Source organism: Brevibacillus sp. HB1.4B (assembly GCF_013284285.1).
In the GTDB taxonomy this organism is placed as follows: domain Bacteria; phylum Bacillota; class Bacilli; order Brevibacillales; family Brevibacillaceae; genus Brevibacillus; species Brevibacillus porteri.
Genome location: NZ_JABSUT010000014.1, coordinates 57,672 through 114,577, shown reverse-complemented (window position 1 = coordinate 114,577; position 56,906 = coordinate 57,672). Strand labels below are relative to the sequence as shown.

At 46.3% G+C, this 56,906-nt stretch carries 57 protein-coding genes (2 of these 57 cut by a window edge); 36 read left to right on the top strand and 21 right to left on the bottom strand.

Going from position 1 to position 56,906, the window contains the following annotated elements:
- From HP398_RS27305 to mleBRB, 4 genes are all read left to right on the top strand, one after another.
- Positions 1-676 carry the 3' portion of an energy-coupling factor transporter transmembrane component T gene (locus HP398_RS27305; protein WP_173624204.1) on the top strand. Its footprint begins 47 nt before the window's first position, so only the last 676 of its 723 coding nucleotides appear in the window; its start codon lies beyond the left edge, outside the window; the stop codon is at positions 674-676.
- Complete coding sequence (locus HP398_RS27300) at positions 673-2,154, top strand: ABC transporter ATP-binding protein (RefSeq protein WP_173624203.1); 1,482 nt, start codon at positions 673-675, stop codon at positions 2,152-2,154. The genes HP398_RS27305 and HP398_RS27300 overlap by 4 nt, the downstream gene beginning before the upstream one ends.
- A gap of 179 nt (positions 2,155-2,333) precedes the next feature.
- Positions 2,334-2,522 (top strand): hypothetical protein, encoded by a 189-nt coding sequence (locus tag HP398_RS27295; RefSeq protein WP_173624202.1) that lies wholly within the window; start codon positions 2,334-2,336, stop codon positions 2,520-2,522.
- Between the two features lie 14 nt (positions 2,523-2,536).
- Positions 2,537-3,382 carry a BRB family alpha/beta fold macrolide esterase gene (gene mleBRB / locus HP398_RS27290; RefSeq protein ID WP_173624201.1) on the top strand — a complete coding sequence of 282 codons (846 nt, stop codon included), beginning with the start codon at positions 2,537-2,539 and terminating at the stop codon, positions 3,380-3,382.
- A gap of 101 nt (positions 3,383-3,483) precedes the next feature.
- On the opposite strand, the gene HP398_RS27285 is transcribed toward mleBRB, so the two are convergent.
- Positions 3,484-4,536: a 2,3-butanediol dehydrogenase gene (locus HP398_RS27285; RefSeq protein WP_026043269.1), complete on the bottom strand. Its 1,053-nt coding sequence runs from the start codon at positions 4,534-4,536 to the stop codon at positions 3,484-3,486.
- A gap of 335 nt (positions 4,537-4,871) precedes the next feature.
- Here HP398_RS27285 and HP398_RS27280 point away from each other — a divergent pair, with 335 nt between their 5' ends.
- Positions 4,872-5,903 carry a LacI family DNA-binding transcriptional regulator gene (locus HP398_RS27280; RefSeq protein WP_173624200.1) on the top strand — a complete coding sequence of 344 codons (1,032 nt, stop codon included), beginning with the start codon at positions 4,872-4,874 and terminating at the stop codon, positions 5,901-5,903.
- 73 nt (positions 5,904-5,976) lie between these two features.
- Here the strand turns inward: HP398_RS27280 and HP398_RS27275 are convergent, their stop codons facing one another.
- The gene (locus HP398_RS27275; RefSeq protein ID WP_144617101.1) at positions 5,977-6,714 is read right to left on the bottom strand and encodes a cyclase family protein; all 738 of its coding nucleotides are present in this window, start codon (positions 6,712-6,714) and stop codon (positions 5,977-5,979) included.
- Between the two features lie 219 nt (positions 6,715-6,933).
- On the opposite strand from HP398_RS27275, the gene HP398_RS27270 reads away from it, so the two are divergent.
- From HP398_RS27270 to HP398_RS27245, 6 genes are all read left to right on the top strand, one after another.
- Entirely contained in the window at positions 6,934-7,350 is a 417-nt protein-coding gene (locus HP398_RS27270) for a VOC family protein (RefSeq protein WP_173624199.1), read from the top strand.
- A gap of 144 nt (positions 7,351-7,494) precedes the next feature.
- Positions 7,495-9,501 (top strand): serine hydrolase domain-containing protein, encoded by a 2,007-nt coding sequence (locus HP398_RS27265; protein ID WP_173624198.1) that lies wholly within the window; start codon positions 7,495-7,497, stop codon positions 9,499-9,501.
- Between the two features lie 50 nt (positions 9,502-9,551).
- Positions 9,552-10,259 (top strand): response regulator transcription factor, encoded by a 708-nt coding sequence (locus HP398_RS27260; RefSeq protein WP_007723834.1) that lies wholly within the window; start codon positions 9,552-9,554, stop codon positions 10,257-10,259.
- Complete coding sequence (locus HP398_RS27255) at positions 10,246-11,625, top strand: HAMP domain-containing sensor histidine kinase (protein WP_173624197.1); 1,380 nt, start codon at positions 10,246-10,248, stop codon at positions 11,623-11,625. Before HP398_RS27260 ends, HP398_RS27255 begins: the two co-directional genes overlap by 14 nt.
- Positions 11,626-11,911: 286 nt before the next feature.
- Positions 11,912-12,571: a type A chloramphenicol O-acetyltransferase gene (gene catA / locus HP398_RS27250; RefSeq protein WP_173624196.1), complete on the top strand. Its 660-nt coding sequence runs from the start codon at positions 11,912-11,914 to the stop codon at positions 12,569-12,571.
- A gap of 81 nt (positions 12,572-12,652) precedes the next feature.
- Positions 12,653-13,816: a PstS family phosphate ABC transporter substrate-binding protein gene (locus tag HP398_RS27245; RefSeq protein WP_173624195.1), complete on the top strand. Its 1,164-nt coding sequence runs from the start codon at positions 12,653-12,655 to the stop codon at positions 13,814-13,816.
- Positions 13,817-14,072: 256 nt separating this feature from the next.
- Here HP398_RS27245 and HP398_RS27240 read toward each other — a convergent pair whose 3' ends face one another.
- Positions 14,073-14,441 carry a hypothetical protein gene (locus tag HP398_RS27240; RefSeq protein ID WP_017250850.1) on the bottom strand — a complete coding sequence of 123 codons (369 nt, stop codon included), beginning with the start codon at positions 14,439-14,441 and terminating at the stop codon, positions 14,073-14,075.
- 182 nt (positions 14,442-14,623) lie between these two features.
- Entirely contained in the window at positions 14,624-15,616 is a 993-nt protein-coding gene (locus HP398_RS27235) for a GNAT family N-acetyltransferase (RefSeq protein ID WP_173624194.1), read from the bottom strand.
- A gap of 332 nt (positions 15,617-15,948) precedes the next feature.
- Here HP398_RS27235 and htpG point away from each other — a divergent pair, with 332 nt between their 5' ends.
- A complete protein-coding gene (htpG, locus tag HP398_RS27230) occupies positions 15,949-17,829 on the top strand; it encodes a molecular chaperone HtpG (protein WP_173624193.1) in 1,881 nt (626 codons plus the stop codon).
- Between the two features lie 59 nt (positions 17,830-17,888).
- Here the strand turns inward: htpG and HP398_RS27225 are convergent, their stop codons facing one another.
- Positions 17,889-18,650 (bottom strand): SDR family NAD(P)-dependent oxidoreductase, encoded by a 762-nt coding sequence (locus tag HP398_RS27225; protein ID WP_173624192.1) that lies wholly within the window; start codon positions 18,648-18,650, stop codon positions 17,889-17,891.
- A gap of 115 nt (positions 18,651-18,765) precedes the next feature.
- Here HP398_RS27225 and HP398_RS27220 point away from each other — a divergent pair, with 115 nt between their 5' ends.
- Positions 18,766-19,146, top strand: a complete 381-nt coding sequence (locus HP398_RS27220) for a MerR family transcriptional regulator (RefSeq protein WP_173624191.1) — start codon at positions 18,766-18,768, stop codon at positions 19,144-19,146.
- A gap of 90 nt (positions 19,147-19,236) precedes the next feature.
- Positions 19,237-19,839 (top strand): MSMEG_1061 family FMN-dependent PPOX-type flavoprotein, encoded by a 603-nt coding sequence (locus tag HP398_RS27215; protein ID WP_173624190.1) that lies wholly within the window; start codon positions 19,237-19,239, stop codon positions 19,837-19,839.
- Positions 19,840-19,863: 24 nt separating this feature from the next.
- On the opposite strand, the gene HP398_RS27210 is transcribed toward HP398_RS27215, so the two are convergent.
- The gene (locus HP398_RS27210) at positions 19,864-20,499 is read right to left on the bottom strand and encodes a DUF5701 family protein (protein ID WP_173624189.1); all 636 of its coding nucleotides are present in this window, start codon (positions 20,497-20,499) and stop codon (positions 19,864-19,866) included.
- Between the two features lie 165 nt (positions 20,500-20,664).
- Between HP398_RS27210 and HP398_RS27205 the strand changes: the two genes are divergently transcribed.
- Positions 20,665-21,372, top strand: a complete 708-nt coding sequence (locus HP398_RS27205) for a MerR family DNA-binding transcriptional regulator (protein ID WP_173624188.1) — start codon at positions 20,665-20,667, stop codon at positions 21,370-21,372.
- A gap of 56 nt (positions 21,373-21,428) precedes the next feature.
- On the opposite strand, the gene HP398_RS27200 is transcribed toward HP398_RS27205, so the two are convergent.
- Complete coding sequence (locus HP398_RS27200; protein WP_173624187.1) at positions 21,429-23,258, bottom strand: adenine deaminase; 1,830 nt, start codon at positions 23,256-23,258, stop codon at positions 21,429-21,431.
- Positions 23,259-23,365: 107 nt separating this feature from the next.
- Here HP398_RS27200 and HP398_RS27195 point away from each other — a divergent pair, with 107 nt between their 5' ends.
- Positions 23,366-23,707 carry a hypothetical protein gene (locus tag HP398_RS27195; protein ID WP_017250859.1) on the top strand — a complete coding sequence of 114 codons (342 nt, stop codon included), beginning with the start codon at positions 23,366-23,368 and terminating at the stop codon, positions 23,705-23,707.
- Between the two features lie 49 nt (positions 23,708-23,756).
- Here HP398_RS27195 and HP398_RS27190 read toward each other — a convergent pair whose 3' ends face one another.
- Positions 23,757-25,127, bottom strand: a complete 1,371-nt coding sequence (locus HP398_RS27190; RefSeq protein WP_173624186.1) for an amino acid permease — start codon at positions 25,125-25,127, stop codon at positions 23,757-23,759.
- A gap of 416 nt (positions 25,128-25,543) precedes the next feature.
- On the opposite strand from HP398_RS27190, the gene HP398_RS27185 reads away from it, so the two are divergent.
- The 6 genes from HP398_RS27185 to HP398_RS27160 all read left to right on the top strand — a co-directional run bounded on the left by HP398_RS27185 (position 25,544) and on the right by HP398_RS27160 (position 30,289).
- A complete protein-coding gene (locus HP398_RS27185) occupies positions 25,544-26,287 on the top strand; it encodes a metal ABC transporter ATP-binding protein (RefSeq protein ID WP_017250861.1) in 744 nt (247 codons plus the stop codon).
- The gene (locus HP398_RS27180; protein ID WP_017250862.1) at positions 26,287-27,147 is read left to right on the top strand and encodes a metal ABC transporter permease; all 861 of its coding nucleotides are present in this window, start codon (positions 26,287-26,289) and stop codon (positions 27,145-27,147) included. The genes HP398_RS27185 and HP398_RS27180 overlap by 1 nt, the downstream gene beginning before the upstream one ends.
- A gap of 14 nt (positions 27,148-27,161) precedes the next feature.
- Positions 27,162-28,106, top strand: coding sequence for a metal ABC transporter substrate-binding protein (locus HP398_RS27175; RefSeq protein ID WP_173624185.1), 945 nt, complete (start codon positions 27,162-27,164; stop codon positions 28,104-28,106).
- A gap of 160 nt (positions 28,107-28,266) precedes the next feature.
- The gene (locus HP398_RS27170) at positions 28,267-28,986 is read left to right on the top strand and encodes a YebC/PmpR family DNA-binding transcriptional regulator (RefSeq protein ID WP_017250864.1); all 720 of its coding nucleotides are present in this window, start codon (positions 28,267-28,269) and stop codon (positions 28,984-28,986) included.
- Positions 28,987-29,179: 193 nt separating this feature from the next.
- Positions 29,180-29,671 (top strand): zinc metalloprotease, encoded by a 492-nt coding sequence (locus HP398_RS27165; protein ID WP_254476408.1) that lies wholly within the window; start codon positions 29,180-29,182, stop codon positions 29,669-29,671.
- A 24-nt stretch (positions 29,672-29,695) separates the two neighbouring features.
- Positions 29,696-30,289, top strand: a complete 594-nt coding sequence (locus HP398_RS27160; protein ID WP_069845847.1) for a hypothetical protein — start codon at positions 29,696-29,698, stop codon at positions 30,287-30,289.
- 849 nt (positions 30,290-31,138) lie between these two features.
- On the opposite strand, the gene HP398_RS27155 is transcribed toward HP398_RS27160, so the two are convergent.
- Positions 31,139-32,077 (bottom strand): ABC transporter substrate-binding protein, encoded by a 939-nt coding sequence (locus tag HP398_RS27155; RefSeq protein WP_173624184.1) that lies wholly within the window; start codon positions 32,075-32,077, stop codon positions 31,139-31,141.
- Between the two features lie 219 nt (positions 32,078-32,296).
- Between HP398_RS27155 and HP398_RS27150 the strand changes: the two genes are divergently transcribed.
- Both HP398_RS27150 and HP398_RS27145 read left to right on the top strand, forming a co-directional pair.
- Positions 32,297-32,839, top strand: coding sequence for an RNA polymerase sigma factor (locus HP398_RS27150; protein WP_017250867.1), 543 nt, complete (start codon positions 32,297-32,299; stop codon positions 32,837-32,839).
- Positions 32,823-34,205, top strand: coding sequence for a hypothetical protein (locus tag HP398_RS27145; RefSeq protein ID WP_017250868.1), 1,383 nt, complete (start codon positions 32,823-32,825; stop codon positions 34,203-34,205). The genes HP398_RS27150 and HP398_RS27145 overlap by 17 nt, the downstream gene beginning before the upstream one ends.
- 58 nt (positions 34,206-34,263) lie before the next feature.
- On the opposite strand, the gene HP398_RS27140 is transcribed toward HP398_RS27145, so the two are convergent.
- The gene (locus HP398_RS27140; protein ID WP_173624183.1) at positions 34,264-34,746 is read right to left on the bottom strand and encodes a GyrI-like domain-containing protein; all 483 of its coding nucleotides are present in this window, start codon (positions 34,744-34,746) and stop codon (positions 34,264-34,266) included.
- A 148-nt stretch (positions 34,747-34,894) separates the two neighbouring features.
- Here HP398_RS27140 and HP398_RS27135 point away from each other — a divergent pair, with 148 nt between their 5' ends.
- The 3 genes from HP398_RS27135 to HP398_RS27125 all read left to right on the top strand — a co-directional run bounded on the left by HP398_RS27135 (position 34,895) and on the right by HP398_RS27125 (position 37,025).
- Complete coding sequence (locus HP398_RS27135; protein WP_017250870.1) at positions 34,895-35,227, top strand: PadR family transcriptional regulator; 333 nt, start codon at positions 34,895-34,897, stop codon at positions 35,225-35,227.
- Positions 35,224-36,528 (top strand): FtsW/RodA/SpoVE family cell cycle protein, encoded by a 1,305-nt coding sequence (locus tag HP398_RS27130; RefSeq protein WP_173624182.1) that lies wholly within the window; start codon positions 35,224-35,226, stop codon positions 36,526-36,528. The genes HP398_RS27135 and HP398_RS27130 overlap by 4 nt, the downstream gene beginning before the upstream one ends.
- Before the next feature lie 80 nt (positions 36,529-36,608).
- Entirely contained in the window at positions 36,609-37,025 is a 417-nt protein-coding gene (locus tag HP398_RS27125) for a VOC family protein (protein ID WP_017250872.1), read from the top strand.
- 73 nt (positions 37,026-37,098) lie between these two features.
- On the opposite strand, the gene HP398_RS27120 is transcribed toward HP398_RS27125, so the two are convergent.
- Positions 37,099-37,479 carry a VOC family protein gene (locus HP398_RS27120; protein WP_173624216.1) on the bottom strand — a complete coding sequence of 127 codons (381 nt, stop codon included), beginning with the start codon at positions 37,477-37,479 and terminating at the stop codon, positions 37,099-37,101.
- 159 nt (positions 37,480-37,638) lie between these two features.
- Here HP398_RS27120 and HP398_RS27115 point away from each other — a divergent pair, with 159 nt between their 5' ends.
- Positions 37,639-39,369 carry an ABC transporter ATP-binding protein gene (locus tag HP398_RS27115; protein WP_173624181.1) on the top strand — a complete coding sequence of 577 codons (1,731 nt, stop codon included), beginning with the start codon at positions 37,639-37,641 and terminating at the stop codon, positions 39,367-39,369.
- 1 nt (position 39,370) lies between these two features.
- Positions 39,371-41,212 carry an ABC transporter ATP-binding protein gene (locus HP398_RS27110; RefSeq protein WP_017250875.1) on the top strand — a complete coding sequence of 614 codons (1,842 nt, stop codon included), beginning with the start codon at positions 39,371-39,373 and terminating at the stop codon, positions 41,210-41,212.
- A 57-nt stretch (positions 41,213-41,269) separates the two neighbouring features.
- Here HP398_RS27110 and HP398_RS27105 read toward each other — a convergent pair whose 3' ends face one another.
- The 3 genes from HP398_RS27105 to HP398_RS27095 all read right to left on the bottom strand — a co-directional run bounded on the left by HP398_RS27105 (position 41,270) and on the right by HP398_RS27095 (position 43,118).
- Positions 41,270-42,007: a class I SAM-dependent methyltransferase gene (locus HP398_RS27105; RefSeq protein ID WP_173624180.1), complete on the bottom strand. Its 738-nt coding sequence runs from the start codon at positions 42,005-42,007 to the stop codon at positions 41,270-41,272.
- Complete coding sequence (locus HP398_RS27100) at positions 42,004-42,768, bottom strand: MBL fold metallo-hydrolase (protein ID WP_173624179.1); 765 nt, start codon at positions 42,766-42,768, stop codon at positions 42,004-42,006. The genes HP398_RS27105 and HP398_RS27100 overlap by 4 nt, the downstream gene beginning before the upstream one ends.
- 83 nt (positions 42,769-42,851) lie before the next feature.
- Positions 42,852-43,118 (bottom strand): CD3324 family protein, encoded by a 267-nt coding sequence (locus tag HP398_RS27095; protein WP_017250878.1) that lies wholly within the window; start codon positions 43,116-43,118, stop codon positions 42,852-42,854.
- A 289-nt stretch (positions 43,119-43,407) separates the two neighbouring features.
- Between HP398_RS27095 and HP398_RS27090 the strand changes: the two genes are divergently transcribed.
- Positions 43,408-43,623, top strand: a complete 216-nt coding sequence (locus HP398_RS27090; RefSeq protein ID WP_017250880.1) for a hypothetical protein — start codon at positions 43,408-43,410, stop codon at positions 43,621-43,623.
- 86 nt (positions 43,624-43,709) lie between these two features.
- A complete protein-coding gene (locus HP398_RS27085; protein WP_017250881.1) occupies positions 43,710-44,540 on the top strand; it encodes a prohibitin family protein in 831 nt (276 codons plus the stop codon).
- A 48-nt stretch (positions 44,541-44,588) separates the two neighbouring features.
- Here the strand turns inward: HP398_RS27085 and ahpF are convergent, their stop codons facing one another.
- Positions 44,589-46,118 (bottom strand): alkyl hydroperoxide reductase subunit F, encoded by a 1,530-nt coding sequence (gene ahpF, locus HP398_RS27080; RefSeq protein WP_173624178.1) that lies wholly within the window; start codon positions 46,116-46,118, stop codon positions 44,589-44,591.
- 13 nt (positions 46,119-46,131) lie between these two features.
- Complete coding sequence (gene ahpC / locus HP398_RS27075) at positions 46,132-46,695, bottom strand: alkyl hydroperoxide reductase subunit C (RefSeq protein WP_007727513.1); 564 nt, start codon at positions 46,693-46,695, stop codon at positions 46,132-46,134.
- A gap of 308 nt (positions 46,696-47,003) precedes the next feature.
- Here ahpC and HP398_RS27070 point away from each other — a divergent pair, with 308 nt between their 5' ends.
- Positions 47,004-47,495, top strand: coding sequence for a PH domain-containing protein (locus HP398_RS27070; protein WP_173624177.1), 492 nt, complete (start codon positions 47,004-47,006; stop codon positions 47,493-47,495).
- Between the two features lie 2 nt (positions 47,496-47,497).
- Complete coding sequence (locus tag HP398_RS27065; protein ID WP_217368906.1) at positions 47,498-49,012, top strand: PH domain-containing protein; 1,515 nt, start codon at positions 47,498-47,500, stop codon at positions 49,010-49,012.
- Positions 49,013-49,053: 41 nt separating this feature from the next.
- On the opposite strand, the gene HP398_RS27060 is transcribed toward HP398_RS27065, so the two are convergent.
- Complete coding sequence (locus HP398_RS27060; protein ID WP_017250885.1) at positions 49,054-49,446, bottom strand: VOC family protein; 393 nt, start codon at positions 49,444-49,446, stop codon at positions 49,054-49,056.
- 154 nt (positions 49,447-49,600) lie between these two features.
- Between HP398_RS27060 and HP398_RS27055 the strand changes: the two genes are divergently transcribed.
- Complete coding sequence (locus HP398_RS27055; RefSeq protein WP_173624175.1) at positions 49,601-50,311, top strand: DUF421 domain-containing protein; 711 nt, start codon at positions 49,601-49,603, stop codon at positions 50,309-50,311.
- Positions 50,312-50,345: 34 nt separating this feature from the next.
- On the opposite strand, the gene HP398_RS27050 is transcribed toward HP398_RS27055, so the two are convergent.
- Entirely contained in the window at positions 50,346-51,206 is an 861-nt protein-coding gene (locus tag HP398_RS27050; RefSeq protein WP_069845810.1) for an S-layer homology domain-containing protein, read from the bottom strand.
- Positions 51,207-51,242: 36 nt separating this feature from the next.
- On the bottom strand, positions 51,243-52,073 hold the full coding sequence (locus HP398_RS27045) for an MBL fold metallo-hydrolase (protein ID WP_173624174.1): 831 nt from the start codon (positions 52,071-52,073) through the stop codon (positions 51,243-51,245).
- A 138-nt stretch (positions 52,074-52,211) separates the two neighbouring features.
- Here HP398_RS27045 and hrpB point away from each other — a divergent pair, with 138 nt between their 5' ends.
- Positions 52,212-54,716: an ATP-dependent helicase HrpB gene (gene hrpB / locus HP398_RS27040; protein ID WP_173624173.1), complete on the top strand. Its 2,505-nt coding sequence runs from the start codon at positions 52,212-52,214 to the stop codon at positions 54,714-54,716.
- Between the two features lie 289 nt (positions 54,717-55,005).
- Complete coding sequence (locus tag HP398_RS27035; protein ID WP_017250890.1) at positions 55,006-55,719, top strand: DUF4386 domain-containing protein; 714 nt, start codon at positions 55,006-55,008, stop codon at positions 55,717-55,719.
- Positions 55,720-55,735: 16 nt separating this feature from the next.
- Here the strand turns inward: HP398_RS27035 and HP398_RS27030 are convergent, their stop codons facing one another.
- Positions 55,736-56,317, bottom strand: a complete 582-nt coding sequence (locus HP398_RS27030) for a Crp/Fnr family transcriptional regulator (protein ID WP_173624215.1) — start codon at positions 56,315-56,317, stop codon at positions 55,736-55,738.
- Positions 56,318-56,397: 80 nt separating this feature from the next.
- A protein-coding gene (bluB, locus tag HP398_RS27025; RefSeq protein WP_173624172.1) for a 5,6-dimethylbenzimidazole synthase crosses the window boundary here: on the bottom strand, positions 56,398-56,906 show its 3' portion. Its footprint extends 145 nt past the window's final position; the window shows 509 of its 654 coding nt (coding positions 146-654); its start codon lies beyond the right edge, outside the window; its stop codon occupies positions 56,398-56,400.

The window sequence follows — 56,906 nt, the reverse complement described above, 5'->3', positions numbered from 1 at the left end:
CGGTCCCAGAACGCATCTGTTAGTGCTGGTAATAGCGAGTATCTTGGCCATGACCGTTCGTGATGATATACAGGTGCACTTACTGGTGGCATTAAGTGTAGTGTACTTGGTATGGAATCACCTGTCCAGAAAGGCGTTTCAACTGGTTGTGTTCTATTGGGTGTGCATGGCTTTTGTGTTTTTCATGCCGAATGTGTTGGCATTGGGAACGATGAAGCTCATTGTCTACACGATGGTGAGAATGATGCCTGTCATCATGATCGGCACGGTTCTGATCTATACGCCACCTGGTAGTATCATGAGTGCGTTTGAGAAGATGTCAGTCCCCAAACCGATTTTGGTGATGATATGCATTTTGATCCGTTTTTTCCCCGTGGTCATTTTGGAAATGAAAGCGATTCGTGACGGTATTCGCGCCAGAGGGATTTTTCCGCATTGGTACAGCGTACTGAAGCATCCGGCCATGGCCTACGAATGTTTTTTTATGCCGTTGGTCGTCCGTTGCCTGAAGCTGTCGTCAGAACTGGCGTCGTCTGCTGAGCTCCGCGGCATCGAGTGCACAAACGCGCGGACCTCTATCTATCCAGTTGGCTTCAAGATCATGGATGGCATCGTTGTAGGGCTGTATGCGCTGATAGGCTCGGTAATTTACTGGACGGGAGGGATGATTGCGTGATTGAGCTAAACGATGTTACGTTTCATTATGGTCAGGAAGATGGGGGACATGACACGGAGACCGGCGTGAAAAAGATAAGCCTATCTGTAAAAGCTGGACAGTGTGTCGTACTATGTGGGCGGTCTGGCTGCGGCAAGAGTACGATTATGAGGCTGGTCAATGGTCTCGCACCGAATTTTTATGCCGGACGTCTCACGGGTGAGGTAAGCGTTGGCGGCAAAAGTCCTGCGAGCATGCTGCCCGAGGAACGTACCCGGCTAATGGGCGTCGTATTTCAAGACCCCCGCAGCCAATTTTTTATGGAAACCGTCCGGGATGAGCTGGCGTTTTCCGCAGAAAACATCGGCATGGCACCAGACGAGATTCGAAGCCGGATGGATAGGCAGGCGAGCCAGCTCGGGATTTCCCACTTGCTCGATACCTCTTTACATAAGCTGTCCAGCGGGCAAAAGCAACGGGTAGCGATAGCGGCCGCATCGGTTTTGACACCGCCACTTCTTTTGCTGGATGAGCCTACTGCGAATCTGGACGCTTCCTCTACGCAAAACCTGATTGAAATCGTAAGCAAGCTCAAGCAAAACGGTACCACCCTGCTCATCAGCGAGCATCGGCTCGCTCCTTTTCTACCCGTTGTCGATTTGTTTGTTTGCATGGAAAATGGCAAAATCGCACGTACGTGGACGAAGGACGAGTTCTGCCAGTTGTCTCATGATGACGTGCGTATGTATGGTCTGCGCCATCCTGACATGACGCTTCCCGAGACAGTGAAGAAACGTGAACAGCCAGAAATGTCCGAATTCATGGTGGAAGGAAGAGGGCTTAGCTATTTTTATAAAAAGAAAAACGACGGAATCACCGATATCGACATCTCGCTTCCACAGGGGAGTGTAACAGCGTTGACTGGAGAAAACGGTACGGGCAAGACGACGCTATGCAAAATTTTATGTGGTCTTCTTCGTGAGCGAAAAGGAACGATTGTCAGCCAAGGTCGTTCACTGTCCGCTAGCAAAAGACGAGCTGTCAGCTATTTGGTGATGCAGGATGCGGACTACCAGCTCTACGCAGATAGTGTCGGAAACGAAATCGTGTTGGGAAAAATCTTGAATGAAGAGCTCCGCGGAAAGGCGTATGAAGCGATGGATGCTTTCGGTTTGCGCGAGCTTCGCGATCGGCATCCGGCGTCATTATCCGGTGGAGAGAAGCAGCGGGTCACGATGGCAGCCGCTTATTGCTCTGACGCAGAACTGATTGTGCTGGATGAACCGACAAGCGGACTTGACGGCGATGGAGTGCTGAAGGTGGCCGCATGGGTAAAACAGCTGGCTGAAGCAGGCAAAACGGTCGTCATGATCACGCATGACCAGATTCTTTCCAAGCTGGCATGTGATCAAGTGGTTGAGTTGCGGCTTACCCGAGATGTTGAAACGATTTTTGCGGAGCCAGGGATACGAACAACCGTTGAAACTGCCAATCGTTGACAGAAGAAAAAGCATGTGGTAGGATGGTCACAACTTATCAGGGACGGAGGGGTACGTGTGGCAAATTAATTTTTCGATACTTTATTCGCACAACACAATCAATGAAATAGCGTGAAAAGGCTATGTTGTGTGCATACGAATCGAAAAATGGATTGCCGCTACGGTAACCCAATTGAATCATGGGCAAATGGAGTGAGGAAGGCAAGCGTGATGACCTCCTCTATTTGCATGATCTGCGAAGAGAATGGAACCAATCTTTGTACAATCAGATTTTGGTATCTGATTTTATGGTTTTCGTTTCTTCTTCCTTTTTCGATGACGTAAGCACAGGCAGTCTAGCCTGTGTTTTTTTATTTCCATTCGTTTAGGAGGAAAACATACAATGGCAGAACAGATTTTAAAAGTGAACGGTGTAGAAATATGTGCGGAAAGCTTTGGGAAGCCCACAGATCCGGCGATTTTGCTGATTATGGGAGCCCAGATGTCCATGCTTTGGTGGGAGGAAGAATTTTGTCAGCGAGTAGCCGATGCTGGACGCTTTGTTATTCGTTTTGATAATCGGGATGTCGGACGCTCCACGACCTACGAGGTTGGGGAACCAGGCTATACATTTGAAGATATGGCGGATGACGCTGTTCACGTCCTAGATGCATTTGGTGTACAGCAGGCGCACATCGTTGGTATGTCCATGGGCGGAATGTTGACGCAATTCATTGCATTGCGACATCCCGAAAGAGTTCGCACGATCATCTTGCATGCAACGTCGAATTTTGCCCCTGACCTCCCGCCAATTGATGAGAAGCTGATGGAGTTTTTCAGCAATATGGGAGAAATCAACTGGGAGGATGAACAGGAGGTTTTAGAGGTTGCCGTGGCGAGTTCGAAAGTTTTGATCGGTTCCAAGTATCCTTTTGACGAGGCACGCGTTCGTGAATTGGCTCAAATCGATATCGCCAGAAGCAACCATTATGCGAGTAAGAACAACCACGCCTTTGTGACGGCCAGTGAAACGTACTTGATGCGGACAGGTGAAATCGCTGTGCCAGCACTCGTGATTCACGGTACAGAAGATCTGCTCATCCCTTTCGCGCATGCCTTACATCTTGCGGACACCATTCCAGGAGCGGTCTTGCTCGCGTTGGAAGGGACAGGGCATGAGCTTCCACATGGGGATTGGGATGTTGTCATCGAAGCGATTTTGAAGCATACGCAAGAAAAGGAAGCGTAATTACACATCCTTCAGAAAAACGGAGTGAAAAACAGGAATGAATCCTGCTTTCTCTCCGTTTTTTGTAGCGGAATGGTGTATTTTCTTGGAATCGTTTTTGCTTATGCTCTCGGGCTAACGAGAATTTTCACCTGGTTTTTCTCTTTCAGCAGTGCTTCAAAACCATGCTCCACGATGTCGTCGAGCTTGATGCGCTGGGTGACCAGCTTGTCTGCCGGGAAGAAGCCCTTTTCCATCAGGCTGATGACAGCAGGGAAAACGTCGCGGTAGCCGATGATACCTGTCATGTTGCGCTCTTTCATGACGATGTGGTTCGGTTTGATTGACGCTTCTCTTTCGAAGATGCTGACGATCATGATTTGTCCAGCGATTTTGGTAGATTCGATGGCTTGCGTGAGGACCGGAGGCACGCCTGTGACTTCAAAGGCGATATCTGCGCCGCCATTTGTTCGGTTGTGAATTTCCTGGACTACGTCGTATTCTTTTGGATCGATGACGATGGCGCCCAGCTCAGCTGCCTTGTTTTTACGTTCGGGGGACAGCTCCACTGCATAAATCTCAGCCGCACCTGCTGCTTTCAGTGCTTCAATAACAAGCAAGCCGATAGGACCGGCACCGAATACGACAGCTTTGTCGCCAGCTTTCAACTGACTTGAACGGACAGCGTAAAGGGCTACGGCAGATGGCTCCACAAGAGCGCCTTGCTCATAAGAGAGACTGTCTGGGATTTTGTGAACCATGTGCTCATCGCAAGCCACGTATTCCGAGAAGCCACCGCCACCGCCGGCCAGACCGAGGAAGCCCATTTTTTCACAAAGATTGTATTTGCCTTGTCTGCACGCAGCGCATGTTCCGCATGCGAAAACCGGCTCGACAACGACGCGATCGCCAACCTTGATGGTGTTCACGCCTTCCCCGATTTCCACCACTTGTCCGGAAAATTCATGCCCCATTACAATCGGGGCTTTTTCGCTTGTAAGCGGATGTTCAGCTCCCTGTGGGATGAAGATCGGGCCAGCAACGTATTCATGCAAGTCGCTTCCGCAAATACCGCACCACTCGACTCTGATTTTTACTTTACCTTTGGACGCAATCGGTTCCGAAATGGTTTCCATACGGAGGTCTTTCAAACCGTGCCAACGTAACGCTTTCATATCTACCATCTCCTCGTTTGATTTGGATTCTATATGAAATTCAGCGAATAAAATAGGAAACGTTTCCGAAAAATAATATGTCATAAGTTTGGCATCTTGTCAATTTGATTTCCTAGGCAAGAGTTGTGGTGGGTGTGCAATCGGTTGAGGGAAGGATGCTGATTCTAGCAAAGTTGAGAAGATGTAACGTGTTGTGCAACAGGTGCATTGTTGCCTGCCATGTTTTGCTCACGCCTCGTTACCCTTGGTTTTTTGTATGCTATAATAGCGGTAGGAAAACACATTTTGCTCGGAAACATAGAAAACGATTCCGATATGGAAAGGAAAGCAAGGCGTTGGATACAAAAAATAAAGTGACAATAGAAGACGTAGCGAAGAAGGCGGGCGTAGGAATCGCAACGGTATCGAGGGCCATCAATGACAGTGGGGGGATCAGTCCGAAGACGAAAGCGTTGATTTTGCAGGTGATCGACGAGCTGGGGTTTATTCCGAACACTTCTGCGCAAAGTCTTAAGGTGCGCCAAACCTATCAAATCGCACTGGCTGTCCCTGACATTCGCAATGCGATCATTCCAGATATCGCTTGGTCGGTCGAGCAAGCGGCCAAGCAGCATGGCTACCGTGTCGTACAAATTAATACAGCAGGAAATGCCCGAATGGAGCTTGAGACTGTGCGTGAGGTCAAAAAGCTGCATGTAGACGGGCTGATTATCATGCCACTCGCCTATCCGAAGACGTTGGTCCAGATGATTAACAAAGCGAGTGTTCCCGTTTCGATTATTAACTATGGAAAAAAGCTTGAAGATAGTGTGAAAGCAGATGTGGTCAGCATGGCCCGTCAAGAAGGGCGACTCGTCATGGAGCATCTGATCAAAATTGGCCGTACGCGAATCGCATACGCTGGTGCGCCGAAGGACAAGATCGAGGAGCGGTATTTTGCCTATGAGGCGTCACTTCAGCACGTCGATCCTTCGCTGGTGTATTTTGGTGAGGACTTCTCGTTTGAGACGGGCCTTCGTGCTGCTGATTACTTTTATAGCCTGAAAAACATGCCGGATGCTATCTATGCGGTCAATGACATGGTGGCAATCGGGATCGTGAATCGGTTCAAGGAGCTCGGCGTTCGCGTACCAGAAGATGTCGCAATCGTGGGAATTGACAACAATGTGTGGACGACGATTACGACTCCGCAGATCAGTTCTGTTTCGATCATGGGGGAAGAGGTGGCACGGCTGGCGACTGAGCTTTTGCTGAAACGGATTCGTGAGCAGGGGGCAGGAGCGTACGAACGCGTACAGTTCGAGCCGCGGCTGATTGTAAGGGATTCCAGTGTGGCGGTTATCCGCAAATCCTCGTTGGATTCGTAGGGCATTTTCAGAGGAAAAGCCGAGTGAAGACAGGCGATCGGTGATGATACCTGGCGTTTCCTCGGCTTTTGAATTAAGGCAAAATCGCAAACGAACGAACAGGAAACCCTGAGGCTTTTTCAGGCTTCGGTGTAATATTTACAATAACAGCACCTTTGGCCGGGAGCTTATCGAGATTTTTGAGTAGCTCTACTTGATAGGTGTCTTGATCGAGCACGAAATACTCACCCAAAAGCGCTCCGTTTTTTCGGTAATCGATAGTCGCATCTGTATCGAAGGTTTCGTGACCGACTGCTTTGATTTGTCTTTCCTCGAACAAAAATTTCAAAGCCTCCAATGACCAGCCAGGAGCGTGATTGTTGCCATCTGCATCCTTGTTGTTGAAGGCTTCCACATCTGGCCAGCGCTTGCTCCAATCTGTACGCAAGGCGACGAAGGAGCCGCTCTCGATTTGACCATGCTCGGTTTCAAAATGCAAAATGTCTTCCACGGAAAGTGAATAGTCGTTGTTGGCTTCGGCTTCTTTTGATTTGTCGATGACGACGAGTGGCAATACGAGTTCCTTCAGTTCGATCTCGTCTAGATAACGCTTGTTGCGCACAAAGTGAATCGGTGCATCCAAGTGCGTACCGTACTGTCCAGGAAATGAGAAGCGCTGAGCAAAGAAGCCGTCGTCATGCGTGAACAGCGTTTGGAATTCGGCGGCGTCAAAGGCGTGGAAGTGCGGAGATTCCGGACCGAATGTGTGCGTGAGATCCACCCATTCTTTTTGTTTTAACAGGGTAATTGCTTGAATCAGCTCGTTTGCCATGTGCCCACCTCGTTAATGTTTATTGAATTTTCGCGCTAGTAAAACCGAGTTTATCCAATACTTTATCGGTTCTAATTCCGAGTGTCAATATCGGAAATGATATGGATGAATGATTTAACAAAAAATAGCAATCGAGAAGAAGCGTTCGAGCATGATTCTGCTATGCTTTAAAGGAGAAGAATGAGTATCATCCAAACAAAACGCGAAGGAGAAATTCCCATGACAAAAGAGCTTTGGATCAATTTGCCCGTCAAGGACCTCGAAAAGTCCAAATCATTTTTTGCCGCACTCGGATTCTCTTTTCATCCTCGCCATGAGAATAGCAAAGAGATGGCGGGCTTGGTGATTGGTGAGAAAAACATGCTCATTATGCTGTTTCCAGAGGCTACCTTCCAAACCTTTACGCAAAATGAGCTGGCAGATACAAAGCGCGGAACGGAAGTGTTGTTTTCGATCGATGCCGAGAGCAGAGAAGAAGTGGATGAATTGGTGAATCAGGTGAAAGAGGCTGGGGGCACTGTTTTCAGTGAGCCACGGGAACATGGTCCAGGGATGTATGGGGCAGGCTTCGCTGATTTGGATGGTCATCGGTGGAATGTGTTGTATATGGATATGAGACAGATATCGAGAGAATAGAGGAGCGTGCCCCTGAGAAATCAGGGGTTTTTGCATGAACAAGCAAAAAATTCATGTTCTATTAAGGTTGTATAGAAATACGATTAAGACTGATTGTGTATTCTTCTAGAGAAGGAAATAAGGGTAAAGGAGAGGAGCAATCTTATGAAAATGTTTTCGAAGTTACAGACATTAATGGCGACTGTAATTGTAACTACTATGAGTGTCAGCCTTGTAAGCGGAGTTGTTTCTCCAACCAAAGTGTTCGCATCTTCTGTATCTGGGCCGGATGATCCGAGAGAGGTAGAGCAATTTGCAGATGAATTTTTTAACCAGTCAGAAATTAAGAACAACATGGCAGGAGCTACGTTTGTAGTTGTAAAAGGAGACAAGGTCCTTTTTAAAAAAGGGTATGGATATGCGGATGTAGAGAAGAAGATTCCGGTCGATCCTGATCGAACTGTATTCCGTGTAGCGTCAGTATCCAAGGTTATTACAGCTACAGCCGTTATGCAATTGGCGGAGCAAGGAAAAATAGATTTGAACAAAGATGTATCCGCATATATGGGGGGTGCCCGGATTCCGAATAAGACAGGCGCTCCTCTTACTATGAAACATCTGTTAACGAACGCCACTGGATTTGACTTTGGAGACACTTCTGACGGTTCAACAACCGACTTGAAACGGGAGGTTTCTTTAAAGAAATACGTTATGGACAATCTCCCAAATGTCATTCGCAAGCCAGGAGAGTTTTACAGATATGACAACCTCGGCTTCACCATTCAAGGTTATGTTGTGGAACAAGTAGCAGGAAAACCATTTGGTAAATACGTGAAGGAACGCATCTTTAAGCCGCTTGGCATGAAAAATAGTGATTTTCGACTGACGCCATCAATAGTCAAAGGGTTGGCTGTGCCTTATAATATTATCGGACAGCCGATCCCGACTTATGCAATGGTACCAACTGAGCTTCCTGATGGCGGAATGCTCTCAACTGGTTCTGATATGGCTAAATTCATGATTGCTCATCTCAATAAAGGAAAGCTTGGGAATGCGACGATTATGGAAGAAGAAACGGCGGCAGAAATGCACAGACCTCATCTTTCCGTGCATCCAAAGCTGAATAACATGGCGCTTGGTTTCGAATATGGCAACCAGCAAAATTACAATGGACAATATGTTATTGAAAAAGGAGGGGATTTACAAGGATACCATACCGGGATGTGGTTGATCCCGGAAGAAAAAGTGGGAGTATTCGTTACAGTCAATAAGGACTACGAAATTCGTATACCTTTGATTAAAGCGTTTATGGATCATTACTACCCGAAAAATGAGAAGAAAAAGGGAGCGTTTGCGTTAGCGAAACAAGAACTCACGAAGTTTGAAGGGACATACAGCGATTTGCGAAACCGGATGTGGACGACTCGTATACGTGCTGAAGGCGGCAAACTCATTGTAAAAGACTCGCTGGGAGAACATGTCCTATATGAGGTGGAGCCACTCTTATTCCAGGATGAACAAGGTAGTAAAGCTGCTTTTAAGCTGAACGATCACGGAGATGTGCAGGCTTTCTATTACGAGTTAAAAACAGATAGTTGGGCAGAAAAAATGCCTGAGCCGCAACGTTATCAGGATGTGGAGAATGACCATCCATATGCGTCCTATATTTATCACCTGAGACAGATCGGTGTCTTTGCTGATATGGAAGGAGACAATCTCTTTTCGCCCGAACAACAGATAACAAAAGGAGAGTTTGTTGGCTGGTTCATCAAGTGGAGTGGCGTTGCCCCATCAAAGCATAAACTGATTTACACGGATATTTCAGGTAACAAGTATGCGCGGGAAATTCAAGCAGCTTACGAGTTAGGTTTACTAAGAGCATCTGCTGGTGGCAAATTTTATCCGAACGAGCCATTGACGCGTCAAGAAGCAGCAAACATCGTATGGCGCATGGCATTTGGCTATTTTCATGCAGAGCCGAAAAAAGCCAAGTTGAGTGGTAGGACAGATGCTTGGGCTTTAGAGGGAGTCCATTTCGTAGTGGCAAAAGGATTATACGGACCAGAAGTGGTGAAAGGCGGAGATGGCAGTCTCGATTATAAATCAGAGCAGCCGATGGTAAGGAAAGAAGCGGCTGCGTTACTATCTCGGTTTGCAGACCAATTATTTTAGTGTACAACAAGCCGTGACTTCTTGTTTGTGCTTCGTTGCGACATGAGGCGATGGAGGGAAGTACAATCAAAACGATATTGATCATCGACGATGAAGCACAAATTCGTGAACTACTCAGTATTTATTTGAAAAATTACGGGTTTGCTACTTATGAAGCAGGTAATGGGGTTGATGCGCTGGCTGTATTCTCAAACGTGCAAATCGATCTGGTTATTGCTGATATTATGATGCCGATGATGGATGGATACGAGTTATTAAAAAAGATGCGACATATTTCCGAAGTTCCGTTTTTGTTCCTGTCCGCGAAATCGGACGATATGGATAAAATTATTGGACTGCAGCTTGGCGCTGACGACTATGTGGGGAAGCCTTTTAACCCCATAGAAGTCGTCAGCAGAGTTCAAGCGTTATTCAGAAGAATGGATGTATTTTCTAAAGGTGAAAAGCAGAACCATGAAATCATACAAATTGGCGATGTCATGCTCGATTTGGTGAGCTGTAAGCTGTACAAAAATGGACAGCAGAAAGAAGTGACATCGTACGAGTTCAAGATTTTGTCTTTACTGATGAAGCATGCGGGGAGAGTTTTTACAAAAGCATCCATTTATGAGCATGTTTGGGGGCAGGAATACATAGGGGATGAAAACCTCATCATGGTCTATATCAGCAAACTCAGGGAGAAGATTGAGGATAACCCAAGAAAGCCAGTTTATCTTATTACGATCAGGGGGTTAGGCTACCGTTTTGAAAAAAAATGAGAGCATCCCCGACAAGCGGCCGTTAAAACAACTGTTTTTTCGGCATTATGTTGTGATAAGCGGTTTGTTCTTATGTGTGATTATGGTTGCTCTTTTGGGGACAGACCTGTTGATGGACAACTATTTTAATAAAACGCCCGATTTGACCCAAGTGGATGGCAGTAAAATATACCAGTACCCTTTCGATAAGATTGATGGTCGGTTGTTAGACGAGTACGGCGGCTGGTTCGAGATCGTGGATGAATCGGGGACAGTCATCTATGTAAAAGGCAACAAGGAAGACAATATCATGACATATAGCGATGGAATGCTGTACGCTAAAGTGGACATACTGCGAAATGATGATGCAATTTTCTACCATGCCTATCGAGCACAAGGGCCAGAGGGTGAGAACTATGTTCTGTTATGGAAATTTCCTGAGCGGTCGGAAATTATATCATTGACGTTTGGAATCTTAATAGCGTTGTTTGTCGTTCTGTTGTTCATCGCCCTTTATTTCTACACCCGGTACTCCGTCTTGCAGATGAAGAAGCCTCTCCGGCAAATTGTAGAGGGCATTAAAGAGATGGAAGGCTTCAATTATCAGAAGAGGCTTACATTTTCGGCTGAAATGGAATTTGCAGAAATCCGAGAAGCATTTAACGGAATGGCAGAACGACTACTGCAGACCTCTGCAGAGATAGAAGCGGTAGCGAACAACAAAAGAAACATGCTGTTGCATTTGTCTCATGATCTGAAAACACCGATTACCTCTGTATTCGGGTATTCTCAGTTGTTGCTGGATAGGCCGGAGCTAGAAGAAGAGCAAAGGCGTCAGTATGTTCAATATATTAACGACAAATCGTCTTATATGGCACATTTGATTCAAAATTTGTTCGAACTGGCAAAGCTGGAAGACCAGCACGTGAGACTGGATCAAGAAAAGGTGAATATTAGTAAGTGGTTTATGCAGCTTGTTGCGGAATTTTATCCGGAAATAGAAGATAAGGGATTTCAGTTGGATGTGAAAATTCCAGAGGAGCCGCTGTTTGTCATGTTCGACAAAATGCATATGAACCGCGTTATTACGAATTTGATCGGTAACTCGCTAAAACATAATCCGCCGGGAACGCAGCTATTCGTTTCATGCGAGAAAATAGAGACCGGCGTTGTTCTGTGGTTGGGTGATAACGGTACAGGTGTTCAAGAGAATGTTAGGGAACACATTTTTGAAGAGTTCATAAAAGGGAGTAATCCTGTGAAAGATAGCACCGGACTCGGTCTAGCCATTTGTAAAAAAATTATAACGTTACATCAGGGGACCATTCATTTGGAAAGGAATCAACGGTATACGACTCTTTTTAAAATAACTTTGCCTCTTGAATGAACGGTACTCTTCTTGTGGATGTAACGACGGTCGTTTTTATCATGAAATCAATGGATTCCCGAGCCCAATGTCCATCCGGGATATCGCTGAACTGACTGGCTTGTATAGGCACGGGAGTTGAACCCTTCCCTATTTCTACTTAAACATTGCAGCTATACACAGGTTGATGTCAGGAAGAGATGCAAATGGTATGCTGGAGGGGTGAAGAAGGGGATGGTGTTATGAAAAGGACACGCAGAATCACCTCCTAAAATCATCATGTTTTCGATTTTAGGAGGGATATCCAATGAAATTTCAGCGAATTGATCTAGATAATTGGAGCAGAAAGCCTTATTTCGAGCATTATCTGAACCGAGTGAATTGCACCTTCAGTATGACTGCCAATATTGATATAACGGAGTTGCTCCCCGCTCTACGGCAAAAGGGGATGAAGCTGTACCCGGCTTTTCTGTATATGGTGACGAATGTTGTCAATGTGCATCGTGAATTTCGGACTTCTTTTCATACCGACGGCGACTTGGGCTATTGGGAGAGCATGATACCCAGCTATACTTTTTTTCACCAGGACGATCAAACTTTTTCTACGATGTGGACGGAATTCGCTGACGAGTTCCCTGTGTTTTATCGAAATTACGTAGCGGATATGAAACAGTATGGGGACAACAAAGGTTTTGTGGCGAAAGAATTGGAACCGCCTTATACTTTCCCTGTCTCGTGTATTCCCTGGGTTAGCTTCAGTGGTTTTAATCTGAATATTTCGGGAGATGGGCGGTATTTGCTGCCAATCATTACAAGTGGAAAGTATTTCGAACAAGAAGGCAAAACGTTATTGCCTGTTTCTTTGCAAGTCCATCATGCTGTTTGTGATGGATATCACGCCAGCCTGTTCATCAATGATTTGCAAAAGTGGGCGACAAATTACAAGGAATGGTTAGGTGTCGAGTGAATTGGCTCGTTTGGTATGCTTCTCCTTCCTAATCTCTTCCAATCATTTATAATAACGGTAGGAGAACTGGGAGGAGAAGGAATGAACAAAGAATTGGTAGGGAAAATCTTTGGATGTATCGTTTTGGGTGCGATCATCACTGTGATTGGAGTCGTGGCGGTGGTAATGACGGCCCTGAACGCACAGGGAAGAGTTTATTCCCTTCTCGTGGCTGTCACGACGGTCGTTTTTATCATCTACATCATCGGACAAATGTTCGCCCCGCAAAAGAGTCGGCTATGGAACCGAGCCCTCTTTGTCTATTTTCTCTTTTGTACGCTGCCGGTTGCAGGATATGAGATCAGTAGCTATTACCATAACAGCATTCCTGTGGTCAGTGAGGCAGAGGTCGATCTGGAACAGTATAAACCGTTTGGTGCAGATTCCAAGGTCAATAAACTTGATCATCCTGCGACACTGTCGTTACAGTCTGATTTGCCCAAAATAGATGGGGCGACGGCTTTGTATCCTCTCTATGCCTCCTTTGTGCAGGCTGTTTATCCCGACAAGACATACGACCTCTACGACAGCGAAGTCATGGTAAGTAAGACGCCAAAAGCGTACGAAAACTTACTGGATGGCAAGGTCGATGTCATCTTTGTAGCAGGTCCTTCTGAGGAGCAGCTCCTAGCAGCAAAAGAAAAAGGAGTAGAGCTTAAGCTGACACCAATCGGTAGGGAAGCCTTTGTCTTCTTCGTCCATACAGAGAATCCTGTTCAAGGACTCACTACCCAGCAAATTCAGGACATCTATGTGGGAGACATCAGTTCTTGGGATGAAGTCGGGGGCGGCTATGAGCGCATTCGCGCCTTTCAGCGTCCAGAAAATAGCGGGAGTCAGACGATGCTGCAGAAGATCATGGGGGATAAAGAACTCATGACCGCGCCACAAGAAGACGTGGTAACAGGAATGGGTGGAATCATCGAGCAAACAGCCAACTATAAAAATTATTCGAATGCCATCGGTTACTCGTTCTTGTTTTATGCCACTGAAATGGTGCGAAACGGAAACATTCGTCTACTCGCAATTGATGGGGTTGCGCCTAATAAGGAAACGATAAAAAACAGAGCGTATCCGTTTTCGGCCGAGTTTTACGCAGTGACAGCTGGGACGGACAATCCGAATGCAGCGAAACTGATCGAATGGATTTTGTCTCCACAGGGACAAGAATTAGTAGAAAAAACGGGCTATATTCCGGTGAAATAATAAGCAGCATGTAAAGGAGACCCTTGGGCAATTGACCCGAGGGTTTCTTCTTCGTTCTCTCTTTGTTTCGATCTGGGGATCGTGAACTGGTTCATTATCACTTTCACTCCGTACTAACACATGAGTCGGATTGACACGGAGCCCCTACGAGCATGATGGATACGCAAACAAGGAAACTGAATTTTAAATGAGATAACCCCACGCTTTCAAACAACGTGGGGGCGAGAATTCGTAATTGAAAGGTGTCAACTATACCTTATATTTGGGAAATTTCATAATTAAGTGTGTAAGTTATGTCATCATTGGACTGTTTCTCAGGATGAAATCCTAAGCCCCAACTGCTATCTCTGTTCCATGTATGAATAAATCCTGGTAATTCGTCATCACTAACAGTATCAATTTCATTTCCATAAACTTCGAGATGAATGATCGAATTATCAGGAACATCAAGATCATGACTAATATCAATGGCGTACGGTGTGTTTTGAGCTTTTAGATTTTTTGTCCAGGAAAAAATGGATCCATTAATAATGAAATTCCATTTCGTTTCCAAAGTGCTGTCAAATGCGCCATCATCAGATTTATGAACGACAATACTTTTAAACGTGACCCGAAATTTACCCATTGCTCATCCTCTCCCTTAGTTGGAACTGGAACACAATTTCAAATTTATGAAAATTCGGTAAGTGTATGACTCAATTAATAAAAATTAATCTGTTAATAAAATTGTATAAATTTATTGAAGAAGAGGGCAAGGATAATAGGTGAAGCGTTGGGAAGTTCTTAAGGGAGCTCGGGGATTTGGAATTACTCTATCACCGAAGTTATTCTGCTATCAATAAGGCGAGAAACTCTGTAAGAAACAGGAAGGAAGCCTTGACGGGGCCAAAAACGTGAAGATTGTAAATTCGTTTCTCTCCAATCTGTCATGCAGTAGACATATCCTTTTTTCTTCGCATGGGCAAGTCCATGTAGTGTAAGTGCATAATTGATACCTTGTCCGCGATATTGATCTAGAGTACCAGCAACTCCTAGTTCAACACAACGATCCGGTACATTCAAATTTACATCACTTTTATCTAAGGGGAAATATCCTTGGAAAGAAACAATTTTTCCATCTTTTAAGGCGATCCAGAAATCGACATCATGATCATCAAGGAGACCTGCATAGCCTTTACGTAATTCCTGAGGGTCATCACGTAAAGAATAACCAAAAACGGGTGCCTTATTTTGATGAGCTCTAATAATATTTGCAATATCCTCTACCAAACTACGGTCTTCTGGGGATGCCAAGCGAATTTCAACATCTGGAATGCTCAAGGGAAGGGGAGATTCCCGATCAAGTAATGAGAGTAATGCATGTGTTTGTTCAAAGCCAAAACCTAAACGGAACCAAGAATGAAGTAATTCGGGTTGACTGGCTGGAATTAGCGCAATATGACTAAAATACCCCTCATCTACCCATAGTTGAGAAGCCTCTGAATAAAGATCTCTATATAATTCAACGGAGGTATTGCGAGAAATTGCATGCCCCTCCAACTTCATCCAGACATGTCGATCCCGAAGAGGGTTTTCAATCTTTTGTCCAATTAGGTATCCGATTAATTTACCATCTTCAATTGCTGCGACTCCGCTACTGTTTGGTTTTGACCATATCGTTTTAACAGCAGTCGTTGCATAATTTTCATCTTCACATTCAATTGGTAGTACCGAAAGGATTTCTCGATCTAGTTTATGACGTTTGGACAATAGTTGCCCAGCCTCTGAGATTAACTCATCAGTAAATGGTATGAAATACATGAAATGGACACCTCTGTTTTTTATCATCATAAAGCTGCTCTTCATCTATTGCAATTCGTTTCCTTAATCCAACTGGTCAAGAGTACATCTAACCCTCAATTTGAGTGAAACCAAGACTATTACCATACTGCTTTTTACTAATATGTCCCGGCCATTTTACCAAGTTGACTAGATGAAATTCCATTTTGTTAAAGTTGGCGGTTTTTCTTTCTGCTGGTTCATATTGACAGAAAAATCTAAGACTGTTATAAAAATAGTGAATAGCACTCGCGAGATGAGAGTGCTAACATTGGAAAAGGAATATATAAGAAGTCCGGAAGGGTGGGTATTTCATGGAAAAAAAGCAGTTTCAAGCAGAATCTACACGTCTGTTGGAAATGATGATCCATTCTATTTACACACAAAAGGAAATCTTTTTGCGCGAGTTGATCTCCAATTCGAGTGACGCGATTGACAAAATTTACTACAAATCGCTCGTCGATGATCAATTGGTGTTCGATAAAGAGAACTATTACATCAAAGTAGCGGTTAACAAAGACACGAGAACGCTGACCCTGACAGATACAGGGATCGGGATGACGCAGGATGAGCTGGAAAACAATCTGGGTGTCATTGCGAAGAGCGGTTCGTTGGCGTTCAAAAAAGAAAACGACGCGAAAGATGGCTACAACATCATCGGTCAATTCGGCGTAGGTTTCTACTCGGCTTTCATGGTTGCCGACAAGGTTACGGTCATCAGTAAAGCACTGGGCAGCGACACTGGGTACAAATGGGAGTCCAGTGGTGCGGATGGCTACACAATCGAGCCTTATCACAAAGATTCCGTCGGGACCGAGATCATTCTCGAAATCAAGGAGAATACAGAAGAAGAGAATTACGACGACTTCTTGGAAGAGTACCGTTTACAAGCGATTATCAAAAAGTACTCTGACTTCATTCGTTACCCGATCAAAATGGACGTTACGCAGCATAAGCCAAAAGAGGGCAGCGAAAACGAGTACGAACAAGTGACGGAAGAACAAATCGTGAACAGCATGGTTCCGATTTGGCGAAAAAATAAAAGCGAGCTGACGACTGAGGATTACGAGCAGTTTTATGCGAGCAAGCATTACGGCTTCGACAAGCCGCTCAAGCATATCCACATCAGTGCAGATGGAGCCGTTGTTTATCAGGCGATTTTGTACATCCCGGAGAGCATGCCATTTGATTACTACTCGAAGGAGTATGAAAAAGGTCTGGAGCTGTATGCGAACGGCGTACTGATCATGAACAAATGTGCGGACCTGCTACCAGACTACTTCAGCTTTGTCAAAGGGATGGTTGACTCCGAGAGCCTGTCGCTCAACATTTCTCGTGAGATGCTGCAGCATGACCGTCAATTGAAGCTGATTGCGAAAAACATCACGAGCAAAATTAAAAGCCAGCTGCAAAGCTTGCTGAAAACAGAGCGGGAAAAATATGAGCTGTTCTACAATTCGTTTGGCAGACAGCTGAAATACGGCATGTACAGCGACTACGGAATGCATAAAGAAACATTGCAAGATCTGTTGATGTTCTACTCTTCCAAAGAGAAAAAGCTGGTGACGCTAGAAGAGTACGTAGAGAGAATGCCAGAAGATCAAAAGTACATCTACTACGCATCTGGCGAGTCGATCGAGCGAATCGAAAAGCTGCCGCAAACAGAGCTCGTATCCGAGAAAGGTTACGAAATCCTGTACTTCACAGATGACGTCGATGAGTTCGCGATCAAGATGATGATGAACTACAAGGAAAAGGAATTCAAATCCGTGTCGAGCGGCGATTTGGGAATCGAACCGGGCGAAGAAGAAAAAGCAGCCGAAGCCGAAAACGAGAACAACAAAGAGCTGTTCGACTATATGGCATCGCTGCTCGAAGGAAAAGTCAAAGCGGTGAAAGCTTCCAAACGCTTGAAGTCACACCCTGTCTGCTTGTCGACAGAGGGTGAAGTAACAATCGAAATGGAAAAAATCTTGAATGCGATGCCGAACAATTCGAATGTGAAGGCAGACAAGGTACTGGAGATCAATGTGAACCATGCGGTGTTCCAGTCGTTGAAGGGTGCATTTGACACAGACAAGGAAAAGGTTAATCTGTATACGGCTCTCCTGTACAATCAGGCTCTCTTGATCGAAGGCTTGCCGATTCAAGACCCGGTAGAGTTTACGAACGACATTTGCAAAGTCATGGTGTAATTCAAAAAAAGAGGATGCGGCTTGCGCATCCTCTTTTTTATGTGAAAATAACGTCTCGACTAGTTTCTTGACTTCGACACATACGTAAAGATCGGATCCTTTAGCTCGAACTCATATGTCGCTCCATTCACTATTCCTACTACCTTCTCACTGTCATATAAATCGAGCAAGAAACCTGCCATTTCAGCAGCTGTATGGAACTTGGGAACTGCACCAGCATATTCAAATTGATCAATATCAAAGGAACGCTTCGCAAATTCGGTCTCTGTCGCAGCAGGTGCCAAGACTTTTGCTTGCATGGCTGCTCCATGCTCCCTCAATTCTTGTGCGAGACCTTCCGTAAAGGCACTTACATAGAACTTCGTTGCGCAATAGGTGACGGCGTCAGCAATAATTTTGTAGCCTCCGCCTGAAGAAATATTGATGATTTGCGTTCCTTCAACATGTGCATAGTCACGAACATAAAGAGAAGATAGAATCGTGAGTGCTTCGATATTCAAGTGAAGCATAGACTCAATTTTATTCAAGTTTTGTTCCCCAACAGAAGCAAAGTTTCCGAACCCCGCATTGTTGATCCAGGTCTCAATCTCATAATCCTTTAGACTGTCGTAAAAATCATGCACATTTGCGCTCACACTCAAATCAACGGTTCGAATGACGACATCCAATTTTGCGTTGATTTCAGCCACTTTTGATTGTAGCTTTTCTAATTCCTCCGTTCGACGAGCTGCTAAAATTAAGTTTTTTCCGCGAGCAGCAAATGCCAGAGCGGTTTCAAAGCCAATTCCTGAACTTGCTCCCGTAATAACCGTATATTTCATGAAAATCCCTCCTGAATTTTATTCACTAGTTTTCATTGAGAAGTAACGATGAGCTGATTATACTGATTAGAGTAAACTCTAAGTCAAGGGTATTAGATCAATGCGGAGGTTTCCTATGTACACAATTGGTGAAGTGGCACAGCTATTAGGGATAAGCACACATACGTTGCGTTATTATGAAAAGGAAAAAATAATTATTCCTGATCGCGATGAAAACGGTGACAGGCGATATAACGATTCACATATTCGATGGCTGCAATTCGTTATCAAGTTAAAAGAAACGCAAATGCCGATCTCAAAAATAAAGCAGTACGCTTCCCTGTTTGTAGAAGGAGAACATACGACCTTAGCTCGATTGGGTCTTTTAGAAGAACATAAACGATATATTGAGCAACAAATAAAAATGTTAATCGCTGTGGATGATATGCTAGAACGTAAGATTGTTGCTTACAAAGATTCCATCAGTAAACGAGTAGCCAAAACACCGGCAGACTAAAAACTTGCTGCTGTAGACATTGATTTTCCATTCCCAAGGGACTTATGATGATAGACAGGGATATACACAAAAGAGAGGAGAGTAGAACCTATGTGGAATCCATTGGAAGTAAAAGATCTTATAACCAGTGCAGACGAACTAAAAAGCCTGGTAGGAGAACCGCAAGAGGCGGTTGTGAAAAAAAGCATCGCGCAGGTTGAGACGCATGTGATCCATTATGTGTCTATGTCGCCGTTGTTTTTCTTGTCCACAGCAGATGCTTCAGGCAGATGTGACGTTTCCCCACGAGGCGACGAGCCGGGTTTCGTTAAAGTGCTGGATGATCACCATATTATCTTTCCCGAGCGAATGGGGAACAGACGGGTCGACTCTTTGCTAAATATTATTGCCAATCCGCAGGTGGGAATGATTTTCCTGATTCCAGGTCTGGAAGAAGTGTTGCGTATTAACGGATCAGCCCACATTACAAAAGATGCAGAGCTACTCGCCGCGCAAGAATGGAAGGGTAAAACAAGCGGCATCGGCGTGATCGTGAAGGTAGAGGAGTGCTTCCTCCATTGCCCGCGCGCATTTAAACAAGCAAGCTTGTGGAAAACGGATTCATGGCCAGAAAAAGAGGCAATGCCTTCGATGTTGGAAATGTTTCGCGCTCATTTGAAAATAAATGGTGTTACGTTGAATGAAAAAGAATAAGAAAGAAAAAACCTTGAATGAGCTTCAAGGTTTTTTTTCGTCCAAACGAGCTTGGCAGGAAGCTGATCCGAGCCACGTATGAGGATTGCCGTTCCAGCACCAACCTAGCTTCGGTTTATTTTCACTGATCCACATGGCCGTTACGCGTCGGTCGCCACAACGCGATCCGAGCAGAGAAAAGCCGTTGTTTTTCTTTACCAGATCCGGGAAGTGAGTGATCAGGGCAATCCCTTCCTCCAGCGTGAGCGGAGAACGCTGTTGCTCCAAGAGGATGGGCATCGCGTCATTCGGAGTGACGTTCAACGTCTCTTTTCCTGTATCAATTCCGGTCATTAGGTAAGCCATTCCTGTAGGAATCTCGATGCCCTCGATGGGTGTAAAGCGCCGAATTTCTTCTGCATCCATGACACTGAAGCCAGTTTTCTTTTGCCGCTCGATGGCTTGCATCGCTTTTTCTCCGTCGAACCAATCGCCTTTCACAACGAGAACAAAGGGGACGAGGCCGTCTTTCTGATCGTCTTCTGGAATGGGTAGAGCTTCTGCCAGTGATTGCAGCGGGGTCAGATTTTTCCTAAACACATCTGCTGTCATGCCCGCCATTTCAGGATAGCCCTTTTGAATGAGCGTTGTCAGTTGCCGTTCGAATTCAGCTTTGTGCATGGGGTAATGCGCCTCCTTCCACTTGTCACATTCATCTTACAACATTCGAGCTAATTCTAAGGTCTAACCAAAGAAAAAGGAATAAAGCGGCTTAAGATTGAAATAACTTTACAACTAAGCTTTAATCTTCATCGAAGAAAGTCGGGTAGGAGGCTGGTGGCTGCCATGCGCCCCATTGATATTGCACGTAAGCTGAAGCTGAGCACGAGCGCCTTGCGCAATTACGAAGCACATGGGCTGGTTCCGCCTGTGGAACGGTCAGCGAGTGGCTACCGGAAGTATACGGAGGAACATGTCGCTTATTTTACCTGTATTCAAGCCATGTCTCCCGGATTTGGGATGGAAGTGACGGCGCAGGTGATGCGACTGATCCAGGATAGACATTTGCAGGCTGCTCTGTGGCGTGTGAATGAGGCTCAGGCCAATCTACAGAGGGACAAGCAGTTAGCCGAACGAAACTTGGCAATGCTCGAAAACGGTGGAACAGGAAAGTACGAGGAAGCTGGAAACAGCGAATGGATGACGATTGGGGAGGTAGCAGCCATGACTTCACTGCCCAGCTCAACCATTCGTCACTGGGAAAAGGTTGGGCTCATTGCGACTTCCCGTGATGAGAAAAATGGCTACCGACTCTTCAATCGCTCGCAAATCCGCAAAATCATGCTGCTTCGTACGCTGCGACCTGCTGTCTATTCCTTATCGGTTGTGGAGCTAAAGGAAGCCATCGCGAACATGAATGAAGAGGATGTGAGAGAGGCGCGAAACATTGCTTTGGAAACGTTGCGTTATCTAGATCAGATGAATCGCGTACAAATGCGTGGGGTTTTCTATTTCTATCAATTATGCAAAGTGGTTCAGTTGGTCGAAGAATAAGGTAGCCAAAAGAGAAAACCCCCTCCTGCACATTCGCAAAAGAGGGGATGTCGTCGTTATTCCACAAACAGTGATACCCGCTCAAATCCCGCATCTGAAATGCGAATCAAGCCCGTATCCGATATGTGCAAGGTCGGTATGACGACCAGAGCAAGCAAAGACAATGTCATAAAGGCGTAGTTCATCGTGCAGCCAGCCTTCACCAACGCTTGGCTAATCTCCATGGATTGCTTCACAACTGTTTCATAAGGCTCAGTCGACATCAGTCCGGCTAAACGCAGCGGAAGCTCCACGATTTCGCCGTCTCCAGTCACGACAGCGATACCGCCTTGCATGCCGATCACAGCATTTGCTGCTTGTGCCATCCGCTCATCGTCGTTTCCGATGACAAGCACGTTATGGCAGTCATGGGCGACAGTCATGGCAATCGCTGCTGGCTGGTTAAATCCGACATTGCCGACAATCCCAATGGCAGAGCCGCCAGTTTTCCCATGACGCTCGAAAATAGCCATTTTGCACAAGGAGCTCTCTGGCGTAATCTGAAGCTCACCATTTGCGACAGCTATATCCACAAATACTTCATCCGTCTCTACATGATTTTCGCGGACACCTGCGACGCGCGTCTTGATCGACCCAGATGGAACAGGGGTCTTGATGATGAAGTCAGATGGAGAGAGATCAGCCTTGATTTTCACTGAGTTGACAGCAAACGCAGGGTAAGGGAACGGAGGTAGTTCGATCGTCATTTCACCATTCTCTGCTACTACTTCACCGCGCGCGATCGTCATCACGACATTCACATCAGCCAGATTTCCGTCGAGCAAAATGATATCGGCGATCATACCCGGTGCGATCGAGCCTACATCTCTTGCGACACCGAATCGTTCTGCTGTATTGATAGTCGCCATCTGGAAGGCAGTAACGGGCTTCACTCCTTGCGAGATCGCGTGTCGGACGATGAAGTTCATATGTCCTTCTTCTTTCAACGAATCGCAGATGCGGTCATCGGACACGAGCATCATCCGGCGGGAGTCAATTCCCTGTTCGGTGTGTGCTTTGATCGTTGCTGCAACATCGTGCCAGGCAGAGCCGCGGCGCATTTTGGCATACATGCCGAGCCGTACGCGCTGTGCGACATCTTCGCTGGTCACACACTCATGGCAACCGGATACACCCGCAGCGGCATAAGCAGCCAGACGCGGATCGCTTGAAGGCCATGTATAGTGACCATCCACTACTTTTCCTGCCCGCAGTGTCGCTTGAATCTCTCCAATCATTTTCGGGTCACCGTACACGACGCCAGGGAAGTTCATGACTTCTCCGAGTGCGATCATATCCGGTCCCCAGCTCAATGCTTCTGCGACCTCCGCTGGTCCGAATTCTGCCCCAGCCGTTTCAAAGGATGCATCCGTCGAAGGGACGCAGGAAGCGACCTGCATGTAAGCAGCCATCGGTGTTTGTCTCGCCTCATCCAGCATGATTCGCAAACCAGGTAGACCGAGAACATTCGAGATCTCATGGGCGTCGAAAAAGCCGCCTGTCGTTCCGAGCGGCAGTACCGCATTGGCGAACTGCGTCACGGACAGCATGCTGCTCTCGATATGACAGTGCCCGTCCAACAGTCCAGGTGCCATATACTTTCCTTTTGCATCGATCATCTTGGTGGATTCATCTGTCATCCCTTCCACATAAGGACCGACATAAGCGATACGGGTACCAACGACAGCGACGGACATATTCGGCAAGATTTCACCGGAGAGAACATTGACGAGCGTGCCATTATGAATGAAGAGGGTCGCTTTTTTCTCCCCTCTGGAAAAGGCAACGAGATCAGGAATACAATCTGCGAGTGGAGGTCTTGCATAGGACGAATGCTGCTGTGTCATGTTTACTATCACCTCATGCTGGATTTGGTATTTTACATATAGTACACATCGAAGCGGAAGGAAGCTAGTTTTCTTTTAGAAAAAATTTTGAAAAAGGGGTGCAGTGGATGACGAGAGTAAAGGTCAAATACATAAAAATATCGTCCTATCTAAAGCTGTGCGTGGGAGCTGGGGTTTCGATCGGGGTTTTGGATGGGGCCTTCCGTTTTCTACTTTTACTCGTAATGGGGCAATTGAGCGCATCGGAAGCTTTGCTCTTCAGTATGCAGGTAAAGGGGTGGGTAGCGGGAATCTTGCATTTGCTTTCTGTACCGTTGCTGTATGGGATGGGCGCAGTTCTGTTTGGCTTCGTTTCCTATTTTCCGTTTATGTACTATCTCAAATGCAAGAAAGGGCTTGTGATCGAAGGGGTATTTGAAGGGGAACAACTCGAGGACATACCAAAATAAAACACCTCCTATTTTCACCGATGTTGAAAGTGAAAACAGGAGGCGCTGCTTAGTGTTCTGCTACCTCTATTTCATTTGTCTTCGTTTTCCGCAGTTTGTAAATCACGACGAGCAGAATAAACCATACAGGTGTGATGAACAAGGCGACTCGTGTATCTTCCGCGAGTGCCAGCACGACCAGAATGAAGGCAAGGAATGCCAGGATCAGGTAGTTGGCAAAAGGATAGAGCGGCATTTTAAATGTATTCGCTTGTGCTAAATCTGGTCTCGTTTTGCGATATTTCAAATGACAGATGACGGTAATTCCCCAAATAAAGATAAAGCAAACGGTTGACACGCTAGTGATCAGCGTAAATACGCCTTCTGGCATGACGTAATTCAATACAACGGCGATAAGGATAACAACTGTTGAAAAGAGTAGTGCATTTGCCGGGACTTTGTTGGCAGTCAGTTTGGTAAGAGGCACAGGTGCGTTCTTTTCTTTGGCAAGGGAGTAAACCATCCGGCTTGTACTAAAAATGGCGCTATTACAAGCGGAAGCAGCGGATGTCAGTACAACGAAGTTGACGATACCGGCAGCGGCTGCAATACCAATCGCTGCGAAGACCTGCACGAATGGACTCTCCAACGGGTTGATCGCGTTCCAAGGATAGATGCTCATGATGACGATGAGAGCGCCAACGTAGAAAATCAAAATCCGAATCGGGATTTGGTTAATTGCTTTTGGAATGACTCGTTTTGGGTCTTCTGTTTCACCAGCTGTTAGACCGACAAGCTCGATCCCAACAAATGCGAACACGACCATCTGGAAGGAGAGAAGGAACCCATTGAAGCCGTTCGGGAACATACCGCCATGACTCCAGAGATTCGTGAAGCTAGACGCACCTGCGTTCGTAGAAAACCCCTTGATGATCATGAAGACGCCGACAAAAATCAGGGCGAGAATCGCGATGACCTTTACGAGCGCGAACCAAAATTCCATTTCTCCAAAAAGCTTCACCGTAGCTAGGTTCATGATTAACAAAATCACGAGGGCAATTAAGCCTGGCATCCACTGCGGTATTTCCGGAAACCAGAATTGCGTATAAAGACCAACAGCTGTCAGGTCGGCCATGGCGATGGAAATCCAGCAAAACCAGTAAGTCCAGCCCGTGACAAATGCGGCCATGTTCCCCAAATAGTCTTTGACGAAATCCACAAAAGAATGGTAATTCAAATTGCTCAAGAGGAGCTCCCCGAGTGAGCGCATGATTAAAAAGCAGATGATGCCCGTAATCAAGTAAGCAAATAAGATGGATGGGCCGGCCAAATGAATCGATTTTCCTGCGCCCAAAAATAATCCTGTTCCGATTGCACCGCCGATCGCGATGAGTTGTACGTGTCTGTTTTTTAGACCTCTCGCCAAGTTTTGATCCTGCATACGATCCACCTCTTTCTTATTTTTAGTTAGTTTTCAATTTTTAGATTTTTATCAAACAGATAATGTTCATATTAACATAACTATTGTTGTTTCACATATGTTTATTTATTTTTATAGAAAAAAAGCTTTTCATTATGAACGAAATAGGAATGTTTTGGAAGTGTTGTATCTTTTAAACAGAGGCTGCACTTTTTTTGTATTTCAGAAAAAAGAATATATTGACATGATAATGGAAATCATTTAATTTTGCATTAGGGCAACTTTTTTATACGAATGCATATTAGTTTGTTTGGGTGAATATTATTGGTACAAGACTACATTGTTGTGTGTAGGCATATGTGCATAGAGGAATTACCCGTTTCACCATCGGTTTTTGGACGGGAACATATAACGGGCTATTATTGGAGGGAAGAATTATGGAATTTGCTATCACGGTAAGGGACCTGCATGTCTCTTATTTTGGGAATGAAGTTGTTCGGGATGTTTCGTTTGAAGTTGAAGTAGGGAGCATGGTTGGAATCATCGGTCCAAACGGGGCAGGGAAGTCAACCCTGATCAAAGCGCTCTTGGACCTCATTCCGAGAGATAAGGGGAATGTGCGGATTTTTGGGAAAGAGACAAATGAATTCCGGAAGAAAATTGCCTATGTACCACAGCGGAGCATGATTGATTGGACGTTTCCGATCACGGTCATGGATACAGTGCTGATCGGGACATACCCAAGTGTCGGACTGTTCAAATTTCCGAAAAAAAAGGAAAAAGTGTGGGCGTTGGAATGCTTGAGAAGAGTAGGGTTGGAGGATTTCCGCGACAGGCAAATCGGGGAGCTCTCCGGCGGGCAGCAACAGCGTGTCTTCCTTGCAAGGGCACTTGCGCAAAAACCGGAGCTACTGCTTCTGGACGAGCCGTTTGTGGGGATTGATGTGGCGAGCGAGGACACCATCATTCGCATTTTGAAAGAGCTGCAGTTTCAGGACAAAACGATTGTCGTCGTCCATCATGACTTGTCCAAAGCATATGCATATTTTGATCAGCTTCTTCTAATGAATAAAGAATTGATCAAGTTCGGTACGGTCGATGAAGTGCTGAATCGAGAAGTCATGTCGAGAGCATATTCCTATCAACTACCATTTCTCGAAAAGACCGAGGTGCTTGCATAATGGATTTCTTGATGGCAATTGGACAGTATGAGTTTTTGCAAAAAGCATTGTTTACGTCCGTAGTGGTTGGGTTAATCTGCGGCGTCATTGGCAGCTTTATCATCTTGCGGGGGATGTCCTTGATGGGGGATGCCATCTCACACGCTGTTTTGCCTGGGGTGGCCCTCTCCTATGCTTTTGGAATCAATTTCTTCGTGGGCGCTGTTTTAACGGGTGTACTCACCGCGGTTGGAATTGGCTACGTGAGCCAAAATAGCCGCATCAAGAACGACACAGCGATTGGGATTTTGTTCACGTCCGCCTTTGCGCTTGGGATCATCATGGTTACGATGCTGAAAAGCAGTACCGATCTGTATCACATTTTGTTCGGGAATGTATTGGCTGTGCGTTCGTCAGACATGTGGGTGACGGTTGGCATCGGGATCGTCGTCATCGTGACCGTTTACGCTTTTTTCAAAGAACTGTTACTGACTTCATTTGATCCGACTATTGCTGCTGCCTACGGCTTGCGTAACAACCTCATTCATTACTTGCTGATGACCTTGTTGACGATGGTAACAGTCGCTTCCTTGCAAACCGTAGGAATCGTGTTAGTCGTGGCCATGCTGATTACACCGGCTGCTACTGCTTATCTTTTGACGGACCGTTTGTCGATCATGATCTTTTTGGCTGGCGGTTTTGGGATGCTGTCTTCGGTTATCGGCCTTTATTTTAGCTTTACCTATAATTTGGCCTCTGGTGCCACGATTGTCGTGGTTGCAACTGTGTTATTCTTCCTGGCCTTTCTCTTCTCCCGAAAACACGGGGTGGTATGGAAATCAATCCGAGCCCGACAAAAACGAGTCGAGCTCTCAAAGTAAAGGAGAATATCGTAATGAAGAAATGGAATCTGTTTTTCGTTTTTCTAGTATCAACCGTATTAATGGCAGCGTGTGGTGCTCCGCAAAGTGCGAACGAGCCCACGAAATCAGATAGTGACAAGCTACAGGTCGTGACCACGTATTCCATCCTGTATGACATCGTGAAAAACGTTGGGGGAGATCGGGTAGAAATCCATAGTCTCGCTCCGATTGGTTCCAATCCACATGAATATGATCCACTGCCTGCTGACGTGCAAAAAACGACGGATGCAGACGCGGTTTTCTACAACGGCTTGAATCTGGAGGCGGGCAACTCTTGGTTCAATAATCTCATGAACACAGCAGGCAAATCAGGTCCGGATGCACCCGTGTTCCGACTCAGTGAGGGTGTAGCGGCTAAGCACTTGACAACCAAAGGCAAAGAGAGCGAAGAAGACCCGCACGCTTGGCTGGATGTACGCAATGGCATCAAGTATGCGGAGAATGCAAAAAATGCCTTGATCAAGGTGGACCCAGCGCACAAGGAAACGTATGAGCAAAACACCAAGAAGTACATCGAACAGCTGACTGCTTTGCACGAGGACGCGGTTAAGCAATACAGCCAGATTCCGAAAGAACAGCGTATGCTTGTGACGAGCGAGGGAGCGTTCAAATATTTCAGCGAAGCTTACGATTTTGAAGCAGCATACATTTGGGAAATCAACTCGGAGAACCAAGGAACACCAGAGCAGGTCACACAGGTGGTCGACACGATCCGTGCGAAAAAAATCCCGGCCCTGTTCGTAGAGACGAGTATCGATCCGCGCAGCATGGAGATGGTATCAAATGAAACTGGTGTACCGATTGTCGGCAAAGTATTTACGGACTCTCTCGGAAAGCCGGGAGAAGATGGCGATACGTACATCAAAATGATGGAATGGAATATCAAGACGATTTACGAAGGATTGACCAAGAAGTAAGATTCGTAAAAGCAAAGCACAGCTCTCTTAATCAGGGGCTGTGCTTTTAAATTCTTCCACTGCTTAACATATTTCATAAGATTGAGGTATAATAGGCTAGTGTGTAAAAGGAATCCGGAGTAATCATATTTAATCTGCCATATTGAAAGAGAGTGGGATTATGGGTCGTAAGTGGAACAATATTAAAGAGAAGAAAGCTTCTAAAGACGCGAGCACCAGTCGTATTTACGCGAGGTTCGGAAAGGAAATTTACGTAGCGGCAAAGCAAGGCGAGCCGGACCCAGAGTCCAACCGTGCTCTGAAGGTCGTCCTGGAGCGTGCCAAAACATACAGCGTACCGAAAGCGATTATCGACCGCGCGATTGATAAAGCAAAGGGCGGCTCTGATGAAACGTTTAGCGATCTGCGCTATGAAGGCTTCGGGCCAAACGGTTCCATGATCATCGTGGATGCACTGACCAACAACGTAAACCGCACAGCTCCTGAAGTGCGTGCCGCTTTCAACAAAAACGGCGGTAACATGGGCGTATCCGGTTCGGTTGCTTATATGTTTGACCCAACAGCGGTATTTGGCTTGGAAGGTAAAACCTCTGATGAAGTGCTGGAAATCTTGATGGAAGCGGACGTAGACGTGCGCGACATTTTGGATGAAGACGGTGCTGTCATTGTTTACGCAGATGCGGAACAATTCCACGCTGTTCAAGAAGCACTCAAAAATGGTGGCGTTAATGAGTTTACCGTAGCTGAACTGACCATGCTGCCACAAAACGAAGTAACGCTGACAGAAGATGTACAAGCTCAATTCGAAAAGCTGATCGATGCTTTGGAAGACCTGGACGATGTGCAGCAGGTGTACCATAACGTTGATTTAGGTGAATAATGTTTTCAATGGAGAAGACCTTTGTTTTAGGACAAGGGTCTTTTTCTATGTGGCTGTAGAGGAGAGAAGAATATTTCCAGTCTAGGCTCCAGGCTCCGTCCTGATTGGGGCTAAGACTGTCCGCTCCGAAGGGATTCGCGGGGAAACGCAAAAGTGGTAGCCGCTTCGTCGCACGGGCACGCCTAAGTTTCTTTTGCCCGCAAATCCTTCTCCGCTTGGTAGGACTCCACAAGTCGCAGATATCAACTTAGATGAAAAATACTCGGATTTACTTTGGTCTGCTGCTGACGAGTGGAACGCAATCAGCAATATAAACCTTTCTCCAGCAGACACTAATGAAACTGGTTATATTTCTGTTGAACACCCAGATTCAAGAACCGAAAAGGAACTTTATAGGCTTGGGACATATGGACTTGGAATACCCTATGATGATAGAGCCAGGATGAACCGGTCTCCATATGCGTCAGCCAATATAATAATTGTAAAGTCAATGTGTGACGATCTAGACACGGATGATACGATAAAAACGATGACTCATGAATTCGGTCATACACTTGGTCTTGCCCATCCTGAAGATACAAGTGTAGATTCCATAATGGATAACAAAGATGTATTTGACTGGGATATCCATGGTCCTACAAAGTATGACAAAAAAGAACTTAGAGGTCTCTACGATAACAACTAATTAATAGAAAGGAGTGTGTGAAGATTGAAAAAATTGATTGCGATTGTGTCTGTGACAGCTGTAATTGCTGGTGTTGGTTCTGCACTGATGTATAAAGAATTCAATCATTCAAACTCTCATAGCGTTGCTCTATCTAGAACATTTAGCTCTACAGAAGAAATAGTCAAAAAAGCTAATGTAATCATAAAAGGAAAAGTACCATCTGAGTTTAGGCAAGAAAAAGTGGGGACTGTTGTTTATAATGTGTACGAAGTACAAGTAGATAAATTATATAGCAACCTTTCTGACGCCAAGATAACTGAAGGTGAAAGCATCGAACTTTATCGCCTTATAGGTCTAGATTTAGGTGACAATAAAGAGCTTGCTAACGTAGTTGACGCGGACTATCACGAGTTAGAGAAAGGTGAATATCTGTTATTTCTGAGCGGAGAATATGATGAAGAATTGAAGAAATATACTTATATTCCAAACACACCTAATCAATTATTTAAAATGACCAGTTCCAAAGGCTTACGATCAAATCAGTCAGACACTGAATTTGAAAATATAACTAAGGCGGATGAGCTTCCTTCCATCAATGAGGCAGATTTGTTAGAAGTAATAGAATCAATGAAGTAATTTTATCTTAGGCGCTTCCGATGAAGTGCCTTTTCTACTCTCAATCCCAGAACTACAGTAACAACTAAAGATTCCTATGTATGTGGCTGCGGTGAAGAGAAGAATATTTCCAGTCTAGGCTCCAGGCTCCGTCCTGCTGGGTGCTAAGACTGTCCGCTCCGAAAGGATTAACGGGGAAATGCAAAAGTAGTAGCCGCTTCGTCCTAAGGGCACGCCTAAGTTTCTTTTGCCCGCTAATCCCTTCTCACTTGGTAGGACTCCACAAGTCGCTACGTCTGGAAATATTCTTCTCTGGCGTGACTGACGAGACTCTACCATCTTTTAAGTCATTAAAAAATCGGATCACACGGAAAGCTTGTAGAGGAAACAGGAGAAATAAGCGAAGATCTTTGGTACACCGACCGAGGCGCAATGAAAAAAAGAGAAACAAGCTTTTAGCGTCCACCTCTGAGACACCTCTTGAATGGACCACTTTGGACGTGGGTTTCGCTTTTTTTCATGGAGCCGGGCAGCTTACGCTACCCTGGGGGTGGGACAAGAATCTGAGCGTTTTCTCCTGTTTCCTCCCCACCACGACCGCTCGACAAACGGGTTTTAAAAGAAATAAAACCGCCCCCATAAAGGAGACGGCATATATCGAGCTCGTTAGTTTTGAGGTGTTACCGATCATCACGTGCGACGCATCTACCTCCAGTATGAAGTTAGAAGCTTAAAGCAGTGTGCGGTTTTCCTTACTCACTAGGTGATCGTGTAAATCATCCATGGCACATCGCCTCCGTAAAGGACTACAGCCTGATTGAGAACACACCACCGAGCTCGATGAGTATAGTATGAGCAAAGCCCATCTTTTTATTCACTCATTTTTAGCATCTGTTTTCGAATTGCATTTAAAAACGATTGGTTGCTGTAGGCAGTGCCACCAGCCAATCCTGGTTCAACTGCATTCATATACATTTGATCCGCTTTGACTGCGCTTAGATTTTTCCATGCAGGCTGCTCTTGCAACTGCTTAAAAGCGGGCTGGTCTTCTTTGTTGACCATCACAAACAAGTAGTTGGGATCTTCTTTTGCCAAAGCATCTATTGAGAGCGCGGTACGCTCCTGCACATTCGCGACGACATCTGGGACAGGCAGAGCCAAGTCCGTATATAACAGGTAATTGTACCGTTCATCCTTCGGATAGACGTAGAAGGAGCCTTCTTGGAACCACAGCGTCAGCACTTTCTTTTCTGGAAGGGCGGCGAGCTTGTCGCGGAGTTCCTGTGCGTTTAGCTTCACTTTACCTACAAAAGTATCCAAATTGGCATCTTTTCCACGAACATCAGCGAGCAGACGCAAGTTTTCTTGCCAATGAGCTCCGTTCGTAGAGACGGGAATGACGGATGCAGCAGTTTGCAATTTGGCTAAGTCTTCCTTGGGGGTCTTGTCGGTTGTCATGATGACGTCAGGTTCGAGGGCAACCAGCTCACCTAGATTATCTGCAATATTATAAGGGAGATGCTTGGCATTTCTGATCATGGCTTGATATTCAGCAGGGAACTTTCCGTTTTTATCCATGGTTGCTGCGACGGGCGGAATTCCCAGCAAGAAAGAATCTTCATACGAAGCAGGGAAGCCTACGAAAACAATATCTTTGGTTCTGGCCGGAATTGTATAAGTGTTGCCCAAGTAATTGATCGATCGGGTCGGTTTCGATGCAGCTGAATCGCCCGTTTGTCCACCATTGCCGCAGGCTGACAGGACGAGGAGCAAAGCGGCAATCGGGATAGCTAGTAGCCGTTTATACATACAGGTCACTCCGTTCTTACTTCTTGTGTTATCAGGAAAGTAGCAGGACTCATGTAAATTATAGGCTACCCGATCCATCCGTCGCTGTTGCATTCCTGAACATTTTCAAACATTATGCTGTAACCTTTTTCCTGTTCAAGACACTAATGGGTATACGAGAAAATTTTCGCTACAGGAAAGTAGTCGATCAGCCGACAGCAAGAGAATGGAGGAGCTTCTTTGTATGAAGAAATGAAACATCAGGTCATGGCCATCTATGAGCGGCATTATCATGATGTGTATCAATTTTTGCTGTACTTTGCCGGCAGTCAGAATGATGCAGAAGATTTGACGCAGGAGGTTTTTTTGCGAGTGATTCGTTCGCTCGATCGATTTGAAGAGCGATCTGATGTGAAGACATGGCTGTTTGCGATCGCGAAGCATACAGCGATGAATTACTATCGAAAACGCAAGTGGCAAAAGCTGTTGTCAGGCAACTGGCTGTCTGTCGTGATGCCAGCCTCGGAAGGGAATCCTGCTCAGGAAGCGGAAAGCCGGGAGGACGAGCAGGAATTGATCGCTGCGATCAAGGGACTGCCACCGCATTACCGCATGGTTGTCATTCTGCGTGGCATTAAAGAATACAGCGTCAAAGAGACAGCTGAAATACTGGGTTGTTCTGAATCAAATGTGAAAACGACGATGCATCGGGCACTGAAGCTGTTGCATGGCAAACTGTCGCATACGAAGAAGGGGGAGTTGTACAGTGGATTGGCAAAATGAAAGAGATATGCTCGAACGGTTAGCGACTCTGCGAAAAAGTACACCCCCACGTAAGGAGTTTGTAGAGAGTTTACGTACTGTGCTGGAACAAGAAACCATTCGGGTCGGCAAGAGGAGACGGCTGTTCATGAATCCGTTGAAAGCGGGGATGACAGCAGTCGTGATCGCTTCTGGCTTTGGGCTGTATATCATGGCTGGGATGGGGCAAAACGAATTCGTGGACCCTCAGGTGACGGCAACAAGTAGTCCGCAGCTACCCGCCCATCCTGTATACGAGCAGGCGAAGAAGCTGCTGCAAGAATTGGCAGGTCGAGATGCGAGTCAATATGCGGTAAACGGCATGCTGTCCAATACAGAAATAGGTCATGTCGTGATGAACAAGACGGTTAACAACATTCCGGTTCTGGAAGACCAATACATATTTACGATAGACAAGGCGGGCAGGCATCATATAAAAGAGATACAGACAAACGATACGACACGCATGGTCTTTCCTGATCCCCAAAAGGCAATGCCAGTGAAGACGGCTGAGCAAATTTTTGGGCAAAGTGCCCGGCTCCTCTATTCAGAGGGGGAAGGGCGGTTGCAATACGAGTTCCCATTTTCAGGTGATATCGATGCGATCACAGGAGAAATTTACCCCATAGAACGCTATCATCCCGATTACAGTCTCGCAGAAATGCCGCCAATTCCGGTGAATCCGGGAGGCATAAAGCTGGTAGCTCCGGACATGGAAGAGGCAGATAGACTTTTTCGGGAGTGGGGATTCGAGCCTCCGTTTTCCTTCGTGGTTCATCAAGGCTCGGGCGTACATACGTACAAAGTAGAGACGCGAACCAAACAGAAAATGGAACTGACCGTGGTGACAGAAACAGGGGATATTCTCGACTATCGGTATGGAAATATCCATGAGAAAGAGGAGAAGCTCCCTCACCCGAAGCTGGAAAACGTTCAAGAAGCAGCTAAGCAGTTTCAGAAATACCTTCCGTTAGATACCAAAGAACTGCTCCTTGGTTCTGCCACAAGAAAAGGCAACATCGAAACCTATCAATTCTTCAAGTCCCATCAGGGAGTACAGATTATGGGGGGGTATACGGTTCATTTTGATGTGAACAGGAAAAAGGTGATCGGAATCATTCCCCCGTATGCCGAGGAGTCTAAACCGCTTCCTGACAAAAGCAAGGCAATGTCACGTGAAGACGCGACTAGCGTATACGTCACCCATCGTCCGCTGCGGTTGGTTTACAAGCTGATAGAGAATCCAGCTACAGGGAAAATAGAGCCGCGTCTCGTCTATCATAGTTATTATCACGATACCCCGCTTTATATGGTGGATGCACTGACAGGGGAGTGGGTGCGTAGATAATAACATCGTAATAACAGAAAAACCAGGGAGCGGATTCCCTGGTTTTTCGCTATGTCTCTTATTTGAAGAGCGGAATGTAAATATCAATTTCATTGTCTTCTTGCTCTGGCTTGTAACGCTCGTCCCAATATTCAAAATCAAACCCGGCATAATCATATCCCGATTCGCAGAGCCAAGAACCGTAAAGAAAATCATATGTTTCGCCCAAGTTTGTCTCAGGTCCCTTGTGTGTTACTTTTGCAAATGTCCCCGCAGGAATCGTGTGACTGACCATCCCTTCAGGAATATCGGCGAGGCTGGAAACTGCGACGCCAATTAGGGTGGTAAAAGGATCAACGGCTGCATCGAAGTCATCTTTGTCAGGATAGATTTGGATTAGGTATTCTCCCTTACCAACCTGATTGTGAATCTCGCTTTTTCTAGCTCGCAAAGCTTCAGTCGTACTAGCGGAGTGTTTCTGTTCCAAGTCTTCTGTCACATTCGCCGTAAAAGTAAAACCGATTACGTGTGTTTCCTCGCGGGAGAGAACAGTTGGCTCCATGGAAAAACGTCCTTTCATTTAAAAAATAGGGATCATAATAAACATAGAGAAAAAAGTTGATAATGACAAGATTTGGATGATAGAATCATATACATAGATTTATGATGTATTGTTAATCTAGGTATTTGCGATTAAATCGGGAGGCACTATGAAAATCAATAAGGAACTCTTAAAGGGCAGTACCGTGATTTTAATCTTGACGATGCTGGATCGAAAGGAAATGTACGGCTATGAAATCGCGAAAGCCATCGAGAAGGAGTCAAATGGTCTGTTTACGCTAAAAGAAGGGACGTTGTATCCGATCTTGCATGCACTCGAAGCGGAGCTTTATGTGGAAGCGTATTGGGATGAGAAGGATGGGAGGAAGCGTAAATACTATCGGATTACGGCAGAAGGTCGCGGGCAATTGAAGGAGAAAAAGCTCGAGTGGCATACGTTCCGCGATGGGATTGATCGGGTGCTGGGAGAGGGAAGAGCATGAAGCAGACGAATACACATCCATTGATTGCAGATTATCTCGATCAAGTATGTCGACATGTGCGGGCAACGGAAATGCATCGCAGAATTCGGGATGAGCTGGAAAGTCACCTTCTAGATTTGATGGATGAGCAGATGGACGAGGGGATGGGAGAGGAAGAAGCAGTCAGGCAAGCCATATTGCAAATGGGCGATTCAGCTACGGTTGGGAAGCAGTTGCATCGGATTTATAAGCCCAAAGTGGAGTGGAGGCTTCTGGTGTATGTGATGGCTTTTCTGGCTGTTGGGCTTTTCACGATGTATGGAACTCCGGTCAATTACTTTGAGTACAAGCTGGACACGTATTGGCTCTCAGCCCTATTGGGTATCGGGGTGATGCTTGTGGTGGCTTTTACAGACTATCGCAAGCTATTGCGGTATTCGTTGCATGTATACGTGCTGACTGTAGGCGTTTTCCTATTTGTTTTTTGGTATGAATACACAGTTTATGAAAGGGTGATAGTGCATTTCAAACGATTCGGAATTTTTGATTTTGGAACGATTTCCATGTATTTGTTTCTCATAAGCGTCGCAGGAATGCTACTTACTAGGGTCTGGCGTTTCCGGAGCACTGCTTCTAAGCTGATTGTGTTTGTTTTTCTGCCCACTATATTTTTGCTGATGACGCAACAGTATTTGAATCTTAAGCTTTACTTATTTGGTTTTGTTGTACTCTTGATGTACACGAAGACAGTTAAGAAAGAAAAGCTCCCCCTTTACATCACGTCTGTTGGTGCTTATCTGGCTGCCTTGTTATTGGATTACCATACTTTTGATAAGTTGTTGGACTGGATGCAACCGATGAAAGATCCTGAAGGAGGCGGTTATTTTTATCTCCTAGTGATGGAGACAATTCGCTCGGCAGGTTTTTGGGGAAAGGGCTTCGGTGCGCCTTTACAATTTCCTCAGATAGACTCAGATTTCAAGTTCACGTATTTAATCCATAGCTATGGCTGGATTGCTGGACTCTTGATCTTGTTAGCCATTACCTTATTTATGATGAGGCTGGTTCGGGTCGTCAAGGAAGTGGACGAGCCTTATGGCAAACATCTCATTGTCAGTATCGTTCCTTTATTCTCTGTGTACTTTTTCTGGCCACTGCTGATGTCAACAGGCATGCTGCCAATCGCACAACTTGAAATTCCTTTTCTCAGCTATAGCAGAATAGGAACTGCTTTGGCTCATTTCGCCGTCCTCGGTCTCGTCCTGAGTGTCCATCGGCACAGAAGCACAATTGGAAAGCCACATACCTACATGGCAAAATAGCAATCCATAAGAAGCCTCGTGCAATCAGAAATGCTAGGATATATACATCAAGGAAAAACAAACCCGAGGAGGAAGTACACATGGCATTGCAATCCAAACAGATTTTCGTCAATTTACCGGTGAAGGACCTAAACAAATCGATCGACTTCTTTACAGCAATTGGCTATGAATTTAACCCGCAATTTACGGATCAAAATGCAGCATGCCTGGTGATCAGCGAAAACATTTTTGCCATGCTGCTCGTCGAAGAGTTTTTCCAAACGTTTACGAAAAAAGAGTTAACGGATGCAACAAGAAGTACAGAAGTGATTGTAGCGTTGTCGGCGGACAGCAGAGCGCAAGTCGATGAGATCGTAAATAAAGCATTAAACGCGGGGGCAACTCCATCGAAAGACCCGGTTGACCACGGCTTCATGTACAGCTGGAGCTTTCAAGATTTGGACGGACATCTGTGGGAGTTCTTGTATATGGATCAAGGTGCTGTTCCACAGGAATAAAAGACCGAGTAAACGAAATGAGGGCAAAAAGCAGGGGATCGAAAAAGTGATTCCAGCTTTTTGCCCTTTTTTGTCAGTACTGGCACATTCCAAGCGGATTCCCGTCTGGGTCAAAAAACGTCAGCACCTTCGTAGACCCAAATTCATCAATCGGCGTTACCATCACTCCACGCTCTGTTATTAGTTGATGTGCAGCCTCAATGTCCACGGAAAGAAAATTATAGTATTTGCTGACACCAAAACGATTTTCCGGAAATGTCATCGGCTGATGGTTCTCTACGCGGACGAGACAGATTACGGTGCTTGATTCATCGGAGATCCGCATCGTGACCGCCTCCTCTTCCACAAACAAAGGTTTGCATCCAAGCTTTTCTTCATACCATTTTGCAGACGCACCCGGGTCCGTCACAGGTATAAAAACCCCTTCCATGCCTTTTAACAGTGATTGAGCCATCATTTTCATCTCCCATTCGCCCAAAAATCTATCGCCTATCATTTCGACGACGATGATAGGAAAAACCTGTAAGTCCCACACTTTCATTTTGACAATCACTCGTGACATTTCGCTAGCTAAGCGTTATCTTGTACGTAGAAACAAAGATGGGGTGAACGGATGCGCTTCTATACAACATACATAAAAAAATACGGCGTAGTCGCTGGGATTTCCATGCTTTTCTTAGCTCTGGAGGCGGTATGTGATCTTTTGCAGCCGACGATCCTGTCGCACATTATCGATACGGGTATAGCAAATCGGGATATGGATTACGTGCTCAAGACAGGCGGGCTGATGCTGCTCGTAACGGCGTTGGGGGCAGTCGCGGCATCGATCCGCAATGTGCTAGCTACATACGTCTCGCAAAACTTTGGTGCGCAGCTGCGCGCAGATTTGTTTTCAAAAGTGCAGTCCTTATCCTTTGAAAACTTGAACAAGTTCGACAGAGCCTCGCTCGTGACACGTCTGACCAATGACGTCAATCAAGTACAGATGTTTGTAAACGGAATGATGCGAATCTTTGTCAAAGCACCGTTGATGTGCATTGGCGGGTTGTTTATGGCAACCCAATTGAACGTGGATTTGGCTGTGATTCTCGCCATTGTCGTGCCCATTGTGGGATTGTTTATTTTCTTGAATATGAAAATTGGTTTTCCTTTTTTTCTGAAGGTGCAACAAGCACTTGACCGAGTGAATGGTGCGATGCGCGAGTATTTATCTGGCGTACGAGTTGTTAAGGCATTCAATCGCTTTGATTTTGAACGTGGCAAGTTTACACGGGCAAACGAAGAGCTGCAATCCAAATCGGTCTCGGCTACGCGGGTGATGTCCATCTTCAGTCCCGCGATCATGCTGACGATGAACCTCGGAATTGTCGCGGTCCTCTGGCTTGGGGGGCTTGGCGTAGAACAAGGAAGCATCGAGGTCGGTCATATCATCGCGTTTACGAACTACATGACGCAAATCCTGTTTTCACTCATGATGATTTCCTTGGTATTTAACATGTTTGTGCGGGCCAAAGCATCGGCAGGACGTATTGGAGAAGTATTTGCTGAGGAAAACCAAATGAGCTGGAAAGAAGAACAACCTCACGAGCTTCCAGGCAAAAAGGGGCGCATTGACTTCGAAGAGGTCAGCTTCTCCTATGATGGAGAAGGCGGTCAGCCAGTACTCAAGCAGATTTCGTTTACTTGTCTGCCTGGGGAGACCGTCGGGATTATCGGAGCGACAGGCGCTGGAAAAAGCAGTTTGGTTGGCTTGATTCCACGGTTTTATGATGGAACGGAAGGCACGATTCGGGTAGATGGCATGGATGTACGAGACATCGAACCCAAGCGATTACGTGAAAAAATGGCGATTGTGCCGCAAAAAACCATGCTGTTTACAGGCACGGTGATGGAAAACATTCGTTGGGGCAAGGCAGAGGCGACCTACGAGGAGGTCGAGCAAGCGGCACGTATGGCGCAGGCTCACGAGTTCATCTCCACCACTCCTGAAGGCTATGAGACACGCGTAGGGCAGGGAGGAGTCAACTTCTCTGGTGGACAGAAACAGCGCATTTCCATAGCCAGAGCCTTGGTGAAAAAGCCGGAAATCCTCATTCTCGATGACAGTACCAGCGCGGTAGATGTGGCGACAGAAGCGAAGATTAAGGATGCGCTTCGAGCCTATGCGGCTGGCCTCACTTGCATCTTGATCGCACAGCGGATTACGTCTGTCATGGATGCGGATAAAATCATCGTGCTCGACAATGGAGAAGTCGCTGGCATCGGTACGCATGACGAACTGATGACCTCTTGCCAGGTCTATCAGGAAATCTTTCAGTCACAAATCGGCCGGGAGGTGAAGTAAGGTGAGTCAACAGAAACAACAACCTGTCTTTTCACCGAGACCTGGACGAGGCTTTGGACATGGTGCTGCCAGAGGTCCAGTGAGTAAGCCCAAGAATTTTTCGGCTACGCTAAAAAGGCTCTGGCAAGCTTTTGGCAAAGAAAAAAAGCTGCTACCGATTGTATTTGTCATTGTTTTTGTCGATGGACTACTCATGCTGTCTGCACCTTATTTGATCGGAAAGTCGATTGATACGATGACAGGTGGCGAGGAAGCTCTTAGCTTTTTGTCTATCATCATTCTTGCCCTGCTCGGCTCGTACATTTTGGATGGGGCACTGACGTTTTTGCAAAGCTGGTTGATGGCAGGCATCTCGCAACGGATCGTCACAAATCTGAGGCAAGCCCTTTTTGACAAGCTGCAAAAGCTGCCCATTGCTTATTTCGATGAGCGTACGCACGGGGAGTTGATGAGCAGGCTCACGAATGATATCGACAACGTCAGCAACTCTATCTCTCAATCCACAACGCAGTTGATGTCAGGCGGGATCGTGATCCTCGGTTCGCTGGTGATGATGCTCGTCTTGTCTCCGATCCTGACACTCGCATGCCTGATCACGGTGCCACTCGTGTTTCTGCTCACACGCACGATTGCCAAACGAACGAGTGTACTGTTCAAAAATCAGCAGATGGAGCTGGGTAAGCTAAACGGGCACATTGAAGAGACGATTTCAGGCATTCAGGTGGTGCAGGCCTTCAATTATGAGCAAAAGGCCATTGAGGACTTTACGACGATCAATGACCGGCTCTGCAAGATCGGGATGAAGGCACAGGTATGGACGGGCTTTCTCATGCCGATCATGAACGTGATTAACAACCTCGGCTTTGCTATGGTAGCGATCGTCGGAGGCGTACTCGCTGTAAAAGGACTAATCACAGTAGGTGTGATTGCGAGCTTTCTCAGCTATTCCCGACAGTTTGTCCGCCCGCTGAACGACCTCGCGAACATTTTCAATGTGCTTCAATCCGGTGTTGCTGGGGCGGAGCGGGTGTTTGAGGTATTGGATGAACAAGAGGAGCCATTGGATTCTCCGGGTGCCACTGTGCTTGCACAGCCCAAGGGTCACGTCGTGTTTGATCAGGTCAGCTTTGGCTATCGTCCGGATCAACCGATTTTGAAAAATATTAGCTTCGAGGCACAGGCAGGGAGTACCATCGCGTTAGTCGGTCCGACGGGTGCAGGCAAGACCACCATCGTGAATTTGCTCACGCGGTTTTACGATGTGACCTCAGGTACGATTTATTTGGATGGAAAAGACATTCGGGAGTATTCGCGGGACAGCTTGCGGCGCAGCTTTGGCTTTGTTTTGCAGGATACGTACTTGTTTTCGGGTACCATCAAGGAAAATATTATGTACGGCAAGCCAGACGCGACAGATACGGAGGTAGTCGCCGCTGCGAAAATGGCGAATGCGGACGTGTTCATCAATCGGCTGCCGATGCGTTATGATACGATGCTGACGGAAAATGGGGGCAACCTGAGTCAGGGACAACGCCAGCTTTTGGCGATTGCCCGTGTAATACTCGCCAAGCCGTCGCTGCTCATACTCGACGAGGCGACTAGCAGCATTGACACACGGACAGAGCTGAATATCCAAGATGCGCTCCTCACCATTATGGAGGGACGTACGAGCTTTGTGATTGCGCATAGGCTGAATACAATTCGGGATGCCGACACGATTATGGTCGTGGATCGGGGAGAGATCGTGGAAAAAGGCAGTCACGATGAACTCATCGAGCAGAAAGGTACCTATTATCAATTGTTTTACAACCAGTTTAAAAATCTAGAGGCTGCTGGGGAATAACAGAGCACCCCGTCCAAACACGGAAATGACGTGGAGGACGGGGTGCTTTTTTATCGGTTAGGATGCTCGTTTGCTGGCGGCGATCAACAAGAAGATCGGCCGACGGAGTTCGTCTCGCATCCCGGGTATATCCAGCATTTCTTCAGGAGGGCCAGGTTCAGCGACTTTTGTTAGGCGAAATCCGGCAGCAAGGAGATCGTTCATATAGCTCGAAAACGTTCGGTGGTACTTGACGACTTCATGATCCAGAAAGATGGTTTGCCGGATGCCTTCCTGCTGATAGTTGTCCACTGGCCAGTGCAATCGTTCGCCTTGAGGTCCGTAATGCCAGTCCTGTTCAGCTAGAGCAGTGAAGACGGGATGCTCCACGGAGAAAACGAAGGAACCTCCAGGAGCAAGACAGTGATAAACACGTTGGCAAAGCAAGTCAAAGCGCTCCACATAATGGATGGCCAAGGAGCTGATGACGACGTCGAATGCCTCTGGAGCAAAATCGATGTCTTCAATCGGAAGACGCAGATACTCGATGGCGGGATCAGTTGTCGTCTCTCTGGCACGAGCCAGCATTTTTTCGGAAAGGTCCACACCTACAACGGAGCGGGCCTGTTGCTCACGCGCATATCGGCAGTGCCAGCCGAAGCCACAGCCAAGATCGAGGACCTTTTTCTCGCGAAGGGAAGGCAGTAGCTCCCGAAACGCGTGCCATTCTCCCGCGGCGTTCAGTCCCTCAATCGAACGAGCCATTTGACTGTATGTGGTGAAAAAGCCTTGCTCATCGTATTTGTTCTGTTTCATCCGTTCAAAACCTCCTGGGGCGGGTCGTAGGCTTGGAGTAGTTCCCGCAGCGCTTGCTTGACGTCCCCTTGAAACGATCCACCGTGATAGCAAATCAACTGCTCGATGTCATATTCGAGTAAGTGGCGGACAGAGCGAATCGCTTCCTGCATATCCAGCGTATAGGACGGATTGGCGATTTCGAGTCTACCGTTTTCGATGACAACAGCATCACCGGCAATCAGCGTTTTGCTTGCGATCAAATACAACGAAATATGTCCCGGCATATGTCCAGGTGTATGAATGATCTCGATACCGCCGCACAAAGGCAGACGTTCGTGATTCGTTACGGTTCGATCAACCGCAGAGGGCTCGATGGACTGCAAAAAGCGAATAAATTCCTCAGCGTGCTGCTTTTCACCCGACGACAGATGGACCAGTGTTGCTTGCGCCTGTTCCAATCGCAAAGATGTCTTTTGTCCAGCGATGTACGGTGCTTCGGATTCGTAGGCGATGATTTCAAGGTGGGGATAGGTTCTTTTTAACGCTGCCAAAGAACCGATGTGATCCATATCGTGATGCGTCACAATGACCTTCGCAAGGTCGTCGAGCGTAAGCTGTTGCTTGTGTGCAGCCTCCTGAAGCAGTGGCAAAAAGTCTGGATAACCACAGTCCACAAGGATCATTTCATGCTCATCCTCATCCTGCAGTAGCACAGGGGTAATGATCTGTGCAGATCCATTGTACATAAACGAAATGTCGAGAAAGTGAATCTGGTTCATACGTTGTTCCTCCTGACTGACTGATCTTACAAAGGAGTGTAACGCAATTGGGAAACAGACACACGGTCGACCTTTTCTCTGTCTCATTTATGTCCACGAATAATGCGCCGAATACTGTGTTCGGTCAAGTAATGTTTCCGGGCGAGCATTTTGACAGAAGCCCCTTCGTGATAGGCTTGCCAAATAGCCTGATTACGCTCGTTTAGCCATTGCTTTGTGTCTGTAGAGGCGCCCCATTGTCGTTTGTTTTCGTGGTGGATCGGGATGTATAAGTAACTTCCTTGTACGTAATGCTGAATTTGCCGCAGTAGATCGTCTGGCAATAGGTCTTGTGCATTTTTGTATTTCATGTGCTTTGCTCCTGTCTATATAGCGTGATGTGCGTATATAGATGAGCAAAGAGATCCTCAACTCAATATGTGGAAAGGCTCTGAACCAAGAGAAAGCGGAACTCTTTGCTCAGAGCCGCATTCGGCTCTTCGTACATAAGGGTCTAGCATATGAATCATCTCCCTTCTTATTCTCTATAGTAGGGAGAAAAGGGAGTTCCTTCAATAAACATCTTTTCCTTGCTTGCGAAAGAAAGGGTAAGATGAGAGGGATGCGTAGATTTGTTTTTCGGATAGGGGATGAGAAAAAATGAGTCTTGGCGGCTTTCAGAGCGGCTTTTCCGCCCGCAAGGTACCACGTTCGGAAGTGCGGTGGGGACAGTTTTTAATATGCGATCACGGGTGTGAGGAAGTCATCCAATTGATTTCGCATGTATCTGGTGAAGTCGAATTTGAGCTATGCAAAATCGAGGCAGAGCGCATGGCGCATGTTCTGTTAGAAGCTTCGAAAGCAGAGCGCTTATGACATGTATTTTTCATAAATTTCTTGAAACTTACAGCCCACTCTCTCGTATACATGAATGAGCATGTATAGATAGAGGGAGGACGAGTATGAGCGACAAAAATGTTGTAAAAATGAGTCCCTTTCAAGCAGGTGGAAAGCTGATCGCAACGATTGTAATACTGGTTGCGTTGGTCTTGCTTGGCACGCAATCTTTTACGATTATTTCCGCAGGGCATAGTGGGGTTGTGCTGCAACTGGGAGCAGTACAGCCAAAAGTGCTGCAAGAAGGCATGCATTTTAAAATTCCGTTTATCCAAACCGTGGTGCCGATGGAAGTGCGGGTTCAAAAATCAGAAATGAGCCAGACTTCCGCTTCACGTGACTTGCAAACCGTCTCTACGACAATTGCTGTTAACCATCATTTGGATGCAGAAAATGTCAATAAACTGTATCAGCAAGTGGGATTGGAGTATACTAGCCGAATTGTTGATCCTGCCATTGCCGAATCATTTAAAGCCGTGACCGCTCAATACACAGCAGAAGAACTGGTATCCAAGCGCTCCGAGGTCAGCCAAAAGGTAAAAGAAGTCTTGCATACAAAGCTGTCGAATTATAACATCATCCTCGACGAAATCAATATTCGCGAGTTTACTTTCAGTGATGAATTCAACCGCGCCATTGAATCCAAGCAGGTGGCCGAGCAGCAAGCGCTCAAATCGAAGCTCGATTTGGAGCGGATCAAGATCGAGAAAGAGCAAGAAATCACGAGAGCAGAAGCACAGGCACAAGCGCTGCGTCTGCAAAAGCAAGAGGTTACGCCAGAGCTGATTCAGCTCAGACAGATTGAGGCCCAACTCGAAGCCATCCGCAAATGGGATGGAAAGCTGCCGAACGTAACAGGTGGAGCTACTCCGTTTATCAACGTGGGTACACCATAATCGAATAAATAAACAAAGCCACTCCCTTGAAGAGGAGTGGCTTTGTTATTAGTTGCGGATGAGATAGTCAAAAGCTCCCAAAGCCGCAGTAGCACCAGATCCCATCGAAATGATGATCTGTTTATAAGCACTGTTCGTGCAATCACCGGCAGCAAAAACACCAGGGATGTTTGTAGAACCATGGCTGTCTACCACGATCTCACCAAAGCGAGTGCGCTCAATCGTGTCGCCCAACCAATCTGTATTCGGTACCAGACCGATCTGTACAAACACACCTTGCAATTCAATGTGCTTGGTTTCACCTGTCTCCCGTTCGATGTAAGAAATACCGTTTACTTTATCCGTACCCGTAATTTCTTTGGTTTGAACGTTTTTGAGTACAGTGACATTTGGCAGACTGTAAAGACGATCTTGCAATACCGCGTCAGCTTTCAGCTCTGGCGAGAATTCCAGAACCGTTACATGTTTCACAATACCTGCGAGATCAATCGCTGCTTCCACACCTGAATTACCGCCGCCAACAACTGCGACATCTTTGCCTATGAACAAAGGACCGTCGCAGTGAGGGCAATACGCTACACCCTTGTTCTTGAACTCTGCTTCACCTGGTACACCCAGATTCCGCCAACGAGCACCTGTCGACAAGATGACTGTCTTACTCTTCAGAACAGCGCCGTTTTCAAGTTCAATTTCGATCAGATCCTTCTTCTCTAAACGCTTGGCACGTTGCAGCTTCATGACATCAATGCCATACTCTTTTACTTGTTTCTCCAAGTTGGCTGCGAGCTGAGGACCTTCAATGTATTTCACACTGATGAAGTTCTCAATGCCCAATGTGTCATTGACTTGACCGCCAAGGCGTTCAGCAACGAGGCCAGTACGAATCCCTTTGCGTGCTGCATAGATCGCCGCACTTGCACCTGCTGGGCCACCGCCCACAACAAGCACATCATAAGGGTCTTTATTGTCAAACTCAGATGCGTCTGGAGCAGAACCCAGCTTGGCAAGAATTTCTTCCACAGTCATACGACCGCTTTCGAAAAATTCACCATTGAGGTAAACGCTCGGCACAGCCATCACGTTTTTGCTCTCTACCTCGTCCTTGAATACGGAACCGTCAATCATTGTATGAGTAATACCAGGATTGAAGATACTCATCAAGTTCAGAGCTTGGACAACATCTGGACAATTGTGGCAACTCAAGCTGATGTAAGATTCGAACTTATATTCACCACGAAGTTCTTTGATTTGATCAATGACACTTTGCTCGACCTTTGGAGCTCTACCGCTAACTTGCAAGAGAGCCAATACCAAGGAAGTAAATTCGTGACCAAGTGGAGTACCAGCAAAAACGACGCCAGTATCTTCACCGACACGGTTTACGCTAAAGCTAGGTGTGCGAGTTAATGCTGCTTTCTCCACACTGATCTTCAAAGACATGCTGGCTAACTCATCAATCAGTGCAAGCATCTCAGAAGATGCCTCATCGGTGCCTGCACTGACTTTGAGTACAATATCGCCTTCCAAGAGCTCGAGATATTGTTCTAGTTGCGCTTTGATTTCTTGGTCAAGGGCCATTTTATATCACACCTTAAATTTTGCCTACGAGATCAAGGCTTGGTTTCAGTGTTTTGCCACCTTCTTGCCATTTTGCTGGGCAAACTTCACCTGGATTGTTGCGAACATATTGTGCTGCTTTGATTTTGTTGATCAGAGCACTTGCATCACGGCCAATGCCACCTGCAGTAATCTCAACAGCTTGAACGACACCGTCTGGGTCGATGATGAATGTACCGCGATCTGCCAGACCTTCAGCTTCGATCAATACATCGAAGTTGCGGGAGATAACATGGGAAGGATCGCCGATCATGATGTATTCTACTTTACCGATTGCTTCAGAGCTGGAGTGCCATGCTTTATGAGTGAAGTGAGTATCTGTAGAAACGGAGTATACTTCAACACCGAGTTCTTTCAAAGTTGCATATTGGTTTTGCAGATCTTCGAGTTCAGTAGGGCAAACGAAAGTAAAGTCTGCTGGGTAGAAGCAAACTACGCTCCATTGACCTTTGAAGTTTGCTTCTGTTACTTCGAGGAATTTACCTTTTTGGAATGCTTGTGCTTTAAAAGGCAATACTTCAGTTCCGATGAGTGACATAGTGTTAGCTCCTTTATATGTTTTTTGTATAGTACATATTCAGGACATGCGTAACGAGGCATGCTTGAATATAATTTACAATGATTATTATTTAATAAATGATTCAGTAAGTCAAGTTTTTTATAATGATTATAATGTGATAATTTTTACAAGCCGTTTTCTCCATCATTTAGTATGATTCGAACGGCATAAGAGTATTCGTTTGCTGTATGAAAAATTGACGAATCGTCCGTAGAAACCGGGCGGATTGTTTTACGTATGAATTAAAGAGCGAATTGAGAGCGTAATAAACATACAGGAGTGATGATATGCCATCTCCAATTAGCGCACCGCAAAAATGCTTGTCCAAGGATGCGTTCAAAGTACAACTGATTACTGAGGGGATTACGGCAGTGATCGGGTTGGTTATTTTGGCCGTCCTTTATTATCTAGAGGATCGTTTTGCCTGGAAGGAATGGATTGGATGGAGTCTGCACGGATTGCTCGTGATCGGTGTGATCGCGATGATTTGGTCTTTTGTCGAACCGTATTTTTTATATAAAAGCTGGCGGTATGATATCGACGAAGATTTCTTGCAATTGAAATTCGGGGTGATCACAGAGAGACATTTCCTTGTCCCTATGACGAAAATCCAAGCAGTTTCAACGAAACAAGGACCGATTTTACGAAAGTACGGATTGTACACCATCTCGATAAAAACAATGGGGTCCTCGCACGAAATTCCGGGACTGCCGGGGGATGTCGCTTCTCAATTAAGAGAACAGATTGCACACTACGCCAAATTAAAGGAAGTGGAGTAGTGATGGAAGCAAAACGATACCATCTACTAAATATCCTTTTTGATCTCATCACCCAAGTAAAGCATCTGTTTTTTCCTGCGTTGATTCTGTTTGTGTTCAATCGTGATTCGACGAACGCATTCATTACGTACGGGAGAATTGTGTTTTACATCTATGTAGTAGGGATGCTGGTCTATCTGGTTTTGAAATGGTTTTCGTACAAATATAGGCTGGATGATACGGCTTTCCATCTTTACCAAGGAATTTTTACAAAGACAAAGCAAACGATCCCCTTTGCCAAAATCCAAAACGTCAATCGACATACGACGTTGCTGCACCGGATTTTCAAGGTGACTTCCATTCGATTTGAGACAGGGATGGTTGGGGATGATTCTACCGTGGAATTCGCGGTGATTTCTTTCAACGAAGCGGATCGACTGGAGGCTTACACGAAACAGGCAGTGCGAGTAGAGAAAGAGCCTGAAGCGGAAGGGAAAGAAGGAGACGCGACCTCTTTGGAGGAAATCGGTACGCCGTATCCTACTCCTGAGCGAACCATTCACTTTACGCCAACGAAAAAAGAGATTATCAAGGCTTCCTTCACTTCTCTCAGCTTCCTCGGGATGATTACGTTACTGGTATGGGCGTATTTCAAACTCACCGAATATATCGACGTGGAGGAGCAGGTAGTAGGTATTTATTCGCTTATTACGAGCTCGTGGACATTGATTACGCTGACAGCCGTTGGACTTCTCGTCCTATCCATCGTATTCGGTATGGTCACGACTTACATTCGTTACGGAAAATATGAGATATCGTCGGATCATGAGCGAATTTACATTGCCAAAGGAGTTATCGAAGAAACAGCTTTTTCGATCGCAAAAGAAAGAGTGCAAGCGATTAAATTCAAACAATCCTTGCTAAAGCGCATGCTGGGTCTCGCCGAAGTCAAGCTGACGGTGGTTGGCGGGGATAGTGATTCGGATAAGGATAAACAGGATGTCAGCTCACTCTATCCATTTCTCCCAATAAAACGTGCGTATGAGATGATCGCAGAAATATTGCCTGCGTATGAAGTGACAGAAAAAATGACGAGTCTCCCCAGAAAAGCGTTATGGGTTCGCTTGGTCAGATCCAGCTGGATTTGGATCATAGGCACAGGTGCGCTTTTCTATTTCAAGCCGAATATTTGGGGGTGGGAGCAAGCGTGGTGGATCATATCCATTGCGTTGACACTGTTCGTTCTGGTCTTCGAGGTCATTGAATTCTACAACACGCGATACACCTTGAATGATCATTTTATTCAGTTCCAAACAGGGAGCCTAACTACGACTTTATTTATCTCCAAACGAGAAAAGATTATTGAGGTCAACGTCAAAAGAGACCTTCTTCAAAAGCAGTTAGGTCTCGCTTCTATCAAAACGGTCAATCGCGCCAAACCAGTGAGTCATAAAGGGGTAACAGATGTGCCGATAGAGTTGGCGGAAGGGTTTTATCAGTGGTATATGGGACGTAGAAAAGAGATTAAAGTAGAGTAGAAGAAGAGGGAACGTAGAAGGAAAAGGCGAATCTTTTCCCTCTACGTTCTTGTGCTTTCAAACAGCTCCAGCCACTCCCCATCCGGCCCTTTGAAGAACATATAACGCGAACCGTTTGGTAGTGTGGTTATTTCCTGATCGATAAAGGATACATGTAGTTGCTTCAAACGGTCGATTTCAGCTTCGAGGTTGTCTACAGAAAACGCAAGGTGGTGGACCTTGCCCTCTACCGGCAGTGAATCGCTATATCCGTGAATGAGCTCCAGCTCTGTCTCTGTACTCCCCGGAAATCCAAGAAAAGCGAGGGTAATGACTCCGTTGGAATGAGCGAGCTTTCCTTTTAGCTCCATCCCAATCACTTCGGTGTAAAAGGCAATGGATGCCTCCAAATCTTTTACCATCAAACCCACATGCTCCAGCTTTTTGATTGCCATATTCGTTCGTTCCTTTCCACAGGTATGATTTTTTCTATTGTAGAAGAATTTGTAGGAAATGTCTGTATGCGCAAACAGACAGGATGGGTTTTTCGTTGAAAAACATGGCTATAATTTGGATATAGTGGAAATTTTGTCATCCTCGGGGTGGAGCATGGAGTCAATTGTGGAAATAGTTGCGAGAGTAGTACTGGCTTTTGCGATCATGATGATCATTACACGGATGCTGGGGAAGCAGACGATCGCGCAAATGACGTATCACGACTTTGTCGCGGCGATCACTTTGGGGGCGTTGACAGCTAATCTTGCCTTTAACAATATGATCAAAATCTCGCATATGATCGTGGTGTTACTCACTTTTAGTGGCATCGCCTATTCGCTCATGATCCTCTCTCTGAAAAGCCGAAAGATGCGAAAATGGTTTTCGGGCCAGCCGACGGTGATCATCCAGGATGGAAGAATTCTCGAAGATAACATGCGCAAGCTGAAGCTGTCTTTGGATACGCTGAATCAAGAGTTGAGGGAGAGAAACATTTTTAATATCGAAGAAGTCCAATATGCTGTGCTGGAGTTGAATGGAGAGGTATCGGTCCTGCGAAAGCAGCAGTTTCTGCCTGTCACACGCGGAGACTTAAAGCTGAAAACGGGGAATAGGCAGGCATTCCCAATTGAATTAATCATGGATGGCCAAATCATCCAGAGCAATTTACGCCAACACAGCCTGACCATCGAATGGCTACTCTCACAGGTGGGCAAAAAAGGCTTGAGTGTCGCGGAAGTGAATTACGCGGTGATTAGCTCTAATGGACAAATTTACTTCGATCCGTATAAGGACGGTATCACCAATCCGATCGACAAAGAATAAGGATTCGCAAAAAAACCTCCGAGTTGGAGGTTTTTCACTTGCTCGAGTATTGGCGGAGTGTCCCTGTTTGCTTCAAATAGTTATAAAATCTGTGCAAAATAGTGACAGCTTCTGCACGAGTCAGCATTTCTCCACCCTCGAACTTGCCGTTCCAGGCAGTCATGATCCCTGTTTTTTGCAAAAGGGCGAGGTTAGTTCCAATGATTCCACTGTAGTCATCCGTAAACAAGATTTCATTGTCGTCGTGCCCAAAAAGAAGGGGATAGAGGATATTCGTCTTGTCTGCCCCATCTTCGTTGTACCGACCATCCTCCTGGAAAGTATCTTCAGGCGAATTTGGATCAAGCGAATACGGACTCAAGACGATGGGAATATCCCGCATGGCAGAAAGGATTTGAAAAACTTCTGCAGCTGGAATGTCTTGGTTATCTAACATAAAAACGGGCAGCATGTTCGCCGTACCAATTCGATTCAGCTTGGTATCCGGGAAAAATTTTGCACCAGCAGGTGAATCGTTTACGGCATTCCACCAATCTTGTGTGACGATTGACGTGATTTCCGTGTACGCCCAGTGATTTTTGGGCACGTCGACAAATTGCTTGATGTGATAGTCGCTGTAATCTGTCTTTTGTTTAGCCTTGTACGGTCTATATTGATCAAACAGGCGATAAATCATGACAGTCATTTCTGCCTTGTCGACCAATCTGTCAGGTTGGAAGCGACCGTCAGGATAACCACTAACCACACCCTTATCTACCATGAAGGAGATCGAATTCATGGCCCAACCGTATTTCTTCGGATCGACATCATTAAATTTCGGTGCAGCATGAGAAACTGCGGGATATATACCAGATAATCCGAGAATGAGTGCAAGTAACACTGTGATGACTTTCATATGTTCTCCTCTCTTTTTTCTATGAAATGGTAAGGATTATCCTTCTAGTATACTATCCGGCGATGGAAAAGGAAGGCGCTCTGCAAGAACAGATGTGACGATATGCAGCGAGTCAAACTCGCCAGACGAAGCCGCGATGATTGGTGGTTTAGAAGGAAACAGTTGCTTGTTTATTTCATGGGGAGAAAGCCCTTGGCCATGCAAATACAGGATTTCCCCAGACAGATTCTCCAAATGCTCCAGCTTTTGTTGCAAGCGTGTTTTCCCGTCTGGATGATAGCCGGAATGGGCGCAAAAGATCGACTTGAAGTCACAAGCCAGTACCGTACGAAGGGAATTCATCAAGGTGGGGATCGATTCTTCTCGTAGTATGACCTTCGTTTTCACACCCATAAAAAGATCGCCGCAGAACAAGCGACCGGTCCTTTCGTCCAGCAAAGCTATATGGTCATGAGCATGGCCGGGGGTATAAAGCATCTTCCATTTCGTAGAGCGAGAGTGATGGACGTCACCCAAAGGTTGGGCCACAAACGGATCACGAATCCCCCAAGTAAGCTTACGGTAGAAAGGGTACTGAGCTTTTTGTGAGCAAATATCGACTCCTTCTTCGTGAATGAAAAGAGGGACCTGCTTGTGCTGGGCAATCCACGAGGCGGTACCGACATGGTCTTCATGGCTGTGCGTCAGTACGACCGAATCAAACGAGGCTTCCTGAAACCTGTGAACGAGAGCTTGCTCGAGTACTTTCGGGCCAGTATCAACCAGCATGCCATCCGTCACATAAACATAAATTCCTGATTCCCAATCCCCTACGCGAACAATCCCTTCCAGACATGCCACGTCTTCATGATGATGCATGTGAATCATACCGCACACCTCCCATAGTAATGGAATCATTATACTATTGAATGAGTATTCAGTCATTTTTGATTGTGATCTACACTCATCCTATATCTCTGTATCGTGTATGATGAATAGGGATGATTGCTCGTATGAGGTGAAAACATGAATGCATTGCCGATAAATGAAGTATTGCCAGAGCTGGTAAACACGCTGCGCAAAGAGACAAACGCAGTGTTGGTCGCTGCTCCGGGTGCGGGGAAGACGACGCGGGTACCACTGGCCTTGCGTGAAGAAGCTTGGTTACAAAATCGACGAATTGTCATGCTGGTCCCACGCCGACTGGCCGCACGTCAAGCTGCTACCTACATGGCTGCCTTGTTGGGTGAGGCAGTTGGACAAACGGTCGGATACCGGGTCAAGCGTGAATCAAGAGTAGGCCCAGACACACGGATTGAAGTGATTACAGAAGGAATTTTAACGAGAATGCTACAGGATGATCCGGAGCTATCTGATGTCGGTCTTGTTATTTTCGACGAGTTCCACGAACGGAATTTGCACGCAGATTTAGGGCTGGCCCTTAGTCTTCAGGCACAAAGCTTGTTTCGGGAAGACCTGCGAATTCTCGTGATGTCCGCTACGCTCGATGCCGAGCCCGTGTCAGCCTTGTTGGGGAATGCTCCCGTTGTCAATAGTAAAGGCAGTATGTTTCCAGTGGAGACGCACTTTTTGACTTCCCCGATGGAGGGGCGTCTGGAAGAGGTCGTTGTCCAGATGATCTTCCAAGCGTTGAGACAAGAAGAGGGAGATATGCTCGTCTTTTTACCGGGAGCCAAAGAAATTCACCGGGTGCAAGAGTTGCTTGAACAAAGCGGTGTGGGCACGAATTTACGCATTGCGCCTCTTTACGGAAATTTGGCTCAGGAGGAACAAGATAAGGCGATCCAGCCCGGGAAAACAGGGGAGTGCAAAGTTGTCCTCGCTACCACGATTGCCGAGACGAGCTTGACGGTCGAGGGTGTACGCATCGTGATTGACAGTGGATTAAAACGGGTGCCGCGCTTTTCTCCACGAACAGGGATGACGAGACTGGAGACAGCAAAGGTATCGAAAGCATCTGCTGACCAACGCCGAGGAAGAGCTGGACGACTTGCGCCAGGGGTCTGCTTTCGACTGTGGACAGAGCAAGAAGATCGCATGCTCATTCCACAGCGGGCACCTGCAATCATGGAAGCGGATCTGGCTGTGCTCGCTTTGGAGCTGGCTCTATGGGGAGTCGGGTCGTCGGACGAGTTGGATTGGCTGAATCCCCCTCCAAAGGCAGCGATGGCACAGGCTCAAGAGCTGCTGCATCAACTGGGCGCATTAGATGAAAGCAAGCAGATCACACCACATGGACGGGTGCTGGCTGGGATGGGGGTACATCCGAGATTGGGCCACATGATTCAGAAAGCGAATGAACTGGGGCATGGTGAATTGGCTTGCGAGCTGGCTGTCCTCTTGGAAGAACGCGATATTGTGAGGGGGCGCCAAGCTTCAGCAGATGCGGATATGCGTACGCGTGTTGAACTACTTCGTCAGGTAGCGAACAAGCAGAATGGGGCAGTGGAGCTTCCGATTGATGTAGGAGCATGCAAAAGACTTTGGAAAGAGGCGGCGTACTTCAAACGGGTATGGATAAACAACAAGCCTAGTGACACTTCCACTCGTACAGAAGCGACGGGAAGACTGCTGGCGTTTGCGTACCCGGATCGGATTGCCCAGCGAAGGGCAGATGGACGTTATTTGCTTCGCAATGGGCGTGGGGCAGCTTTTTCCGTGCAGCAACCACTGATTGCTTCGCCGTATATTGTGGCAGCAGAACTCGATGACCAGGGCGCAGACAGTCGGATATTACTGGCGGCTAGCGTGGCAGAAAGCGAGCTGTTGAATGATTGTACGATGCAGATTACCGAACGAATGAACGTATGGTGGGAGCATACAGCAGGGGCAGTTCGCAGCCGTAAGCAAAAACGGCTGGGGGCGATCCTGTTGGCGGATATACCTGCGGAGGCTTCGACAGATGAGGTGTTAACAGCGTTTTTGGACGGAATAAAAGAAGAAGGCTTGGAGAGTTTGCCGTGGAATCGGCAGGCGAGACAGTATCGGGAGCGTTTGTTGTTTATGCATCGTCTGGAGGAAGACTGGCCGAATGTGGAAGAGGAGGCACTGCTTACTTCCTTGGAGGAATGGCTCGCTCCCCATGTGTATGGTTTCAAAAGAAAGGAAGACTTGCAGTCGCTGACAGTGACGACGTTGCTGGAGAGTATGCTGTCATGGGAGCAGCGCAGACAACTAGAAGAATACGCTCCGACTCATGTGATCGTCCCAAGCGGTTCCAAAATTCCTGTCGATTACAGTGATCCAGCGGCACCGGTGCTTTCGGTCCGGTTACAGGAGTTGTTTGGTTGGCAAGAATCTCCGAGAATAGGCAGAGGCAGAGTACCACTGACATTGCACTTGCTTTCACCAGCTCATCGTCCGGTACAAGTGACACGGGACTTGGCGAGCTTTTGGGCACATGCGTATTTTGAGGTAAAAAAAGATTTGAAGGGGCGTTATCCCAAGCATTATTGGCCAGATGATCCGCTAGCGGCCATTCCGACAAACCGAACGCGTCCACGCATATAAATCGATTCGCTAGGTATATTCGGGCATAGAGGAGGGGCTCGGCGTCAGGTGAAATTTCCCATTTTGCTAGTTCCATGTTCGTGAGTCATGTCAATTGTGAAACCTTCTTCGTGTTCGGGCACGTCAGGAAGATACCGTGAATCACGTACTACCCCCTCTACCTTTATTATGCTGCCTGTTGATCAGGCGGTCTTTTTTTTTGAAAAAATGCAGACTTGATTTAAGTCAATGACCGTCTCTAACCTTCCTCCTACAATAAAATGAAACAATGCAAAACAGGAGGGGTCTTATGGCGATCTCAATCAATCAGCCATCGATTCAGAGAAAATCTGCTCTGATTGCTGGTGTTTCACTTCTCATCATGGCGTTTGCTTCCTTTTTTTCTTTTGGTTTTGTTCATGGAAATCTTGTCGTAGAAGGAGATCCCAACGCAACCTTCCACAATATCTGGACATCCACTGTGCTTTTCCAAGCGGAAATTTTGGGATGGCTCATGATCCTGATCACGGACATACTCGTCGCCTGGGCTTTCTATCTCTTTTTGAAGCCAACGAATAAATACCTGTCCTTACTCGCTGCGTGGTTCCGTCTTATCTATACGGCTGTTTTGGGAATGGCCATACTGAACCTACTCGTTGTCTTACTTCTCGCGAAAAGTGCCGTTCCGAATTCCTACTTGCCAATCGAGCAGGTTCCAGGACAAATGATGCTTTACTTGGAGGCATTTCAATCCATTTGGTCGATAGGCTTACTTATTTTTGGTGGGCATCTGATGATGATCGGGTATATGGTATTTCAATCAGAAAGTATCCCGAAAGTCATTGGCCTGTTATTGTTGCTGGCTTCCATCGGCTATATTTTCATCAACGTAAGCAACTTGTTTGATTTGCAAAATATCGAGATCATTTCAATTCTGACCACCATCTTTCAAATACCCATGATCGCAGGAGAGCTGGGCTTTGGGATCTGGTTACTGTTCAAGGGCGGGAAAGCACCCAGTTAAAGATGACGACTTGCTGCTATTTATCGACAGAGACCCTCTTTTTGATCCGACTTAACGACTCTGGCGTCATGCCAAGATAGCTCGCCAATTGATGCTGGGGCACCCGATCGATTAAGTGGGGACGTTTCTGCAAAACGGTTTTATACCGCTCTTCAGGTGTGGAAGCGATGAAGGAAGCGAACTCATCTTGTATCTCGCCAAGGTTTTCTTCTAACATCTTGCGTGACATGGTTTCCAATTGTGTGTATTTGTTGAACATGTCGCTGACGGTATCGAGATTGCCGACAACCAATGTACAGTCTTCGAGACAAGCTAAAAAATACGCAGATGACTGATCCAGCTTACGCTGCCCCAGATTCACAATGGTTTGTTCTTCCGTGTAGAATTGGGAGGTAACTTCTTTCCCCGCTTCATCTATCGAATACTGTCTGACACATCCCTTTAGTACAAAATAACATTTCGTGGGAACATCTCCTTGTCGAAGGAGTATGGTTCCTTTTTTATATTCCTCCGTAACTATTTCTTCAACGATTGCCTGTTGTTCTTTTTCAGAAAGGGTTGTAAATCTAGTTAGGTATTTCAATAGAATCTCTTTCATTTCATTTTCCTTTCCTGAAAGAAAAAGGCTCCCATGCTCGAAACGGGAACCATTTTTCTTTGTTAGTCTTTCGTCGCGGCTTACGCCTTGCTCCCCCACTGCTCCCGATAAATCAACTGTTGCAGATCCTCGCGTTGTCTCCATTGGTGTAGCTCCAAGAGTGGACGTTCCGGATAGTGATCCGTGTAGCCGATCGACAGCAATGCGACTGGATCGATATGCGGCGGTATGTTCAGGATACGACGCACGTCGGCCTTCTTGTAAAAACTGACCCAGCCCATCGCCAAATCTTCTGCGTAGGCAGCGAGCCACATGTTTTGGATCGCACAGCTGACAGACATGATATCTGTTTCCGGGATGGAATTGCGTCCAAGTACATGGTCTCCGCCACGTGTAGGATCACAAGTGACACAGATGGTGACAGGCGCTTCCTTGATCCCTTGAATTTTCAACTCTAAAAAGGTCGACTCTCGTCCCGTACCTTCGTAGTGGATGGCTAGCGCCCGGCGTTCTTTATCCGCACATTCTGCGAGAGCTTGTTTGGTTGCGTCATCTTCTACCAGGACAAAATTCCAAGGCTGCATGAATC

What these genes read in the sequence shown, in the direction of transcription:
- htpG (WP_173624193.1), top strand. Translation starts at nt 15,949, where the DNA reads ATGGAAAAAAAGCAGTTTCAAGCAGAATCTACACGTCTGTTGGAAATG.
- HP398_RS27095 (WP_017250878.1), bottom strand. Translation starts at nt 43,118, where the DNA reads ATGAAATACAAAAATGCACAAGACCTATTGCCAGACGATCTACTGCGG.
- HP398_RS27140 (WP_173624183.1), bottom strand. Translation starts at nt 34,746, where the DNA reads ATGGAGCCAACTGTTCTCTCCCGCGAGGAAACACACGTAATCGGTTTT.
- HP398_RS27045 (WP_173624174.1), bottom strand. Translation starts at nt 52,073, where the DNA reads ATGATTCACATGCATCATCATGAAGACGTGGCATGTCTGGAAGGGATT.
- HP398_RS27195 (WP_017250859.1), top strand. Translation starts at nt 23,366, where the DNA reads ATGACGAGAGTAAAGGTCAAATACATAAAAATATCGTCCTATCTAAAG.
- hrpB (WP_173624173.1), top strand. Translation starts at nt 52,212, where the DNA reads ATGAATGCATTGCCGATAAATGAAGTATTGCCAGAGCTGGTAAACACG.
- ahpF (WP_173624178.1), bottom strand. Translation starts at nt 46,118, where the DNA reads ATGGCCCTTGACCAAGAAATCAAAGCGCAACTAGAACAATATCTCGAG.
- HP398_RS27125 (WP_017250872.1), top strand. Translation starts at nt 36,609, where the DNA reads ATGGCATTGCAATCCAAACAGATTTTCGTCAATTTACCGGTGAAGGAC.
- HP398_RS27055 (WP_173624175.1), top strand. Translation starts at nt 49,601, where the DNA reads ATGGAGTCAATTGTGGAAATAGTTGCGAGAGTAGTACTGGCTTTTGCG.
- HP398_RS27285 (WP_026043269.1), bottom strand. Translation starts at nt 4,536, where the DNA reads ATGAAAGCGTTACGTTGGCACGGTTTGAAAGACCTCCGTATGGAAACC.
- HP398_RS27210 (WP_173624189.1), bottom strand. Translation starts at nt 20,499, where the DNA reads ATGCACAAAGCTGAATTCGAACGGCAACTGACAACGCTCATTCAAAAG.
- HP398_RS27035 (WP_017250890.1), top strand. Translation starts at nt 55,006, where the DNA reads ATGGCGATCTCAATCAATCAGCCATCGATTCAGAGAAAATCTGCTCTG.
- HP398_RS27190 (WP_173624186.1), bottom strand. Translation starts at nt 25,127, where the DNA reads ATGCAGGATCAAAACTTGGCGAGAGGTCTAAAAAACAGACACGTACAA.
- HP398_RS27205 (WP_173624188.1), top strand. Translation starts at nt 20,665, where the DNA reads ATGCGCCCCATTGATATTGCACGTAAGCTGAAGCTGAGCACGAGCGCC.
- HP398_RS27105 (WP_173624180.1), bottom strand. Translation starts at nt 42,007, where the DNA reads ATGAAACAGAACAAATACGATGAGCAAGGCTTTTTCACCACATACAGT.
- HP398_RS27215 (WP_173624190.1), top strand. Translation starts at nt 19,237, where the DNA reads ATGTGGAATCCATTGGAAGTAAAAGATCTTATAACCAGTGCAGACGAA.
- ahpC (WP_007727513.1), bottom strand. Translation starts at nt 46,695, where the DNA reads ATGTCACTCATCGGAACTGAAGTATTGCCTTTTAAAGCACAAGCATTC.
- HP398_RS27155 (WP_173624184.1), bottom strand. Translation starts at nt 32,077, where the DNA reads ATGTATAAACGGCTACTAGCTATCCCGATTGCCGCTTTGCTCCTCGTC.
- HP398_RS27295 (WP_173624202.1), top strand. Translation starts at nt 2,334, where the DNA reads ATGGGCAAATGGAGTGAGGAAGGCAAGCGTGATGACCTCCTCTATTTG.
- HP398_RS27275 (WP_144617101.1), bottom strand. Translation starts at nt 6,714, where the DNA reads ATGGCAAACGAGCTGATTCAAGCAATTACCCTGTTAAAACAAAAAGAA.
- HP398_RS27265 (WP_173624198.1), top strand. Translation starts at nt 7,495, where the DNA reads ATGAAAATGTTTTCGAAGTTACAGACATTAATGGCGACTGTAATTGTA.
- HP398_RS27235 (WP_173624194.1), bottom strand. Translation starts at nt 15,616, where the DNA reads ATGTATTTCATACCATTTACTGATGAGTTAATCTCAGAGGCTGGGCAA.
- catA (WP_173624196.1), top strand. Translation starts at nt 11,912, where the DNA reads ATGAAATTTCAGCGAATTGATCTAGATAATTGGAGCAGAAAGCCTTAT.
- HP398_RS27030 (WP_173624215.1), bottom strand. Translation starts at nt 56,317, where the DNA reads ATGAAAGAGATTCTATTGAAATACCTAACTAGATTTACAACCCTTTCT.
- HP398_RS27260 (WP_007723834.1), top strand. Translation starts at nt 9,552, where the DNA reads ATGGAGGGAAGTACAATCAAAACGATATTGATCATCGACGATGAAGCA.
- HP398_RS27270 (WP_173624199.1), top strand. Translation starts at nt 6,934, where the DNA reads ATGACAAAAGAGCTTTGGATCAATTTGCCCGTCAAGGACCTCGAAAAG.
- HP398_RS27090 (WP_017250880.1), top strand. Translation starts at nt 43,408, where the DNA reads ATGAGTCTTGGCGGCTTTCAGAGCGGCTTTTCCGCCCGCAAGGTACCA.
- HP398_RS27120 (WP_173624216.1), bottom strand. Translation starts at nt 37,479, where the DNA reads ATGGCTCAATCACTGTTAAAAGGCATGGAAGGGGTTTTTATACCTGTG.
- HP398_RS27070 (WP_173624177.1), top strand. Translation starts at nt 47,004, where the DNA reads ATGCCATCTCCAATTAGCGCACCGCAAAAATGCTTGTCCAAGGATGCG.
- mleBRB (WP_173624201.1), top strand. Translation starts at nt 2,537, where the DNA reads ATGGCAGAACAGATTTTAAAAGTGAACGGTGTAGAAATATGTGCGGAA.
- HP398_RS27115 (WP_173624181.1), top strand. Translation starts at nt 37,639, where the DNA reads ATGCGCTTCTATACAACATACATAAAAAAATACGGCGTAGTCGCTGGG.
- HP398_RS27100 (WP_173624179.1), bottom strand. Translation starts at nt 42,768, where the DNA reads ATGAACCAGATTCACTTTCTCGACATTTCGTTTATGTACAATGGATCT.
- HP398_RS27135 (WP_017250870.1), top strand. Translation starts at nt 34,895, where the DNA reads ATGAAAATCAATAAGGAACTCTTAAAGGGCAGTACCGTGATTTTAATC.
- HP398_RS27245 (WP_173624195.1), top strand. Translation starts at nt 12,653, where the DNA reads ATGAACAAAGAATTGGTAGGGAAAATCTTTGGATGTATCGTTTTGGGT.
- HP398_RS27220 (WP_173624191.1), top strand. Translation starts at nt 18,766, where the DNA reads ATGTACACAATTGGTGAAGTGGCACAGCTATTAGGGATAAGCACACAT.
- HP398_RS27175 (WP_173624185.1), top strand. Translation starts at nt 27,162, where the DNA reads ATGAAGAAATGGAATCTGTTTTTCGTTTTTCTAGTATCAACCGTATTA.
- HP398_RS27130 (WP_173624182.1), top strand. Translation starts at nt 35,224, where the DNA reads ATGAAGCAGACGAATACACATCCATTGATTGCAGATTATCTCGATCAA.
- HP398_RS27240 (WP_017250850.1), bottom strand. Translation starts at nt 14,441, where the DNA reads ATGGGTAAATTTCGGGTCACGTTTAAAAGTATTGTCGTTCATAAATCT.
- HP398_RS27060 (WP_017250885.1), bottom strand. Translation starts at nt 49,446, where the DNA reads ATGGCAATCAAAAAGCTGGAGCATGTGGGTTTGATGGTAAAAGATTTG.
- HP398_RS27050 (WP_069845810.1), bottom strand. Translation starts at nt 51,206, where the DNA reads ATGAAAGTCATCACAGTGTTACTTGCACTCATTCTCGGATTATCTGGT.
- HP398_RS27085 (WP_017250881.1), top strand. Translation starts at nt 43,710, where the DNA reads ATGAGCGACAAAAATGTTGTAAAAATGAGTCCCTTTCAAGCAGGTGGA.
- HP398_RS27200 (WP_173624187.1), bottom strand. Translation starts at nt 23,258, where the DNA reads ATGACACAGCAGCATTCGTCCTATGCAAGACCTCCACTCGCAGATTGT.
- HP398_RS27225 (WP_173624192.1), bottom strand. Translation starts at nt 18,650, where the DNA reads ATGAAATATACGGTTATTACGGGAGCAAGTTCAGGAATTGGCTTTGAA.
- HP398_RS27185 (WP_017250861.1), top strand. Translation starts at nt 25,544, where the DNA reads ATGGAATTTGCTATCACGGTAAGGGACCTGCATGTCTCTTATTTTGGG.
- HP398_RS27170 (WP_017250864.1), top strand. Translation starts at nt 28,267, where the DNA reads ATGGGTCGTAAGTGGAACAATATTAAAGAGAAGAAAGCTTCTAAAGAC.
- HP398_RS27065 (WP_217368906.1), top strand. Translation starts at nt 47,498, where the DNA reads ATGGAAGCAAAACGATACCATCTACTAAATATCCTTTTTGATCTCATC.
- HP398_RS27180 (WP_017250862.1), top strand. Translation starts at nt 26,287, where the DNA reads ATGGATTTCTTGATGGCAATTGGACAGTATGAGTTTTTGCAAAAAGCA.